A 57671-nucleotide genomic window follows, 5' to 3' on the forward strand; every position below is an offset into this window, starting at 1 on the left:
ATTGCCGTCGCTCGAAAGCTGCTCACCATCCTCAACGCGATGATGCGCGACCGAAAACCCTATCGGGCGGCTCCTTCAACATAACAGTTGCCGGCCTTCGCCGGGACGACAGCGAATGTGTTGCGCTGTCTGTGGGTCACACTTCCGCGCTCTCGCGACATCTTCTGCCCGAGCTTTGCTCTTCGTTTTCGCCCTCTCCTTGAAGATGGGCCCCGAGCAAAAGGGTAGAAAGCTCGGGGGGTAGGACCACAGGCTTGCACCGTCGGGCAACTCAGTGGCACGCGCGCGTGAAGGAGCCACCGGCGGCAGGGTTCCCTCTCCCCTTGCGGGAGAGGGTGAGGGTTAGGGAGAGGGGTGCCTCACGACGTGCCCTCTCCAGTCAGGCGAGCACGCACGGCACATAGCCGAGATCGCGCGAGAACTTCACGCCAATGATCTCACCCGGGGCCACCCCTCTCCCTCCCTCTCCCGCAAGGGGAGAGGGAGCCGGAGAGGCGTGCTCACCTCACCGGTCGCTTCGGGTTCTCGGTTCGCGAGCTGCCGGGTACGCACCAGAGAATGACGAAAGAACGATCGCCCTAATGCGCCTTGGCGACGTAGGGGCAACCGCCTTCATCGAGTGGACGGAAGGCCTGGTCGCCCGGCACCGTCGCGAGATATTCGTAGAGATCCCATTTGCTCTTGGACTCTTCCGGCTTCTTGATCCGCATCAGATACATGTCATGCACCATGCGGCCGTCCTCGCGCACCACGCCGTTCTGGGCAAAGAAATCGTTGACCGGGGTCTTGCGCATCTGCGCGATCACGGTCTCCGAATCGACCGAGTTGGTGGCGGCAACGGCCTTGAAATAGTGCCGCAGCGCCGAGTTGACGCCGGCCTGGTAGGCCGTCGGCATCGCGCCGTGGCGCTTGAAGAACTCCTGGGCGAAGGCGCGCGTCTCGGGCGTGCGATCCCAATAGAAGGAATCGGTGAACAGCAGATCGTGCGCATGCGCGAGGCCGAGCGCGGGCACGTCGGTGAGCGTCACCTGCAGCGCGACGAGCTGCATGCTGGCGCGGATGTTGAACTCGTCGGCCTGCGACACCGCGTTGCGGAAGTCGGAGCCGGCATTGGCGAGCGCCAGGATCTTGGCGCCGGAGGACTGGGCCTGCAGCAGGAAGGACGAGAAATCGGCGGTGTCGAACGGATGGCGGACCGCGCCCAGCACCTTGCCGCCGGCCGATGTGACGGCCTTGCTGGCGTCGCGCTCCAGCGCTTGGCCGAACGCATAATCCGCCGTGAGGAAGAACCAGGGCGTGCCGCCACGCGCAACCACAGCCTTCGCCGTCGCGTTCGATGAAGCATAGGTGTCGTAGGTCCACTGCACGCTGGTCGGCGAACATTGCTTGCCGGTGAGATCGGATGAACCGGAGCCCGAGATCAGGAACAGCTTCTTGCGTTCGCGCGTCACGGTCTGGATCGCGAGCGCCACCGCGGAATTGACGCCTTCCGCGATCACGTCGACACCCTTGTTGTCGATCCAGTTGCGCACGATGCCGGTCGCGACGTCGGGCTTGTTCTGGTGATCGGCCGAGATGATCTCGATCTTGCGGCCGACGACCGTGCCGCCGATTTCCTCCGCAGCCATTTGCGCCGCTATCACCGATCCCGGGCCATTGCCGTCGGAATATTGCCCGCTCATGTCGGTGATGATGCCGACACGCAGGACGCCGTCCTCCGCGCGAGCTGCGCCGGCGGCAAAGGAGAGACACACCGCAGCAATTGCGATCAGGACATGCGAGCGTTTCGTGATGGACATTTCGTTCCCAGGGATTCGGATGGTTCGGACGATCTCCTGAAGCAATCAGGGATCGCCGACAACCCCGTTGGCAGGCATGGCGCTCTGCGAATCCGCGCCAAAATTCCGGGAGGAGGAACACGGCTGCGGCGCCGGCTCACGCGCCTCGCTGATCATGCGAACGCCGCGACGAGATTTCGCCGCGGCGTTGCTGGGACGTACGATTGGATCATACGAATCGACAATGCGAGATGGCGTCGAGATCGCCTCAGCGCCGCTCCCACAATTGCCTCACGAGGATGCCAACCTTGCGCTCGATCGCCTCGGCGGCATCGAGGCACATGTCCTCGCGATACCGCGAGCCGACGATCTGGACGCCGACCGGCACGCCTTCATGCAGACCGACCGGCACCACGGCCGCCGGCAGCCCCAGCACGTTGATCGACGAAATGAAGCGCAGATCGTTCCAGAACAACTCCTTGACGCGCTGTTCGCCGCCGAGATCGGCATTGACCTCCGGCGTCTTGCGTACCGATGTCGGCGTCAGCACCAGCGGATATTGCTCGAGGAACGTCATCCAGTTCCTGATATGACGGGACCGCTCGGCGATCGCCTTCATGTAGCCGGCCTGATCGAGCGGGTTCGCCAGCGCCATGAAGCCGTGGAACGTCTTCTGGAAGTCGGCGCTGGTGGTCGCCAGCATCTGGTCCTGCTGCAACACCCGGGTCTCGGTCATGATCAGGTCGCACCAGAGCTGCCAGACCTTGTTGAGATCGGGCACCTCGACTTCGCTGACCGCGTAGCCCGCGTCGGCCAGATGATCGGCCGCCTTGCGCTGGAGCGCGATCACGCCGCGATCGGTCGCCATGTCCTCGGGGATCTTCGCCAGCGCGACCTTGACCGGCGCGGCGGGCTTCGGCCCCTGCAACGGCGCCGGCACGTACCAGGGATCGCGCGGGTCGCGCTGCGCCATCACCTCGAGGCCGAGACGCACGTCGGCGACGTGGCGCGCCAGCGGTCCTTGCGACGACATGAACTGCGCCATCAGCGGCCGTTCTGCTGTGGCTGAGGGATTGAACGCAGGAATGCGGCCCTGGGTCGGCTTGATGGTGGCGATGCCGTTGCAATGCGCCGGCCAGCGCAGCGAGCCACCGATATCGTTGCCATGCGCGATGGTGCCGATGCCGGCCGCGATCGACGCGCCGGCGCCGCCCGATGATCCGCCGCACGTCACGTCCGCGTTCCAGGGATTGCGCGTCAGGCCGTGCAGCGGATTGTCGGTGAAGCCGCGCAACGAGAATTCCGGCGTGTTGGTCAGGCCGATGATGACGGCGCCGGCCTTCTTGAGATTGGCCGTCACCGGCGAGTCGCCCGGAGCGATGTTGTCCTTGAAGGCGACCACGCCGTTCGAATTGGCCTGGCCCTCGACGTCGATGTTGATCTTGATCGTGACCGGCACGCCGTGCAGCGGCCCAACGGCGCCGCCCTTCGCTTTGCTCGCGGCCAGCGCCGCATCCGCCGCCTTGGCGGCCTGCATCGCCGACGCGCCGAGATCGACGACGACGGCGTTGAGCGCCGGGTTGGCCTGCTGCATGCGCTCGAGATGGGCGCGAACCACCTCTTCCGATGTTACTTCGTTGTTCCGGATCGCCGCCGCCGTGTCCACGGCGGACCATTGCCAGATCGGTGCATTCGTCACGTGGTATTCCCCCGTTGCGTTAGGTGCTTTGTTATTGGTTCAGTCGCGCGGATCGATCGGCGTCAGCGTCGACGCACGCGCCTCGATCATCTCGGCGATGGCGAGACAGACATCCTCGCGGAAGCGGCCGGCGATCACCTGGACGCCGACCGGCACGCCGCCGGCGGTCCCTGTCGGGACCACGACCGACGGAAAGCCAAGCGCAGGCACCGCGAGCAGCGGCCGCTGCGCGTCGAGCAGCGCGTGCACCACGTCAGCATCTTCCTGATCCTGATCGAAGCGGAACGGCAGTTGCGCGGAGACCGGCAGGATGATGACCGGGCAACGCTCCTGGAACAGCTGCCAGGCCCGCACGATGGCGAGCCGCTGCTCGAAGCAGGCCAGCACCTGATCGCCGTCGAGCTCGGGCGCATAGGCGATATGGCCCTCGAGATTGTAGCGGGATCTATCGTCGCCGAATTTGCGGATCATCGGCGCCAGCACGCGCCGCTCCTCATTGATGACGAGGCGATGCCAGAGATCGGCGGCGTCTGCGAGCCGCGGCGGCAAGGTCTCCTCCACCGCAAAGCCGGCCTCCGCGAGCCAGTGTCCGGCGGCGCGCACCGCAGCGCTCACCTCCGGCGCCTCGTCGCCGAACGGCGCCGGCGCGATCGCAACACCGATCGGCCGCTTGAGCGGCGCACCTTGCAGCGGCACCGGCAGCCAGGTGCCGTCGCGCGCGTCCGCCTGCGCCATCGCGGCGAGGCCGGCGCGCAGATCGGCGACCGAGCGCGCGAGCGGCCCCTGCACCGACATCATCTGCGCCGTAATCGGACGATCGCTGGTGGCCGACGGATTGAAGGCGGGGATCCGTCCCGGGGTCGGACGCAGGCCGGCGACGCCGCAGGCGTAAGCGGGATAGCGGATCGAGCCGCCGAAATCATTGCCGTGCGCGATCGCGCCCATGCCGGAAGCGACCGCCGACGCGGCCCCGCCGCTGGAGCCGCCCGGTGTCAGGTGCCGGCCCCACGGATTATAGGTCGCGCCGTGCAGATCGTTGTTGGTGAACCAGCGGTGCGAGAACGCCGGCGTATTGGTGCGACCGACTATGACGGCGCCCGCCTTGCGAAAATTCGCGACCACCGGGCTGTCCTCGGTCGCTATCACGTCGCGGAATGCGACAACGCCGTTGGTGGTGGCGTGACCGCGCTGATCGACATTGACCTTGATGGTTACCGGCACGCCATGCAGCACGCCGAGCTCGGCGCTGGATTTCACTACGGCATCCGCGGTATCCGCCGCGGCCAGCGCTTCGTCGGCGAGCACTTCGACCACAGCGTTCAATGCCGGATTGACCTTGGCGATGCGATAGAGGCTGGACTGCACGGCGTCGCGGCTCGATATCGCACGCGTCGCGATCCCGCGCGCCAGATCGACGGCCGACCAGCTCCACAACTCATTCTCGCGCCGCGTGACCATTGTTGTTTCCTCCAACGCGTAATGCAGCAGTCAGCCGATGCGGTTCAGTCGAGCCGCAGCGGCTGGTGAAAGACCGGTAGGTCCATGCGCCGGTCTTCCGCGGGGACGACCACGGCTTCGGCGCTCAGCACATGATCGAGCATCACGCGCCGGGCACGCGCCGCGTTGCCGGAGCGGAACGCGGCCATCAGGCGCTTGTGAAACTCGATGTTCTCGCAGGTGAAGCTGGATGCGAATTCCTGCACGCCGAGCTTGCCGATCAGATGGCGGATCGCCTCGTTGACGAAGCGGGCGACCAGGCCGAGCAGCGGATTGGGACAGGCCTCGATCAGGATGTCGTGGAAATCGATCTCGGCATGGCGGTGGTGCTCCCAGTCCGCGTCGCCGCCTGGATGATGCTCCTGAACCGCGATCGCCTTGTCGAGCGCGGCGAAATGCGCGAGCGTGAGGTGGCCGACCACGCTGAAGGCGAGCTCCGGCTCGATCAGCCGTCGGATCTGGTAGATCTGCGCCGTCGAGATCGACTGGAAATAGAAGTAGTTGCTGAGCAGGCCGACGATCCGGTTGATCGACACCGGCGCCACCCGCGCGCCGCCGCCGGGCCCTGTCGTGTTCTGCACCAGCCCCTGCACTTCCAGCGACTTAAGCGCCTCGCGGATGGTTGAGCGGCTGCAGCCGAACATCTCGATCAGTTCGCTTTCCTGCGGCAGCCGGTCGTTCGGCTGCAAGCCGGCCTGGAAGATGTGGCTGCGGATCAGGTCGGCAACCGCGTCCGACCGCTTGCGCTTGATCGAGGCGCGCCGTGACGGGTCCAGGGACGGAAGGGTCGATTTATCCATTTTATAATCATAAATAGGATCGAGACGGCTTGGCAAGGGGCGATCGCCCCAAAGGGCCATCCTGCCCGGGGCTCATCCCGGGCATGACGGCAGACCCAACATTTGAGGAATTGGCGAGCGATGATCGCTCAGTTCGTTCCGCGCTGCGCCTCGAGGCTGCGGCTGTAGAGCGACATCGCAAAGCAGAACACGAAGTAGATCACGCCGACGAAGATGTAGACCTCGACGCTGAACGACTGCCAGGCCGGATCGACGATCGCGGTCTTGGCGGTCGTCAGAAGATCGAAGATGCCGATGATCAGGACCAGGCTGGTGTCCTTGAAGAAGGCGATGAAGGTGTTGACCAGCGGCGGGATGACGTGGCGGATCGCCTGCGGCAGCACGATCAGCGCGTGTTTCTGCCAATAGGACAGGCCGAGCGCATCCCCCGCTTCATACTGTCCGCGCGGCACCGCCTGCAAGCCGCCCCGCACCACTTCGGCAAGGTAGGCGCCGGCATAGAGGATGAAGGCGATCTGCGCGCGCAAGAGTTTGTCGATGTTGACGCCATCGGGCATGAACAGCGGGAACATCACGCTCGCCATGAACAAGAGGCTGATCAGCGGCACGCCGCGGATCAGTTCGACATAGAGCACGCAGAGCGAGCGGATCGCCGGCAATTTCGAGCGGCGGCCGAGCGCGACCAGGATACCGAGGGGGAAGCCGAACGCCAGTCCGAACGTCGCCAGGATCAGCGTCACCGGCAGCCCGCCCCAGCGGTCCTGGGTGACGAAGGTGAGACCAAGGAAGCCGCCCCACATCAGGCACCCGATCACGATCAGGGCCGCGGCCCACAGCAGGAACAGCTCCTTGCGCCAGAAGCTGCGGCGGCTCGAGACCGCGAATAGCGCGATGAAGATCAGGACCGCGAGCGCCGGCCGCCACTGCTCACTGAACGGATATGTGCCGAACAGGATGAAGCGATACTTCTCGGGCACGACGGCCCAGCAGGCGCCGACGCCGCGCAGCGCGCGGCAGGCGCTGCTGTCGTTGCCGGAGACGATCCAGACCGCGTTGGCGATGCCCCATTGCCAGAGGCCGATGCACGCCTTGCCGAGCAGGAACAGCAAGACCAGCGTCATGATGCTGGAGGGGATCGAGGCGAACAGATTGGCGCGCAGCCACGCGGTGAGGTGACCACCGAGCGCCCGCGGCGCCGGCCGCGGGCCGATCGGCAATGGATCCTGTGGCAGGTGGGCGACCGAGCTCATGTCAGCGCTCCACCAGCGCGATGCGCGCATTGTACCAGTTCATGAACAGGCTGATGCCGAGGCTGATGGTGAGGAATACCAGCATGATCAGCGCGATCGACTCGATCGCCTGCCCGGTCTGGTTCAGCGTGGTGTTGGCGACCGAGACGATGTCCTGGTAGCCGACCGCGACCGCGAGCGAGGAGTTCTTGGTCAGGTTCAGATACTGGCTGGTCATCGGCGGGATGATGACACGCAGCGCCTGCGGCAGCACGATGTGTTGCAAGACAAAGCCGCGCTTCAGCCCGAGCGCCTTGGCCGCCTCCGACTGGCCGCGCGGCACCGCCTGGATGCCGCTGCGCACGATCTCGGCGATGAAGGCCGAGGTGTAGGTGACGAGTGCGATCAGCAGCGCGAAGTATTCCGGCGCCAGGGTCAGCCCGCCGACGAAGTTGAAGCCGCGCAGCTCCGGCAGCGTGATGCTCCAGCTCGCGCCCGAGAGGAACGACACCAGCGCAGGCAGCGCGACGACGAGGCCGAGCGCATAGGGCCACGCGGCACGCGCTCGGCCATCGACCATCTGCTGCGCGATCAGGCGGCGCCGGACGAAGCGGAAAACCATCAGGCCTGCGACTAGCGCCAGGATGGTCCACCAATTGGCCTCATGCAGCGGGACCGACGGCAGGATCAGGCCGCGATTGGAGAGATAGACGCCCTCGACCGGCTTCCACGCCTGGCGCGCCGCCGGCAGGCCCTGCATCAGCACGTACCAGAACAGCAGCTGCAGCAGCAGCGGCAGGTCGCGCAGCACCTCGACATAAACGGCGGCAAGCCGCGCCAAGAGCCAGTTCGACGACAGCCGCGCGATGCCGACCAGCGTGCCGATCACGGTCGCCAGCACGATGCCGATCACCGCGACGCGCAGCGTGTTGACGATGCCGACGATGAAGGCCCGCAGGTAAGTGTCCTTCGGCGTGTAGTCGATCCAGCTGTCGGCGATCGGCATGCCGGCTTCGCGGCCGAGGAAGGCGAAGCCGGTCGAGATGCGCCGTACCGAGAGATTATGGATCGCGTTCGACCACAGGAAGGCGACGATCGCGACCGCGATCCCAACCACGAGGATCTGCCAGAACAGCCCGGCGACGCGGGGATCGCTGAGCGAAAGCCGCCAGGGCCGGGCGGGAGGGCGTTTCGGCGTCGATGTCGTCACAGCACAAGGATCCCAATGAGAAGCGATCTTCTGCCATGCGCTATATGCGCGCGTCATATGTTGCACCAAATTGATAATTGTGCAACATATGTTTCATGGCCCAGGCTCAGCCGAAACCATCGCCCCTCAACGAATTGTGCAGCGCATTGCCGTCGCTGCCAATGCGCTTGCAGGAGGTTGGTCGGTTTGTCGCAGCCAATGATTACGACGCCACCACCCGCTCGATGCGCGAGCTTGCCTCCGTCGCCGGCGCCGATCCCGCCTCCTTCACCCGCCTGGCCAAAGCGCTCGGCTATTCCGGCTGGGACGAATTGCGCGCCGCACTCACCGAGGCGCGACGGCCGGCGCAGGGCTCGCCCTTCTCCGGCCGAGCCAAGAGCCGCCGCGGCGGGCCGAATGCCGACGTCAAACTGGTTCACGACAAGCTCGAGGCGGAAGCGGCGGGCCTTGCGCGGATTTCCGCGAACGCGATCGCCGACGCCGCGCGTGCGCTGCACACGGCGAGCCGGATCTGGATCACGGGATTTCGCAGCTGCCGCAGCGTTGCGGAACTGCTGACCTATCAGCTTCGCCTGTTCCGCCCCGACGCCGTGCAGCTGGTCGGCGGTTCCGGCCCGTTCGATCTCGACCACGGCGCCTTCCGCGCCGACGACGCGGTGGTGGTGATCGGCTTTGCGCCCTACACGCTGGTCAGCGTCGAGACGGCGCGTGCGGCGCATCAGGCGCGCGCGACGCTGATCGCGATCGCCGACACCATCAGCGCGCCGATGGCCGAGGGCGCCGATCATCTCCTGCTGTTCGAGGCCGCCTCCTCTCCCGGCTTCTTCCCGAGCCTGACCGGCGCGATCGCGGTGGCGCAGTCGCTTGCCGCCGTTGCCTTCACGCTGGGCGGCGCGAGCGCAAAACGCAAGCTGGAGGAGACCGAGGGCCGGCTTGCCGAGATGTCGCAATATTTTGTCGAGAAAGGATGAGTGTCATGGCAGTCCCCTTGGCAGCCCACAAGAGCCGCGTGATGCATCGGAGCCTGCGCGAAACCCCGCCGAAGGCGGTCGGCGGCGAAGGTGTCTGGTTGATCGGTGAGGATGGCCATCGCATTCTGGATTCCTCCGGCGGCGCCGCGGTGTCCTGCCTCGGCCATCAGCATCCGCGGATTCTGGCCGCGATCGCCAAGCAGGCCTCAAAGCTTGCTTACGCGCACACCAGCTTCTTCTCGTCGGAGCCTGCGGAAGAGCTCGCCGAGCGGCTGGTCGGCCACGAGCCCGGAGGGCTCGGCTACGTCTATTTCGTCAGCGGCGGGTCGGAGGCGATCGAAGCCTCGATCAAGCTGGCACGGCAATATTTCATCGAGCGCGGCGAGCCGAAGCGCGCGCGCTTCATCGCGCGGCGGCAGAGCTATCACGGCAATACGCTGGGCGCGCTGTCGGCCGGCGGCAATGCCTGGCGCCGCGAGCCCTACGCGCCGCTGCTGTCGCCCTCGTTCAGCCACGTCACGCCGGCCTTCGCCTATCACGAGAAGCGCGACGATGAATCGGAGGCCGCCTTTGTGGCCCGCCTCGCCGCCGAGCTCGAAGCCGAATTCCAGCGGCTCGGCCCGGAGAATGTCGCCGCCTTCATCGCCGAGCCCGTGGTCGGCGCCACCGCCGGCTGCGTGCCGGCGCCGGAGGGCTACTTCAAGGCGGTGCGCGAGATCTGCAACCGCCACGGCGCGCTGCTGATCCTCGACGAGGTGATGTGCGGCATGGGCCGCACCGGCACGCTGCATGCGTGGGAGCAGGAAGGCATTTCGCCGGACATCCAGGCGGTCGCCAAAGGCCTCGGCGGCGGCTACCAGCCGATCGGCGCAATGCTTGCGAGCGGCAACATCGTCGGCACCGTGCGCAACGGCTCCGGCGCGTTCCAGCATGGCCATACCTATCTGGCGCATCCGCTCGCCTGCGCTGCCGCGCTCGAGGTGCAGAAGACGATCGCCGAGGAGAAGCTGCTCGATCAGGTCAAGGAGCGCGGCCGCCAGCTCGAGCAGCGGCTGGTCGAACGCTTCGGCAATCACCGCCATGTCGGCGACATCAGGGGCCGCGGCCTGTTCTGGGGCATCGAGCTGGTCGCCGATCGCGGCACGCGGCAGTCGTTCGATCCCAAGCTGAAATTGCATCAACGGATCAAGTCGGCGGCGTTCGCCGGCGGCCTCGGCTGTTATCCGTCGGGCGGCACCGCCGACGGCCAGCGCGGCGACCATGTGCTGCTCGCCCCGCCCTATATCGCAACTTCCGGCGACATCGACATGATCGTCGAACGACTAGGCGTTGCAGTAGACAGCGCATTGAAGGACATCGGTCACGGAGCATGATCCGGAGAGGATCATGCTGAAACAAGGAGGGAGGAGGACAGAATGAGGAACGTATTGATCACGGCGAGCCTGCTCGTCGCGGGGCTCTCAACCGCAAGCGCGGCGACGCTCGACACCGTCAAGCAGCGCGGCACGCTGGTGTGCGGCGTCTCGACCGGCTTCGCCGGTTTCTCGGCGCCGGACTCGCAGGGCAACTTCAAGGGCCTCGATGTCGACTATTGCCGCGCGCTTGCGGCCGGCATCCTCGGCGATCCCGCCAAGGTGCGCTACGTCGCGCTGACCGCGCAGAACCGCTTCACCGCGCTGCAGTCGGGCGAAATCGACGTGCTCTACCGCAACTCGACGCAGACCTATCTGCGCGGCACCACGCTCGGCCTGCGCCAGGGTCCGGTCAATTTCTACGACGGCCAGGGCTTTGTGGTGAAGAAGGACCTCGGCGTAAAGGAGCTGAAGGATCTCAAGGGCGCCACCGTCTGCGTCGCGCAAGGCACCACGCATGAGGTGACACTCGGCGATTACGGTCGCGCCAACGGCATCGACTGGAAGCCGTTGGTGTTCGACCGCCCTGACACCATGTACCAGACCTTCTTCGGCGGCCGCTGCGATGCCATGACCCAGGACGCCTCGGCGCTCGCCGGCGCGGTCGCCACCGCAGCACCAAAAGCCGACGACTATGTCGTGCTGCCGCAGACCATCAGCAAGGAGCCGCTCGGCCCGTTCACCCGCAACGGCGACGAGGTGTGGAGCGACATCATCACCTGGCTGCACTACGGCCTGGTCGAAGCTGAAGAGCTCGGTGTCACCCAGGCCAATGTCGACGAGATGACGAAGTCGCAAGTCCCGGCGATCCAGCGCCTGCTCGGCGCATCCGGCGATCTCGGCTCCCGGCTCGGCCTCGACAACAAATGGCTGGTCGGAGCGATCAAGGCCGGCGGCAATTATGGCGAAATCTTCGAGCGCAATGTCGGTAAGGCAAGCCCCTTGAAGCTCGAGCGCGGCCTCAACGCCACCTGGAGCAAGGGCGGCTTGATGTACGCGATCCCGTTCAAGTGATGACCTGAGAATCTATCTCTCACGTCATTGCGAGCCAACGGGTCGCGCGAACGCGCGCCCGATGACAGGCTCCGCGAAGCAATCCATCGTGCCGCGCAAGCGGAGGCATGGATTGCTTCGTCGCTACCGCTCCTCGCAATGACCGGGTTGGTAGATTTTACGACCTCCGACTTCGCCCCGCGCCTGTCCGCCGAAGCCTAGGCGAAGGCCGATGCGGGGTGAGACGCCCTCACCCCACCCCTCTCCCCGCAAAGAGCGAGGAGAGGAAGAAGAATGAAGTCATGCGCATCACGCTCATTCATGCCCTGAAGCATTCGATCGTGCCGATCGAGGCCTCGTTCGCGCGTCATTGGCCTGAGGCGCGGCTGATGAACCTGCTCGACGACAGCCTGTCGGCCGACCTCGCGCGCGACGGCAAGCTCACCGATCGCATGACCGAGCGCTTCCTCGCCATGGGCCGCTATGCAGCCAGCACCGGCGCTGACGGTATTCTCTTCACCTGCTCGGCATTCGGGCCCTGCATCGAGGCGGTGGCGCGCGCGCACGCGCCGATGCCGGTGCTTAAGCCGAACGAGGCGATGATCGAGCAGGCGGTCGCACGGGGAAAGCGGATCGGCCTGCTCTCGACCTTCCCGCCGACGCTGGTGTCGATGCCGCCGGAATTTCCGTCGTCCGTGACGCTGGTGCCGAAGCTCGCCGAGGGCGCGCTGGCCGCGCTCGATCGCGGCGACCGCGCCGAGCATGATCGCATCGTGGTCGAGGCAAGCAAGGCGTTGCGCGACTGCGATCTGATCGCGCTTGCCCAATACAGCATGGCGCCTGCGGCCCAACGCGTCGCCGAGATCACCGGCCGCGAGGTGCTGACGACGCCGGACAGCGCGGTCAAGAAGTTGAAAGCGATGCTCGAGGCTGCGTAGCTCTATTGCGCGCTGAACGGCACCGATGCGCGCGCCCGATAGGTCCAGAGCGAAAAGCCGCTTCCGATCCCGCTGCGCTCACCGCCCACCGATATTTGCGCGCCGCCCGCAAGGCGGGCGTTGAGTCCGCCGATCGCCCGTGCCGACCAGCCGTCGAGCACGATCGCCGCCGGAATGGCCGGCGCGACCAGCGCCGCCGTGGCATCGTCCGTATTGAAATAGTAGTCGCCGTACAGGCCGACATACGGCGCGAGCTGCACGGTCGGCGACCAGGCGACCGGATAGACAACTTTGACCCCGCCGCTGGCGCGGCCGGTTGAGAAATTGCGTGCGGTCTGCATCGTGCCGAGCGAATCGGTGTAAGCGTCCTCGCGTTCCCACAGGGCGTAGATCCGCGCCGACGGCTCGATCTGGAAACCATATGTCGCGTAGGTGCCGGTCAGCCCGCCGGAAACCAGCCAGCGGTGGCCGCCGAACGTCGCGGCGGCAGTACCGGCCATACCGTCAAAGCCGATTCCGGAATAGGCGACCGCCGCATCGAAGCGCAGATTCGAATTCAGCATCCAGCCGAGATAGGAGCCGACCGTCCAGCCGTCGCCCTTGAGGCGGCCTTGCAGCGCGTCGGAGCGATAATCAAAGTTCTCGTAGCCGCCCAACACGCCGACCAGGAAGTTCGGCTGCAGCTTTCGGGTCAAGCCCATCAGCCAATTGACCTGATTGCCGTAAAGCATCGGTGCGGTCGTCGGAGTCCCAAGCGCGCCGGCGCTGTTCCAGCGATTGAGCACGGCGCCGTGCACCTCGGCCCAGCCGAGCCAGTCCGGCGCCGGCGCCGGGCGCGGCGGCGCCTTGGTCGGTGCGGCGTACGCAAGCGCGCCGAAAGCGTCATCGACGCGCGAAGACTGGGCATTGCCGCGCGACGCGGCAAGATTGCGCGTGCCTGACGCGGTGCCGTTCAAACTCGCGAATGGATCCGTCGGATTCGACGTGGCTGCCGCAGCCGGTTGCGCGTCAGGGTCAGCCGCGAAGTTGAAGCGAAGGCCGCTGCCGTTCGGCGCGACGAATGCACCGCCGCCGTCGGCGAATCCCTCGGTGACGGCGGCGTTGACCGCACCGCTGATCGCGTCGCCCGAAACCTGCGCCGCCACCGGCGCCGCGAGCACCTGCATGGCACGCAGCTTCAGGCTGTCCGAGGGCGTGTTGACGACCTGCGTCAGCGGTGACGAGGTGCTGGCGACGAAGCTCGGGCCGCCGCCAAAGCTCGCAGTGATGTTGTGCGAGCCCAAGGTGAGCGAGGCGGTCGTGAACTGGACGGCGCCCGCCGACAGCGCTGCCGTGCCGATCACCGTTGCGCCATCCTTGAAGGTCACCGTACCTGCCGGCGCGCCGCCGCTGCTCGATACGGTCGCGGTGAACGTCACCGCCTGGCCGACCTGGCTCGGATTGAGCGACGACGTCAGCGTCGTCGTGGTTGGCGACTGCGCGCCCACCGTGACGGAGGCAGTCGCCGCATTGCCGCTGCCGGCCTCATTGGAGGTGACCACTGACGTCGTATTGGTCTTCACGCCTGCACTCGTTCCGGTCACGTTGACCGAGAACGAGCACGAGCCATTGGCGGGGATCGATCCGTTGGCAAGATTGACGCTGCCGCCGCCCGCCGCCGCCGTGATCGTGCCGGCGCCACACGAGCCGCTGACGCCTGAAGGGGTTGCAACCACGAGCCCGGCCGGCAGCGCGTCGGTGAACCCGACGCCCGTCAATGTGACCGCATGACCGGGATTGCTGATCGTGAAAGTCAGCGACGTCGTACCATTCAGGGGAATCGACGCCGCGCCGAACGACGCTGCGATCACGGGTGGCGCGACGCCGCCCACCGTCACGCTGACGCTTGCCGTGTTGTTGCCGGCGGCCGGATCGGCTTGATCGCTATGCGAGATTGTCGCGGTGTTGGTGATGGCCCCCGACCCGGTGACCTTGGCTGTGATGCCCAGCGTCTGCGGCGTGGCCGTCGTGACGGTGCCGACCGTCCAGAGTCCCGTGCCGTTATTGTACGTTCCCTGGCTCGGGGTCGCGCTGACAAAGCTCAGTCCGGCGGGAAGAATATCCTGAACCGTCACCCCGGTGGCCTGCGCCGGCCCGCCGTTCGTAACCTTGACCGTGTAGGTGATGGTATCGCCGGCGGCCGGATTGGCATTGCTCACGGTCTTGCTGAGCGCAAGATCGGCCTGCGTCGGCGAGATGGTCGCACTCGCCGCATTGTTCGCGGTGTTGGGATCGAATTGATCGCTATGCGAGACCGTCGCGGTGTTGGTGATGTTGTTTGCAGCCGTAACCACCGCCCGAATCGTCAGCGTCTGCGGTGTGATCGTCGTGACCGTCCCGACCGTCCAGGTACCCGTGCCTAAGATATACGACCCCTGGCTCGGGCTTGCGCTCACCAGGCTCAACCCGGCGGGAAGCAGGTCCTGCACCGTCACGCCGGTCGCCTGGTTTGGGCCGATGTTCGACAGGGTGATCGTATAGGTGATGGTATCGCCGACATTGGGAGCAGCATTGTCGACGGTCTTGCTAAGCGCGAGATCGGCCTGCGCCGGCGTGATGGTCGCACTCGCCGAGTTGTTTGCGGCGCTGGGATCGTATTGATCGCTATGCGAGACCGTCGCGGTGTTGGTGAGCGCAGTCGAGCTCGCAACCTGCGCCGCGATGGTGAGCGTCTGCGGCACGCCCGCCGTGACCGTCCCGACCGTCCAGGTACCCGTCCCGGAACTATACGTGCCTTGGCTCGGGGTCGCGCTGACGAAGGTCAACCCCGCGGGAAGCAGGTCCTGCACCGTCACATTTGTCGCCGTGTTCGGCCCCGCGTTCGACAAGGTGATCGTGTAATTGATGGTGGCGCCGGCGTTTGGCGTCGGGTTGTCCACAATCTTTGCGATCGAGAGGTCGGCCTGTTGAGGCGTGACGGTCGCGCTTGCGGAGTTGTTGCCCGGGTTGGGATCGGCTTCAACGGCACTAATGATGTTTGCGGTGTTGGTCGCAGCAGTCGGGCTCGTCACAGTGGCCCGGATCAACAGCGTCGCTGGGGTGACGGTGTCGACTGTCCCGATCGTCCATAGGCCGTTCGAGGAGTTGTATGATCCGACACTCGGGGTCGCGCTCACGAAGCTCAGGCTTGCGGGCAGCACATCACTTGCGAAAACACTGGTCGCGGACTGCGGTCCCAGATTGGTCACCGTAAACGTAAACGTAATGGTGTCGCCAACATTGGGGCTCGGGTTATCGACCCCCAGCCCGGCCGCAAGGTCCGCTTGGGCATGCGCGGCCTGCGTCCCGCAGAGCAAGCACAGCACGGCTGCAACCAGAAGGAATGCGGAGCACTTTCCGATCCGGCGCAGCACCGAGCCGGCGAGGCCGTTCCAGCGAAGTGTCCGCGCAATGGCCGAGCCGAAGCCCTCGGAGAGGCTCCCCATGACATTCACCTAAACAAAAATTAAAAAAATGCGCGGTCGCCTGGTCCCGCTCGCCGTTGCCGCCTGGTCACGGCGAGAACGCTGAACGAGTCCAGCGGAATCATGGTCGCATCGCGGCAGACTCGGTGCAACGATCGCCGGCCGATCGCAAAGTTTTTGCCGAAGCGATGTTGCCGACAGAGCACACATCACACTGAAGCCACTGGCCAATCGGCGCTGACAACCCGACAGCGCGATGCTCAAGCTCAAGGCGATGCCCGGAATCAAGTAGGCGTGGACATGAACGTCGGACTCCGGCGGTCAATCGACGGCTTTTGCCCGTAGCCGACAAACAAGTCTATCGATAGTGTGCCGCGCGGCGTCGGCGGAGGCTCGTGTGACGTCACGTTCTGCGTCACATAATCTTCCCAGGTTGAGGCGGCCAACTTCCGGCTGAGATGAGGGCAAACTCCCGATGCGAAATTTCTTTGTGGTTGCAGCCATCGCTGCATTCCTCGAACCGGCGGCCGCCGAACAGGCCCCGCCCGCATCATCGGCGGGCGCGCAACTGACGCATAAGATGAATGCCTATGTCGGGTGCATCAACCGTCTCTCGGCACGATCGTACGAATCCCGCGACCGCTACTTTTCCTGGGCCGCCAAGAGCGGTCCCACCGGCAAGGAGCGGATCATTTACGGCACCTACACGATCTACGACACCTCCGACTGCAAGACGAGCGTCGCGGCTGCCAATGCGGCGGACCCGCACGATGCCGAGCTTGAGGCTGCGGCGAATGCCTATGTTGCAGCCGTCACCACGCTCGAGCCGCTGTTGAAGGAGGCCGACGACTACTATTCGCAGGAGAATTACAAGGACGACAAGATGGTCAAGGGCAAGGCGCTGCATCCGCGCCTGGTCGCGGCGTGGGATGCGTTTGCCAGCGCCGACAAGGCGCTGCGGGCCGGCGTCGAGGCCATCAATGACAAACGCGCCGCCGAACAGCTCGCCGCGATCGAGGCGAGCGAAGGCCGCAAGTCGCACTACTATGTCGAGGCGCTGATGATCCAGGCCAAGCGCGTGCTTCGCGCGCAGCAGGCCGACAAACCCGACATCGACGCGATAACCCAGGCGCTCAACGAGTACGAGACCACGGTGAAGGCAACCGAGGACGCCTCCGGCAAGGACGGCGACGTCAAGCTCGGCTCGATGTTCATCGGCAGCGCCAAATCATTCCTCACCACGGCCAAGCAACTGATGCGCCGCGTTCGCGACAAGGTGCCTTACAGCTCGGGTGAGAAGATGATGCTGGGCAACGCCGGCTCCGGCTGGATGGTGGAAGGATCGCCGGCTCGGCTGATGCGCGACTACAATCAGCTCGTCGACGGCTACAACCGCGGCGCCCGCATCTGAGTGGCGCGCCGAAGTTCCAGCGCTGCGTAGGGTGGATTAGCCCCGAGGCGTAATCCACCGCGACGCAGAGACAGTGGCGGATACGCCTTGCGGCTAATCCGCCTACGATTCACGTACCCGTGTCATTCACGTTCAGATCGACGCCCTGCGGGTCCTTGATGGTCGACACTGTGATCAGCGAGATCAGCGACAGCACCGCGATGTAGACGCCGACGCGCCAGGATTGGCCGTAGGTGCCGATGATCCATTGCGCGATCATCGGCGCGAAGGCGCCGCCGAAGATGGCGCCGAGCGCGTAGCCGATCGAGACGCCGGAGTAGCGCACCTTGGCCGGAAACAGCTCGGCGTAGAGCGCCGCCTGCGGGCCATAGGACAAACCAAGCGCGATGGTGAGGCCGACGGCGCTGATGAAGAACAGCAAGAGGTTCTTGCTGTCGATCAAAAACCACATCGGCACCGCCCACAGCACCATCAACCCGTAGCCGATCTGGAAGCAGCGCACGCGGCCGATTTTGTCGCCGAGGATGCCGCCCAAGAGCGTGAAGATGAACCAGCTCACCGCCGCCAGCGTGCCGATCAGCAGCAGCTGGTCGGACGGCATCTTCAGCGTGTTGGCCCCATAGCTGATGATGAACGCGATCAGGATGTAGCCGGCCGCATTGTTGGCCATGAAGATCAGCGCTGTGCGGAAAATCTCCTTGGCATGATTGCGCATCAATTCCTTCAGCGGCGCGGAGGATTCCCGGTGCCGGCGCTGCATCGCCTTGAACACCGGCGATTCCTCCACGGTGCGCCGGATCACGATGCCGACGACGATCAGCAGGATCGACAGAAGGAACGGGATGCGCCAGCCCCATTCGATCATCGCCTGCTTGCCGAGCGTCGTGGTGAGCACCCACAACACGCCGGTCGCCAGGATCATGCCGAGCGGCGTGCCGATCTGCGGGAACGAGCCGAAGAAGCTGCGCTTGTCGCGAGGTGCCGATTCCACCGACATCAGCGCCGCGCCGCCCCATTCGCCGCCGGCCGAGAAGCCCTGCAGGATGCGCAGCAGAATAAGGAGCGCCGGCGCCCAGGCGCCGATCTGCGCATAGGTCGGCAGCAGGCCGACCAGCGCGGTCGCAGCGCCCATCAACAACAGCGTGACGACCAGCATGTTCTTGCGGCCGAAGCGGTCGCCGAGATGGCCGCAGACGATGGCCCCGAGCGGGCGGAACAGGAATGACAGGCCGAGCGTCGCAAACGAGACGATCTGCGCCAGCAGCGGATTGTTGGCGTTCATCGGCGCGAAGAACAGCGCGCCGAACACCAGGCCCGCCGCCTGGGCGTAGACGAAGAAGTCGTACCATTCGATGGTGGTGCCGACGAGCGTTGCGGTGAGGACCTTGCGCTCCTCATCCGACAGCGTAGCGCCGCGCGAGCGCGCGGATAGTTCGATGGACATGTGGCCTCCCCAAAGACGTTCTTCGCCGTGCGGGCGTGGATGGCGGCGATGCGCCTGCCCTGCACGGGTGCTGGTACCGGGATAGCAGAGCTTTCCGCGCGGCACGAGGAAATAGTTGCAGCAGCAACGATAATGCGCCGACCGATGCCCTCCGGGCCGGTTCCATGACCGGGTTACCTCACCCGCCGCCGACGGTCTCCCATCCCAAAACGCCGATTGTGCAACGCAGCAAGGCCGCTATGATCCCTGCTCTCCAAGAGGTCTTAAGTGTCTGACATCAATGCCGATGCCTGGGTATCCTCAGGCCACCGCCCGATGGGCTTTCCGGAATTCGTCGTCGTCATCGCTTCCATCATGGCGCTGAACCCGCTGGCGATGGACATGATGCTGCCGGCGCTGCCGAACATCCGTTCCGCGTTTCAGATCGCCGACGCCAACCGCCCGCAGATGGTGCTGTCGATCTTCCTGGTCGGCTTCGGGGTCGGCCAGTTCGTGATGGGCCCGCTATCGGACCGCTTCGGCCGCCGCCCGGTGCTGCTCGGCGGCATGACCGTCTACACCATCGCCGGCCTGCTCGCGATCATGGCGCCGTCGTTCGAGACGCTGCTGTTGGCGCGCGCGCTGCAAGGGCTCGGCACCGCGGCAACCCGCGTGATCGCGACCTCGATCGTGCGCGACTGCTACGCCGGACGTCGCATGGCGAGCGTGATGTCGCTCGCGATGATGGTGTTCATCGCAGTGCCCGTGATCGCGCCGTCATTCGGCCAGGCGGTGATGCTGCTGACGCATTGGCGCGGCATCTTCGTGCTCTTGATGATCTACGGCGTGATCGCGCTCGCCTGGAGCGCGATGCGGATGCCCGAGACGCTCCCTAAGGAACTGCGCAAGTCGCTGGCGATCCCGGAGGTGCTGTCCGCGTTCCGCCAGACCGTCACCAACCGCCAGACCCTCGGCTATGCGCTCGCCGCCGGCGGCGTGCAGGGCTCGCTGTTTGCCTTCGTGTTCTCGTCGCAGCAGATCTTCACCGAGGTGTTCAAGCTCGGGCATTACTTCCCGGTCGCCTTCGCGGCCTGCGCGGTCGGCGTCGCGATCGCCGGCTTCCTCAATTCGCGCATCGTCGGCCGCATCGGCATGCGCGTGATCTCGCATGCCGCACTGACCGGCTTTGCCGTGGTCGCCGGGGTGCTGTTCCTTACGGTGAAGACCGGCATGCTGTCGTTGCCGCTGTTCATGGCGCTGTCGAGCCTGATGATGTTCGCGTTCGGGCTGATGATGGCGAACTTCACCGCGCTTGCGATGGAGCCGCAGGGCAAGATCGCCGGCACCGCCTCCTCGCTCTACGGCACGATCACCACGCTGCTCGGGATCGGCGTCGGCACCACGATCGGCCAGGATTACGACGGCACGCTGCTGCCGTTCGCGACCGGCTTCTTCCTGTGCACGCTGGCCGCGCTCGCCGTGGTGCTGGTGACGGAGAGGGGCCGCATGTTCCGGCCGCATCATCATCCGATTTGATCATCGTAGGGTGGGTTAGCCGAAGGCGTAACCCACCATCTTTCTCGCAGGCGGCGCGGCGGATTACGCTTTGCTAATCCGCCCTACGCGATTCCGCGTCGCTTGCACGGGCACAGCACGCCGCCGCGTCGCCGCAAATCCCTCCATCCCGAGCTGCCACTGCAGTCCGACGATCGCGCCCTTGGTCGGCTGCAGCAGCGCGAGCGCGCTGAACAATGTCACCGGCAGCCAGATCGCCAGTTGCAGCCAGGCCGGCGGCGCGTAGGTCATCTCCATCCAGAGCAGTGCCGGCACCACGACGTGGCCGACCACGACGATCACGAGATAGGCCGGGAAATCGTCCGCGCGCTGCGGCGTGAAGTCCTCGCCGCAGAGCTCGCAATGGTCGGCAACTTTGAGGAAGCGGCCGAACAGATGGCCGCGCCCGCAGTTCGGGCACTTCATGGTGAAGCCGCGCAACATCGCCTTTGGCAGGGAAACCGTCTCGGTCATCGTCGTCGTCCTGGTCGTTGTCCTTGACCTGATCTAACGATCCATACAATATGCTTCGATTAGCATACAATCAAAGACAAAGCGTCAGATTGCATGGATTGGATCCCTACAGTTTCGGAATGGCACGGCCCGATGTTCCTGCGCATCGTCGATGCGCTCGCCGCCGATATCGCGAGCGGCCGGCTTGTGCGCGGCCAGCGGCTGCCGACCCATCGCGCGCTGGCGACCGCGCTCGATATCGATCTGACCACGGTGACGCGCGCCTATGGCGAAGCGCGGCGGCGCGGGCTGCTCGACGCCCGCGTCGGCCAGGGCACCTTCGTGTCGGAGACCACGGCGCGCGCGGCGTCCGACTTGCCCGCCCCCGTCAACATCGACCTGTCGATGAACCTGCCGCCGCAGCCGGTCGAGGCCAATCTCGATCTGCGCATCGCACAGGGACTTGCGACCATCCGGTCCGAAGCGGGGTTCTCCACCTATCTCGGCTATACGCGTCCCGGCGGCACTGCTGACGAGCGCGAGGTCGGTGCCGCGTGGCTCGCGCCGCGCGTGCCGAACGCATCGGCCGACCGGATCGTGATCTATCCAGGTTCGCAGGCGATCATCTTCAACGCCCTGCTGGCGCTGACGTCGCCCGGCGATGTCGTACTGACGGAGGCACTGACGTTTCCCGGCATCAAGGCTGCGGCCGCGCGGCTCGATGTTAGGCTGGTCGGCGTTGCGATGGACGCTGAGGGCGCGCGGCCCGACGCGCTCGACGAGGCCTGCCGCAAGCACAGACCGAAGGCGGTCTATCTGATCCCGACGCAGCAGAACCCGACCACCGCAACGATGGGCGCGGTGCGCCGGAAGGCGATCGCCGACATCATCAGGAAGCGCAGCTGCGTGCTGATCGAGGACGATGTCTACGGCCCGCTCGAACCGCAGGTGGCACCGATTGCCACGCTGATCCCCGAACGCACTTACCTTGCCGCGAGCATCGCGAAATGCATCGCGCCCGCCTTGCGCGTCGCCTATCTGCTGGCGCCCGACGCCGCCGCCGAGCAGCGGATGCGCGCCGGCATGCAGGCCACCATGCAGATGCCGCCATCGCTGATGGTGGCGCTGGTGACGCAATGGCTGCGCTCCGGCGTTGCCGCCGAGATCATCCGCGCCATCCGCAACGAGGCGGCGGCGCGCCAGCAGCTCGCGGCCCGCTTCCTCAAGGGCGTCAGCTATGCGGCGCGGCCGGCCAGCCACCATCTCTGGATGCCGTTGCCAAAACATTTCGACGGCACCGACCTGCTCTCGCATCTGATGCGCAACGGCCTCGCGGTGGTCGGCGAAGACGCCTTTGCGGCCGGAGAAGCCGCACCGCGCGGCCTGCGCCTCTCGCTCGGTGCCGCCCGCAACCGCGCCGAGCTGAGCCAGGCGCTGCAGGTGCTGTCGAATGCCGTACGCACGCCGGTCGGCGCAACGCAAATTGTGTAAATTTCGATACTCGCGCGGGAATAATCCTGCTCAAAAATGATTATGGTGCGCGGGAGCGCTTTGGCTAAAACCAGGGCGTTCAGGGCATCAGGCAGGGCGGGCTTTTCAATGTCATACGGATATGATCGGGCAGTCCACATTGCCGTGCGGACGCTTCGCGCGGCAGTGGCCGCGGTCGCTTGTCTTGCGCTTGTCGCATCGGGCGCGGCGCGCGCCTCCGACGCCCCCGCCCCGTCGCCGGAAAAGCTCGAACGCATCACCGCGTTCTTCGACAACGAGGTCGCGAGCGGCAAGCTGCCCGGTGCGGTCATCCTGATCCAGCAACACGGCAAGCCGGTCTACCTGAAGACCTTCGGCTATCGTGACGTCACGACCAAGTCGCCGATGCGGCCGGACACGATGTTCGCATTGCATTCGATGACCAAGCCGATCACCAACACCGCCGCGATGATGCTGGTCGACGACGGGAAGCTCTCGCCACAGGACCCGCTGTCGAAGTACATTCCGGCCTTCGCCGACGTGAAGGTCGCGATCGAGCCGGATGGCGGCAACGATCCGGCCAAGGTCGAGCTGGTGCCGCCGATCCGCCCGGTCACGATCGAAGACCTGATGCGGCACACCTCGGGCATCACCTACGAATATATCGGCGCCGACTGGATCCAGAAGATCTATCGCGACGGCCATCTGTTCGACGGCAAGTTCGACAACAAGGAATTCACCGCGCGGCTTGCCAAGCTGCCGCTGTCGCGGCAGCCCGGCACGCTGTGGCGCTATGGTCATTCCACCGACGTGCTCGGCCGGGTGATCGAGATCGTCTCGGGCAAAACGCTCTATCAGTTCGAGAAGGAGCTCATCTTCGATCCCCTCAAGATGAACGACACCAGATATGTGCTCGATGCGGAGACCGAACGGACGCGATTGGCCGAGCCGCTTCCGTCTGACACGATCCTGATCGACGGGGAGAACGACCGCCGCGCGCATCCGGAGTGGGAATCCGGCGGCGGCGGCCTGGTGTCGACCATTCTCGATTATGCGCGCTTCGCCCAGATGTTGCTCAACGGCGGCGAGCTCGACGGCAAGCGCTATCTGAGCCCGGCTGCGTTCAAGGACATGACGAGGGACCATATCGGGCCGGGCTCCGGCGTCGGCCGCGACTACTGGTATTTCCCCGGCGACGGCTTCGGTTATGGCTACGGCATCGCGGTGCGCACCGATCCCGGCATTGCCAAGCCGCCGCCGCCCGGCTCGATCGGCGAGTTGAAATGGGACAGCGGCAGCGGAACCTATTTCGGCGTCGATCCGAAGCTCGACATGATCTACATCATGCTCGAGCAGACCCAGAACGAGCGCCAGCGCATCACGCCGGCATTCCGCAAGCTGGTGTACGACGCATTCAACCCGGACTGAGCTGCCGCTGGTCGCCCCGTCATTGCGAGGAGCGAAGCGACGAAGCAATCCATCTATCCGCTTCAGCTTCCCTTGCGCTATATACTATCGTATATATCGAGGCGACAAGGCAGGCGGGTGAACAATCCGGTCGGGAACCCTGCAACAACAAACCATCGGCCGGAGACGATCGCCTCACAATTCTGCCTGGTCCAACCAGGTTCATTGAGGAAACGCGATCATGATAAGAAAGAATGGCGACGCGGGGCATCCGCGCGCAACGGGAGAACTGCTCAATATCCGCCGCGCAACACTCAACAGCGCTGCGGCCGTCATCCTTACGCTCGGCATCGCAGGCATGGCCCGCGCCGAAACGGCTCCGGTCGGCGTTCCCGACAAGAGTTTTCCGGAGAGCGTGACCTCGACCTCCGACGGCACGCTTTATGTCGGCAGCTTCAACCATGGCGGCGTGACCAAGATCTCCGGCGGCAAGGCCGAGCAGCTGGTCAAGCCGGGTGCCGCCGACAGCCGCTCGACGCTCGGCGTACTCGCCGACGAGAAGAGCGGCACGCTCTATGTCTGCTCCAACGACATCAGTGCGATGGGCGTCGCCGGGCCGAGCGACACCAAGGGCGCGTGGCTGAAAACCTTCGATCTCAAGAGCGGCGCGCCAAAGGGCAGCTTTGCCTTGAGCGATCCGAAATCGTTCTGCAACGACATAGCGGTCGGGACCGACGGCACCGCCTATGTCAGCGATTCCTTCGCGCCGTTCGTCTACAGCTTGAAGCCCGGCGGCACCGCGCTCGCGACCTTCGCGACCGATCCGCAGCTCGCGCCGACCAAGGACGGCGTCGGGCTCGACGGGATTGCGATCGGTGCCGACGGCAATCTCTATGTCACGACCTTCATTCCGGCCAAGCTGTTCAAGATCGAGATGAAGGACGGCAAGGCCGGCGCCGTGACGGAGCTGAAGCCGTCGCGGCCGCTCGACCACGCCGACGCGCTGCGCGCCCATGGCAGCGGTTTCCTGCTGATTGAGGGCAACGGCAAGCTCGACAAGGTCACGGTGAAGGGCAGCGACGCCACGATCGACACCATCAAGGAAGGCCTTGCCGAACCGGTCTCGGTGACGCAGGTCGGTGATGTCGGCTGGATCGCCGAAGGTAAGCTGTCCTACGTGATCGGCGAGAACAAGGGCAAGGACCCCGGCCCGTTCAAGCTGACACCGGTCGCGCTGCCGAAGTGAGGATCGGGTACATCTAGCCGCGTCATTGCGAGGAGCGACAGCGACGAAGCAATCCATCTTGCCGCATGCGCGGTGACAATGGATTGCTTCGCTCGCAGTGACGGGGACGGGCCGCGGCGCACGACCGGGCCGTACGGTTGCTCAGATCACATAAAACCCGTGGGTGCCGTCGCGGCGCAGCTGATCGACGAGGCCGTACTCCCAATCGAGATAGGCCTGCATCGCCTGCTCCGCGACGCCGGTGCCTTCATAGGGACGCCGGTAACGATGCGCGGGATCGGGCCGCGGCACGACGCGCGGCGGGCCGACTTCGAGCCCGCCGTCATAGCCGCCGTCGAGCACGTAGACTTCCCACGCCATCTGCGCGAGCCAGGACGCCGTCATGTCGGCGCGGATGCTCCTGTCGTCGGTCAGCACGATGCGCGCGCCGCGCACCGGCGCGGCCATATCGATTTCCTGCACCAGCTGGCCGCCGGCATAATGGCGGAAGCCGGCCAGATGAGCGGCCGTATATTCCTCGGCATCGCGCACGTCGAAGCGATACAGTGTGCGCTGCACGTCGTTTTCCAGCGCGGCGAGCTCGGCCGTGCCGATATGACGAACGCCGGCCCGATAGGCGACGTCGCGGGCATTGTCGGCGGCGCCCGCGAACGGCCCGACATCGCCGCGCTTGCCGGCGCCGTGTTCGAGATCGTGCTTCGCGAGCGTCCAGCCGATGGTGCCATTGCGCAGTGCCCGCACCTTGTTCGGCAGCCCGGCATTGATCAGCGACTGCGTGCCGATGATCGACCGGGTGCGGCCGGCGCAGTTGACGATGATCGTGGTGTCGGGATCGGGCGCCGCCCCGCCTGCGCGCAGCACCAACTCCGCACCGGGCACGCTGACCGAGCCCGGGATGTTCATGGTGGCATATTCGTCGAAGCGGCGAACGTCGAGAATCGCGATGTTGGCCTTGGCGGAGATCAACGCGGCGACCTCGTCGGCGCTGAGCGACGGCGTGTGCCGGCGCGACTCCACCAGCTCGCCGAACGCCTTGGCGTAGGAATTGACGTCCTCGAACACCTCGTAACCGGCCGCCTTCCAGGCCGTGAGGCCGCCGGCGAGCGCAGCGACGTTCCCATAGCCGAGCTCCCGCAGCTGGTCGGCCGCGGCAGCGACCAGGCCCTCGCCATTGTCATAGAGCACGATCGGCACGTCCTTGCGCGGCAGGCGCAACTCAGCTTCCAGCGCGATCCGCCCGGCGGCCATGTTGGCGGCAAACAGCGGATGGCCGGTGGCGAATTCCGCTTCGTGCCTGACGTCGAGCAGCGCGATCTCCCGGCGCAGCAGCAGCGTTGCTCGGATGTCCTGGGGGGTGACGAAAGAAACTGTCATGAGATGCCGGTCCGGGGGAAATGCGCAGGCTTGCTCTAGGCCGAAATCGCGCGTCGTCAATAGGTTTAACCAACTCGCAACCCCGCTCCCCGGCAGGCGAAATCCTGGGAACGAAAAACCGCCATCCCGCTTTGCTCAACCGGGACGCTCTTGCTACGTTCCAATCGGCCCCGTTGGCGCCCGATCAGGCCTTCCGGACAAGAGAAGGTAGCGGGGCCAGCCTGAAGTTCTGGGAGGATGACCATGAGACCAGTCGGAAATGAACCATTGTCGCGTCACGCCCTCGCCTTCGTGCTGGCCGGCGGACGCGGCAGCAGACTTCAGGAGCTCACCGACAAGCGCGCCAAGCCGGCCGTGTATTTCGGCGGCAAGTCCCGCATCATCGATTTCGCGCTCTCCAATGCGGTGAACTCCGGCATCCGCCGCATCGCGGTGGCGACCCAGTACAAGGCGCACAGCCTGATCCGGCACCTGCAAGGCGGCTGGAACTTCTTCCGCCCGGAACGAAACGAGAGCTTCGACATCCTGCCCGCAAGCCAGCGCGTCTCTGAGACCATGTGGTATGTCGGCACGGCTGACGCGGTCTACCAGAACATCGACATCCTCGAGGCGCACGGCACCAAGTACATCCTGGTGCTCGCCGGCGACCATGTTTACAAGATGGACTACGAGATCATGCTGAAGCAGCATGTCGAGAGCGGCGCCGACGTCACGGTCGGCTGCCTCGAAATGCCGCGCGCCGAATCCAGCGCCTTCGGCATCATGCATATCGACGAGCACGGCCTGATCCAGTCCTTCCTGGAGAAGCCGGCCGATCCGCCGCCGATGCCCGGCAAGCCCGACAAGTCGCTGGCCAGCATGGGTATCTATGTCTTCAATTCGGAATTCCTGTTCGACGAATTGCGCCGCGATGCCGCCGACCCGAACTCGGCCCACGATTTCGGCAAGGACATCATCCCCTATATCGTCAAGCACGGCCGGGCGATCGCGCATCAGTTCAATGATTCTTGCGTCCGCTCCGGCGACGATCCCCGCTCCTACTGGCGCGATGCCGGCACCGTCGATGCCTATTGGGGCGCCAACATCGATCTCACCGACGTGGTGCCTGAGCTCGACCTCTACGATCGGTCATGGCCGATCTGGACCTATGCCGAGATCACCCCGCCCGCCAAATTCGTCCACGACGAGGACGGACGGCGCGGCCAGGCGGTGACCTCGCTGGTCTCGGGCGCCTGCATCATCTCGGGCGCGTCGCTGCGCCGCTCGCTGCTGTTCACCGGCGTCCATGTCAATTCCTACGCCAATGTCGAGAATGCGGTGATCATGCCCTATGTGAATGTCGGCCGCGGCGCGCGGCTCAGGAACGTCGTGATCGATCGCGGCGTGCGGATTCCGGAAGGGCTGGTGGTCGGCGAGGATCCCGAATTCGACGGCAAGCGCTTCCGCACCACCGAGAACGGGATCACGCTAATTACGCAATCGATGATCGACAGGCTCGGGACATGACGCCCATCCGCGTCCTCGCGGTCGCCTCGGAAGTCTACCCGATCGTCAAGACCGGCGGCCTCGCCGACGTGGTCGGCGCGCTGCCGGCCGCGCTGCAACAGCACGGCGTCACGACGCGGACGCTGGTGCCCGGCTATCCGGCTGTGCTGAACGCGCTGGCCTCGGCGGAGACGCTGCTGCAGTGGCCGGAATTCTACGGCGGGCCGATCCGTGTACTCGGCGGCACCCATGACGGCCTCGATCTCTATGCGCTCGACGCGCCGCATCTCTATGCGCGGCCGGGCAACCCCTATGTCGGCCCCGACGGACGCGATTGGCCCGACAACGGCATCCGCTTTGCAGCACTGTCGCGGATGGCGGCGGAAATCGGCCGCGGTGCAATCGCCTCCTTCGTCCCCAACATCGTGCATGCGCATGACTGGCAGGCCGGCCTCGCGCCGGCCTATCTGCATTATGGCGGGCAACCGCGGCCGGCCACGGTGATGACCGTGCACAACCTCGCCTATCAGGGCCAATTCTCGCCGGACATGCTCGCGACCTTCGGCCTGCCGGGCGAGGCCTACTCGCTTCACGGCGTCGAATATTACGGCACCATCAGCCTGCTCAAGGCCGGTCTGCAATTCGCCGACCGCATCACGACGGTGTCGCCGACCTATGCGCAGGAGATCCAGAGCGACGAGGGCGGCATGGGGCTCGGCGGCCTGCTGCGCGAACGATCCGACGTGCTGAGCGGCATCCTCAACGGCATCGACATCGCGGTATGGAATCCGGCGACCGACCCCGATATCGCTGCGCGCTTCAGCGCCGAGCAGATGGCGGAGCGCGCGGCCAACAAGGCGGCGTTGCAGCGGCGCTTCGGGCTCGATCCGGCGCCGGATGCGATGCTGCTCGGCGTCATCAGCCGGCTGTCATGGCAGAAGGGGCTCGACCTGCTGCTCGACAACATTCCGACCTTGCTCGGCGAAGGCATCCAGCTCGCGCTGCTCGGCAGCGGCGATCACGATCTGCAGGATCGCTACGCTGCGCTGGCGCGTGACAATCCGGGACGGATCGCAGTCGTGATCGGCTATGACGAGGCGCTGGCGCATCTGATCCAGGCAGGCTCTGATGCGCTCGCAGTGCCGTCGCGCTTCGAGCCCTGCGGCCTCACCCAGCTCTGCGCGCTGCGCTACGGCGCGGTCCCTCTCGTCGCCAATGTTGGTGGTCTCGCCGACACCGTGCAGGGCTTCGACGAAGCCGCAGTCACAGGCAGTGCGGCAACCGGCATCAAGTTCGCGCCCGTCACCTCGGAGGCGCTCGCCCATGGCTTGCGCACGGCGAACCTGCTGTTCAACGACAAAGTGACCTGGCGCCGGCTGCAGCTGGCCGGCATGGCCACCGATGTCTCCTGGCACAATCGCGCCGGCCGCTACGCCGCGCTCTATCGCGAGCTCGCCGCGGCGCGCAGATAAAGCACAATCAGTTCAAGAGATCGCAGGACGCGATGCGGTTGATATCGGCGAGGCGCCGGTCGGGATTTCCCTTGAAATCAAGGCTTGCTACGAGATCGAGTAGTCGGCCATAGGCGCGGTCGGCGACCGCAACGGGCAACGGCTCCTCGTCAAACGCCTCGATGTAATTGCCGACGAGACCGCTCAGCAGACGGCACATCGCCCGTTGCTCGGGGTCGTGCCTGCTCAAGGTCTCGAGTTTTTCCTGGAGGGTTCGGTAGGTGCGTAAGCCGTGCGGCTGTTGCGAAAGCCAACCGTGCAGATCGGAATTATTCAGATCACTCATATCAGCCTCTTCAAGTAGGAGAAGAAGCTACCGGCTTATACAGCCGATCATGGTTCCGCGCCATCGCGATTTTTGCATGCACCCCCTGCCCGGCCGTGCAGGCCGTGTCATCGGATTGGCACGCACTATCCCTAGAATACGTTCGTTTGATCAGAGTCGCGCGAGTGCCGGCAGAATCCTGTAGCGCGCGATCTCGTGCGGATAGTCGCCGCGATTGGCGAGCAGCACGATGCCGAACCTTCGCGCCGGCACCAGGCCGATATAGGCCGAGGCATTGTTGAGACCGCCGGGCTTGTCGATGACGGTGACGCCGTCGACCCGCACATGCTCCCATGCCATCGCCTGCCCGAACTTCGCATCGACACGAAAACTCTCGCGCATGGTCATCTGCAATGCCGCGCGCAATTCGGGATCGATCACTCCGCCGTCGAGATAGGCCCGCAGCAGGATGCCGAGATCGCGCGCCGAGGAGAACATCTGGCCGGTGCCCGGAAAATCGTAATAGCTCTGTTGATTGCCGATTGGGCCGATCGGCGCTCCGTCGTGGGAGTAGCCCTGGACCATGCGCTGCATGATCTCCGGCATCATCGCCGCGCTATTGTCCTCGCCGCGATCCGGAACGAAGGTCGACGTCATGCCGAGCGGCTTGAGGATGCGGCTCTCGATCAACGCCGCGATCGGCATGCGATAGCGCCGTTCCAGCACCAGCTGCAGCAGGACATAGCCGGCATGGCTGTAGATGCGTTGCTTGCCCGGCTGCACTCCTGCCGGCGGCGTCCACGCATTGAGCATCGCGATGAACTGATCCCGGCTGAAGGTCTCGTTCGGCCAGGGCGGATGATCGGTCGGCAGCAGCAGCCCGGATGTATGGTTGACGAGTTCGCCGACGGTGACGTGGCTGATGTAGTCGCCGTGCAACTCGGGCAAAATCTTGCCGACGGGATCGTCCAATCGCAATTCACCGCGCTCCGTGGCGAGTGCGACCAGCGTCGCCTCGAACAGCTTGCGCAACGAAGCGAGGTTGAACAGCGTGTCCGACGTGACCGGCCGCTTGGCCGCGGTGTCGGCGAAACCGTAGTTGAAGAAGGTGAACCGGCCGCCGGCATAGACCGCGGCAGCGAGGCCACCCGGATCGGCCGTGGTCGCGGTCGGCGCGAGTTCCGTCGCGACGATGTCCCTGATCAGCGCATCCATGTCGGAATCCGCGCGCGCCCCCGCGAGCGCGCTAGCTGCGACGGCAAGCACGACGGCCGCGATCCGGACGGGGAGCCACTGTTTCATCAAGAGCGAAATCGGAACGATGTTGCGATGTCATTCGCAGGCTGTCTGTTCAGCCACCGCGAGATGGCGACATCGCGATCCTAGCGATGGAACCTAGGCGTCCGCGTTCACGATTGCGCGTATGTCACCGTTACCTGTCCCGGCCGGGGAAGGGGCGGCCCGATCGCTGTTCCAGGGGTCACTACCGGAAACCGCGATCGCGACCGCCCTCCCACTCCAGCCACGGTGCGGGAACTGCAATGGAATTAAAAAAAGCGGAATCCTTAAAAATGCAGCGAATGTGCTTGGACGGAAACGCAATACCGGCGTCTGCCGGGTGGACCACCGATATGCCTGACTTCGTCACATTCCGCTCCCAACTGGGGACCGTTTCTTACTAGCAACAATTCGTCAATCAACGGTTGCATAGGCCGATGGGATTCGATTGACAAGACATGCCCGCCTGCGACGAATTGTCCGGTTCCAGGCTCCGAGTTCCAGGTTCCCGGTGGCGCGTTCGCGGTCGCGCGCACCTGGATGCCGCTACTCCAGACCGAGATAGTAACGCCACTCGGTTCCCATGTTGTCGTCGGTGACGAGAACCTGATCGGTCGTCCTCGACAGCAGGGTCGGACACTGCTCGACCATCTCGCCGTCGAGGCGGAACTCGTTCATCAGCTCGTCGAGGAAATCACGGTCGGCCTTGTCGGTCGGATTGAACTGACGCTTCCCGTCGATCGTGTAGGCCTCCAGGACCGCCCGCCAGCGTGCATAGTTCCAGTCAAGCGGCGCATTCGATGCCACCATGTGGTTGGTGAATCGCGCGCCATGGGGAAACACGGTGCATGCCGTCTTCTGTATCCGTCGCGATGACGTCGTGTTGTAGAACACGATACCGCCGGGATTGAGATGGCCGCGGACCAGCTCGAGAAACTCGACCGAGAGCAGGTTGGTCGCGTTGGCGCGGAAATTCCAGGTCGTGTTGGAGATGACCGCATCGAACTGCCGTCCCGGATGGCGGCGCAACCAACGGCGTCCGTCATCCGCGATGATGGTGACCTTGGGATTGTGCAGCAGCGATTGCACCTCGGGCCGCTCCGCAATCAGCTGGGTGTAGCCCGGATTGATCTCGACGATGGTGAGCGATTCGACCGCCGGATTGTTGGCAATGACCTGGGCCCACGAACCGGACGCAAGCCCGATGATCAGCACGTCGCGCGGCGCCGGGTGAAACAGGCTGAGCGCATAGGCGCGGATCACGCCGTTGCGGTCGGACTTCAGGCCGGTGTTGAAGCGGCCGTCATACATGCCGTTGCCATAGACGACGCCATCGGCGTCGACGGTAATCACTCCGCTCCGGTTCTCGACCACGCTGGCGAACGTCTGACCGGAATTCGTATGGGTCTGGAGGTTTTCGAACAGATGCCGCGACAGCAGCGGAGCAACGAGCGTTCCGGCACACAGAATGGCAATGGCAGTCGCCGCCGCCCGCGCCCGTACGCCAGCGGCGGATGTCGACCTGTAGATCAACAGCAACGAGCACAGGGTGCCGATCCCCAGCAGCAACATGCTGATCTGCTGCAGACCGAGGTAATTCGTCAGCACGAAGCCGGTGACGACGGCACCGATGGCGCATCCGGCAATGTTCGCGCTGTAGAGCAGCGCCGTCTGCATGCCAGCTCGATCATCGGCCGCGATGCCGAAATGCGACAGGAACGGCAGCAGCGCGCCCCACTGCCGCGCGATCAGGTAGATCCCGGCGAGCACGATCAGGATGAATCCGAGACCCATTCCGGCGGACTGGTTCGCGAGCGGCAGAAAGGCCGCGCCCGCGGCATTGGCCCAGATCAGGCCCTTGGCAGCCTCACCCATTGCATCCGCTGGGGAAAGCCGCGCACAGACCTGCGCCGTGTTGTACGCGCCACCGGCAACGCCCGCCAGAAAGCCGCAGAGCACGAAGGCAAACGCCATCGAGCTCGATCCCGAGGCAAAGGACACGGTCCGAAACAGAAAGATCTCATAGGACAGCGAGACGAAGCCGCCGACGGCGGCAAGCAGCATCACGAACGGCATTGAGAGGATCGGCGGCGCCGTTCGCAGGTGTTGCGGAACGATGCTCGCGTCGTCCAACTCCTTGCGGCGATAATGGGCGATGAACGCACCGGCGGCGACCGCGACATTGATCCCCGCCGCGATGGTGACCGCCGCGTGCATCCCGAGATGGGGAAAGATGACGATGGCGCAAAGCAGGCAGGCGGCCGAGGCGCCCAGCGTGTTGACGTAATAGAGAAGGCCGACCGAATGGGCCGTCTGTCCCGACGTTCGTACCAGGTGCGAGACCAGGATCGGCAGCGTGGCGCCCATCAGAAGCGTCGGGATCAGCACCAGCGACAGATTGACGGCGCCGATGGCCGGCAACGACCATTCGAGCGCGAGGTCTCCGATCCATTCGAAGATCGCGAGCGAGACGACGCCGAACACAGCAGTGAGCAGCTCGATGACGCCGAGCAGCAGCAGAGGCTGCACGACACGGCGCCGCGTGATCCATCCGCCGGCAAGGCTGCCGAGCCCCAGGCCCAGCATGAACGCGGTCACGACGATGGTGACGGATTCCGTATTGACCCCGAAAATGCGGAACAGGCTTCGCTGCCAGGTGAGCTGGTATACGAGTGCGGGAATTCCGGAGAAGAAGAACAGGATCGGCAGGATCCGATGGCGCACGGCTGATGAAGCCGAGCTCGCTGTCGACAGTTCAAGGGCGGTCACGTTTATCCCCCAGTTTCGGGAGATTTCTCATAGCAACAATAGGTCAATCGACGGTTGCACTGGTCCCTCGCATTCGAGCAACGGGACGAGGATTTCGGTCGAACGGTTCAAAACGGGCGCGTTTGGGGCGGAGCGAGATACCATCGATTCAGCGCCCGTTAACCAAGGCAGCGGCTATCCGCTCCGCGACCGGACGATCGACCGCGGCAGCGACGCCAGCAGCAGCACGAGGCAGACGCAGAGCAGCACGATGTCCTTGAACAGGAACTCGCCGGCCAGGTTCCAGGCCATCGGGTCGGTCGACAGGGTCCATTTCACCACCCCGGGTGTCGTGAAGAAGAACGACCAGGTCACCGCAAAGGTGATCACGCCCATCAGCGCACCGATCGCCGACAGGATCGGGCTGAAAGCGCCGGCAGCCAGCAGCACCGCGATGCCGAGCTCGGTCACGCCAAGCACATAGGCCTCGCCGCGGAGGCCGAACACCGACAGCCACGAGACGAACGGGCTGTTGCTGATGAACTGCACGATGCCTTGCGCCGACTGCAGCGTGAACTTCTGCATGCCGAACGACACGAAGATCACCACCATGACCCAGCGCAGGATCGCGAGCAGACCAAAAGACCCCTCGCCCCGTTCGGCGATGTTGAACGACAGATTCATGCGGATGTTGCTTCCCTTGCTGCGATGCCAGCATCGGCCGCTGTTGCGGCGTTCGTGGCATGACTACGCAGCGCGCCGCGCGCGTGTTACGCGCGGCACGCCTCCCATCCATCACAAGGACGTGCAGACGACGTGATCGGTCAGGCCGCAGTGAGCAGCTCGCCGACCTTCTCATAGGCCTCGCCCTTGAACCGCATCAGCTGAAACTGCTTGATCGGCACATAGTCGCTCGGCGTGGTGTTGAGAGCGATGCCGGGAATCAGCAGCGGCGCGGCGAAGTTCTTCAGGTTGGTCGCCTGGTGCAGGATGTTGGCGCGGGTCAGTTGGTCGCCGCATTGGCTAACGACGTGAGCGGCAGTTGCCGCCGCGGTGTAGCCGATCGCATAGAGGTCGTCCGCGCGGTCAGCATTGGGGACGTAGCGGTCGAGGAACGCCATGTACTGCTTCATGTCCGGCGTCTCGGCCCAGAGCGGATTGCCGGGGTCCATCCGGGTCGCGAAGGCGAGAATGCCCTGGGCGATCTCGAAACCCGCCGGCTTCAGCGTCGCGCGCACCGAGGCGTTGCCGGCGCCGAGGAACATCTGCGGCCGCCACGCGAGCGCGGCCATCTTGCGCAGCGCCTGGCTCGCCATCTTCGGGATGGTGATGAGGAACACCACGTCGGCGCCGGACAACTTCATCTGGACGATCTGGGAATCGATGGTGGGATCGCCGACCGAATAGTTCAGCTCGGAGACGATCTGCGCGGTCTTCGCGCCCAATCCCGCCTTCAGTCCTGACAGCGTTGCCTTGCCGGCATCGTCGTTCTGGTACAGCACGCCGATCTTCGCATTGGGCGTTGAGCCGGCGATGTAACGGCCGACGACGCCTCCTTCGATCTCGTAGGTCGATCCGCCGACCATGGTCCACGGATTGGTGGCCGGATCCGACAGCTTGCTGGCGGCTGCCGCCAGGAACAGCTGCGGGACCTTTCGCACGTTCAAATATTTCTGCACGGCGATGTTGCCCGGCGTTCCCATCGCGCCGGCGATGAACAGCACCTCGTCGCCCTCGACCAGACGCCGTGCCGCTTCGACCGATTTCGGCGGGCTGTAGGCGTCGTCATAGTTGATGAACTTGATCATGCGGCCATTGATGCCGCCGGCCTCGTTCAGCATGCGGAAATAGGCATCCATCGCATTGGCGAGCACACCGAACGACGACACCGGGCCGCTGAGCGGTCCGAACTGGCCGATGCGGATTTCCTGGTCGCTCGCACCGGGATCGTATGATCCTCCGGCAAATGCCTTGCCGCCAATCGACGCCGCGAGCCCGCCCGCCATCGTCCCGAGCAGCGTTCGACGGCTGATCGTCATCATGGGTTTCCTCCGTTGGATCGGGCGCTTTAGGCAGCGCCTCTTTCGAATGCCAGTTGATATTGCGCGGCGATCTCGTCGACGATGGCGGCCGCTCCCGTCACCGCATTGACGCCGGAGACCGAATGCCCGGCGCTCCAGACCTCGATCCAGCGCCGTGGTCCTTCCGCGTCGCTCTTGCCGCCGAACTTTTCGCGCGCACGCGCCTCCGACACGGACTCGTCGAGATTTGCAGGATCGAGGCCTGCAGCGACGATCGAGGGCCGCAGCATGCTGGCGTCGAGTCCGGTGAAAGCCCTGGTCAGCATGATGTCGTCGAGCGTGCTGTCGACCAGCATCCTCCGATAGGCATCGCTCGCCATGCTCTCGCGCGCCGCGATGAAGCGCGTTCCCATATAGGCAAGATCGCAGCCGAGCAGCCGCGCCGCGGCGAGCGCGGTGCCGTCGGTCACACCGCCCGCGAGCACGACCGGACCGTCGAACATGGCGCGCACTGCGCGCACGAAGGCGAACGGATTGGCCCAGCCGGTTTGCCCGCCGGCGCCCGCGGTGAGCAGGATCAAACCGTCGGCGCCCGCCTCGATCGCCTTCTCCGCATGCCGCAGCGAGGCGATGTCCGCGAACACGAGACAGCCGACATCGTGCAGCGGCTGAACCGCCGCGGCCGGCGAGCCGACGCTGGTGATGACCATCTCGACCTTGTGCCGGACGAGGCAGGCGAGATCGTCCTTGAAGCGCGGCTGGCGGATGATGAGGTTCGGACAATGCGGTGCGGCCGGGCGGCCGAGTTCGGCGACACCGCGCTCGATCTGGGTGAGCCAGGCATCGAGCTCCTCGACGGAGCGCGCGTTCGCGGTCGGAAATGCGCCGATCGCACCGGAACGGCAGACCGCGGTGACGAGATCGACGCCGGAGACACGCAGCATCGGCGCTGCGATCAGCGGCAGCCGAAGCCGCTGCGCGATCGCAGCTGGAAGCACGCTCCGGCGGGCAGCGACCTGCATGATCAGCGCCCCTTCCACACCGGCTTACGCTTCTCGGCGAACGCCTTCAGACCCTCGACGCGATCCTCGGAGTTGAAGGCGCGTTCCGCGATCGGCGCCTGCGCGGTCCATCCCGCTTCGTCGGTCCAGTTCGCGGCCTGGAAGACGATCTCCTTCGAGGCGGCCAGCGCCGTCGGGCCGTTGACCAGGATCTCGTTGCCGAAGGCAATCGCGGCCTCGAGCGCCTGCCCGGGTTCGACGAGCCGGTTCACGAGGCCAAGGCGCTCGAAATACTCCGCGCTCTTGAACTGCCCGGTCAGCGCCAGCTCCATGGCGACGTGATAGGGAATCCGCTTCGGCAAGCGGAACAGGCCGCCGCCGACGGCGACGACATTGTGCCTGACTTCCGGCAGGCCCATCTTGGCGTCACGCGCGGCGACGATCAGGTCGCATGACAGGCAAAGTTCGAGCCCGCCGCCGACGGCATAGCCCTCGACAGCCGCGATCAGCGGCTTGCGCGGCGGCCGCCGAAACAATCCGAAGCCGCCGCGTTCGGTGACACCGCGTTCGCCGCGCGCCACCGCCTTGAGATCGGCGCCGGCCGAGAAATTGCCGCCCGCGCCGGTGATGACGCCGACGAACAGCGCATCCTCCGCGTCAAGCAGGTCCATCGCGTCGGAGATGCCGCGCGCGAGCGCAAGATTGCACGCATTGCGCGCCTCCGGACGATTCAGGGTGACGACGAGGATGTGGCCGCGCCGTTCGGTCAGAACGACCTGTTCGTTCTCAGTGCTCATCGCTGCGCCTCACAATGCGAAGGTAAAGCCGCCATTGACCGGATAGGTCTGGCCGGTGATCCACGCGCTCGCATCGGAGGCGAGGAACAGCACCATGTTGGCGACGTCAGACGGCAGGCCGGGGCGGCGGATGACGTACTTCTCCATCATCTTCTTCTGCATCTCGGGATTGGCCTTCAGCCGCGCCTCGATCGCAGGCGTCAGGGTCGCGGCAATCGCCACGCAGTTCGCCGTGATGTTGTGGCGGCCGAGCGATCGCGCGACTGCGCGCGTGAAGCCCGCGGCACCCGCCTTCGCACCTGAATAAACCTCGAGGCCCGCTTCGCCGGCACGCCCGGCATCCGAGATGATGGTGACGATGCGGCCGCCCTTGCGCTCGATCATCTGCGGAATGCAGGCCGAGGCGCAGTTGATGACCCCGTAGAGATTGACGCCGATGAAGCTGTTCCAGACCTCAGGGCCGGTCTCCCAAAACGGCTTGCGCGCGTCGGGATCGGGGGTCGCGCCGGCATTGCCGGCATTGTTGACGAGCACGTCGATCGGGCCGAAAGCCTGCTCGGCCTTGCCGATCATCGCCTTCACCGAGGCGAGATCGGTGACGTCGGCCTGCGCCGCGATCGCCTTGCCGCCAGCGGCGTTGATTTCGCGCGCGACCTGCTCGGCGCGCTCAAGGAAGTAATCGTTAACGACAATGCCGGCCGCATTGTGCGCGGCGAAATGCAGCGCGATCTGGCGCCCGACGCCCTGGCCCGCACCGGTGATCAGGGTCACCTTGCCGTTCAAATCAAGGATATCACTCATACGTTTCTCTCCCGTCCCTTCCAGTAGGGCTCGCGCAGTTCGCGCTTGAGCAGCTTGCCCATGGTGTTGCGTGGCAGTTCATCGACGATCGACAGCGTCTTGGGCCGCTTGTACGAAGCGAGATGGTCGCGGCAGAACGCGAGGATCGCGGCCTCGTCGGTTTCGTGGCCGGGCTTCAGCTCGCAGAACGCCTTGACCTGCTCGCCGAACTCGTCGTCGGGGATGCCGATGACGGCGACGTCCTGCACATCGGGATGCCGGAGGATCGCAGCCTCGATCTCGGCCGGATAGATGTTGACGCCGCCGGCAATGATCATGTCCTTGGCGCGATCGGTGATGAACAGATAGCCGTCGTCGTCGAGCATCCCGACATCGCCGACGCGGAAATATCCATCGTCGTCGCGCGTGTCGGCTCCGAGCGGCTTGCCGTTGAGGTAGGAGCGGATCGTCACCGGCGTCCTGATCCAGATCTCGCCGGACCGGTTGCGCGGTAGCTCGCGCCCCTCGGTATCGCGAATCGAGATGTCGACATGCTTGTGCGGACGGCCGCTCGAGCCCGGCTTAAGCTCCTGCATCTCAGGCGGCAGGAAGCTGATCATGCCGACCTCGGTCGCGCCGTAGCCTTCGCCGAGAACACCGCCACCGAAAGTGCGGATGATCCAGCGCTTGAGTTCATAGGGCACCGGAGCCGCGCCGACCGAGAGCGCGCGGATCGACGACACGTCGTAGGTATCGAGCACGTCCTTCGGCAGCGCCGCGAGACGCTTGTACATGGTGGGGACGCCGGTCCAGTTGGTGACGCCATGCTGCGCGATCAGGCGAAGCGCGGCTTCGGGATCGAAACGGCGCATCATGACGGTCGGATTGCCGAGCTGGATCGCGCCCCAGACCTGGGAGGGGCCTGCGCCGTGATGCAGCGGCAGCGTCAGCAGCGACACCCCGCCCGGCTGGCCGCGCCGGGTCGATGCCACGTCGGAGAGATATTCGCTGGTGCGGGCATCCATCTGCACACCCGGCTGCAGCACCGAGACCACGCCCTTGGGCAGGCCGGTGGTGCCCGAGGTGTAAAGGATCAGCGGCGGCCGGCCGGTTGAATGCAGCGCCGGTTCGGCAGACGCCTCGAGCAGTTCGGAGAATGCGACGAAGCCGGGCGATGCCGCGCCGATCGAGACAGCGAGCTTGATCGGCAGGCCCTCGAATGCGGGCTTTAGCGCAGCTGGATCCTCATCGTCGCAGACGACGACCTGGGCGCCGCTGTTGGACAGCACATACTGCGTCTCCGACGGCGTCAGCCGCCAGTTCAGGCCGAGCAGCGAGCAGCGCAGCTTGCCGATCGCTTCGCTCAGGATCGGCCACTCGATCCGGATCTGGGTCCGCAGCACGACGATGTCGCCGGAGACGACGCCGCGGGCCGCCAGGCCATGCGCCACACGGTTTGCCGCATCGTTGAGCTGCGACCACGTCATCCGGCGATCGCCTTCGATGAAGGCGACATCATCGGGGCGATTGGCCGCCCAATACTCGACGCTGTTAGGCAGAATGCTCATTTCGCCAGCCTTCCTTCGACCGTGGCAACGAAGCGCGCGCTGATGGCCTCGAGATCGACGCCCTCCGGATCGACCAGCCACTGCGCCACAGATCCGCGCAGGCCAGCGAGGATCAGCGCGCTCTCGGTCTCCGGATCGATGTCGGCGCGCAACCGGCCTGCGGCGATCCCCGCCCTGAGGCCGGCAGCGATCTCGCCTCTCGTCTCGCGGTTGAGCTTGGCAACCGTCGCCGTGATCGGCGGCACGGTGAGCGCGCCCGCCAGCACAGCGTGAAACGCGCGCGCCATGACAGGCGTCCGCGCCGGCATCACGAAGTAGTATTTGAACGACGCGATCAGGCCGTCATAGCCGGTCAGTTCCGGCGAGGCGGCGCGGCGGTCGGTGATGAATGAATCGATGATGTAGGCGCCGAGCGCCGACAGCAGGTCCGCCTTGGTCTTGAAATAGTGCGACGGCAGCCCGCGGCTGTAGCCGGCGCGCGCGCCGGCCTCCGCCAGGGTGATCGCCTCAAGCCCGTTTTCGGCGACGATCAGCGCGGCGGCTTCAAGGATCCGCCGCTCCGCCTCGTCGCGGCGCTCGACCTGCGTCCGCCGTGACGCCGGTGCGTCATCCCGCGGCTCCTGCGCGCGTCGAACTGCTCGTGCCATTCAGCTTCGCTCCCTTTGCCGTGCGGCCACTTCTTGCTTGCATTCAAGCTAGAATGATGTTTGTTGGTCAGTCAACAAGTTTCTTTGGAGGAAACCATGCAACCGAACAAGCTGTTGAAACCAGGCCTGTATTCCGAGGGGTCGAGCGATCGAGATGGGGCGACGGTCCGCCTCAAGGGCGGCCGGTGCCGCTGCGGATACGTGTTCTTCCCGATGCAGACCTATGGCTGCGAGCGCTGCGGCAGCCATGGCGATGCGCTGACGCCCTGCGAGCTACCGGCCAACGGAACGCTGCTTGCGGAAGCGACCGTTCACTTGCATGCCGACAAGAACCGCCCGGCCCCCTTCACCATCGTCAAGGTTGCGCTCGACGACGGGCCTGTGATCCGCACCCTGCTGGCCGATGACAGCGCACCGGTTGTGCCGGGCCAGCGCGTGACCGGCCGGCTCGCCCCGGTCGGACAAGGCGAGAGCGGCGAGACCGTGCTCGATCTCCGCTTCAGCATCGCACCCTGACCGATCCGGAGCTTCGCCATGACACGATCACTCAACGAACTGCGGCCGGTCTACGTCGTCGGCATCGGCTGGCATCGCTATCAGAACCCGAGCGAGACACCTTATGTGGAGCTCGGCCTCACCGCGATCCGCTCAGCGCTTGCAGATGCGCGCATCGAATGGCCCGCGGTGGAATCGAGCTATGTCGCGACCGCGCTGCTCGGCATGGCGTCGGGCCGGCCGATGCTGCGCCATCTCGGCGCGACCGGTGCACCGCTGATGCATGTCGAGAATGCGTCGGCCTCCGGATCGACCGCGTTCCGCCACGCCTGCATCGAAGTCGCCAGCGGCATCTCCGACGTTGCGCTGGCGGTCGGCGTCGACAAGCGCAACCCGGTGCGGCGCTCGGACACCGGCATCGGACACCTTGCCGAAGACGCCGTCGTCCCCTTCACCCATTTCGCGCTGCTGACCAATGAATACGCAGTCCGCCACAACGCCTCGGCCGAGGACATCGCGCGGGTCGCCGTGAAGAACCATCACAATGGCGCCAAGAATCCGAACGCGCAGCGGCAGCAGGAGCGCACGCTCGACGAGGTGCTCGGCGGCAAGCGGGTGTCCGGATCGCTGACGGCACTGCAATGCACGCCGATCGGCGAAGGCGCCGCGGCGGTCATCGTCGCATCCGAAGACGGCATTCGCAGGCTAGGCATCGACGCCGGCCGCGCCATCCGCACCACGGCGTCGGTCGGCCGCAGCGAGCGGGTCTATCCGCCCGGCGCCGGCTTCGACGCGGCGCTCACCAAGGAGACCGCGGATCTCGCATTGGCGCAGGCCAAGCTGGCGCCGAAAGATATCGACATCATCGAGCTGCACGACGCCTTTACGGTCGAGGAGTTGCACTACATCGAGAGCATCGGACTCTGCCCCGAGGGGCACGGCGTTCGCATGCTGAAGGAGGGAGCGCTCGATATCGGCGGGCAATGCGCGATCAATCCTTCCGGCGGCCTGATCGCGATGGGACATCCGATCGGCCCGACCGGGATCGGCCAGATCGGCGAGATCGTGATGCAACTCCGTGGGGAAGCCGGCCCGCGCCAGCATGGCGGCGCGCGGACCGGGCTGGCGCATATGGTGGGCGTCGGCGCGGTCTGTTACGTGCACATCCTGCAGAAGTAACGCTGCCGCTCGAAAACGCGCCAGCTCAAGCGCGCTGGCGCAGCGGCCGCGCGGCATCCTTCGCCGGCACCGGCATGGTGAAACCGTACAGGAACAGGTCCACCACCATGTCGGCGAACTCGCCAGGGTCGATGCCGCCCTTGGGGTCGTACCAGGTATGGCTGAAGTTCAGGATGCCGAACAGCATCATGCTGTAGATCTTCTTGGTCCGCTTGACGATCTTGCCTTCCTTGTCGAGCTTGACCAGAAGATCCGAGACCGTGTCGACGATCTGGCGCTCCAGCGCCTTGATCGCGTCCTGCTCGGTCTCGCCCAGGAACGAGAGGTCGTTGAGGATCACGCGCTGCTCGTCGCTCGAGCGCGCATTGAGCGCGACGATGGCCTGGATCGCAGCGCGGAACTGCTCCAGCACCGTCGCCTTGCCGGCCATCGCGACCTCGACATCGGCGATCATCTCGCGGATATGGGCATCGAGGATCGCGAACAGGATCGCTTCCTTCGAATCGAAATAATGATACAGCGCGCCGCGCGACAGCTTGCAGGCATCGGCAAGGTCGGCGATCGAGGCACGCATATAGCCTTGCCGTGCGAACAGGCCGCAGGCGGTGGTGAGAATGCCCCGCTGGATCTCGTCGTAATTTTCTGAGCGCGTCCGCGCCATACCTGTCTCTCTCGTCCACCATCGGCGCCGCCGGAATCGGGCAGCCGCCGTCTCTCTATACTACTGCGGCTCCGCGCCCTCCTCCCCTTTGCGGGCACCATCCACCAGAACTGTTCGACCGTTCGCGTCGGGCTTTGACCTGCGTCAAAAAATAATTTGAACGACCGGTCGGATTATATTAGACTGCCCGTCATCAAGCAAGCGGATTGCGCACGCCGAGACCAACCCGGCGGCATCGAGGGAGGCTGCGCGTGGAAACTCAGAGGATCGATGCTGTCGTGATCGGAGCCGGCGCCGGCGGGCTGTGCGCCGCGGCGCGCCTCGCCCATGGCGGGCTGCATACGCTCGTCGTCGACGACAAGGACCGGCTGGGCGGCCGCGCCTCGACCGAGGAGATCGACGGCTTCAAGGTCAATATCGGCGCGATCGCGATCGAGTTCGGCGGCGTGTTCGAGGAGACCTTCCACACCGTCGGCGCGCCGCTCGACATCCGTGCGCCGGAGCCCGCGAGTTCGTTCTTCATCGACGGCAAGGTGATCGATGTCGGCCGCGGCGGCTGGTCGCTGCTGCTCGGGCAGCTCACGAAACAGGCCTCGCGCATCCTGGAGAAATTCGCCGATGCCCGCTCCGGCAATCTTCCCGACGGGCGGCAATCGACCGAGGACTGGCTGAAGGGCTACACCAGCAACGCCACGGTGCATGCGCTGTTCCGCAACCTCTGCGCGGCGATCTTCGCCTGCAACGCCGCCGAGCTGCCGGCCCGCGCCTTCCTCACCTATTTCACCAGCAAGGGCGCGTTCAAGAAATTCGGCTTCTGCCCGCAAGGCACGATCGGCGTCTGGAACAGCCTCGGCAGCGCGATCCGGCGCAATGGCGACATCTGGCTCGGCACGCCGGCGACCACGATCCACACCGCCAACGGCAAGGTCGAAGGCGTCACCGTGCTGCGGAACGGCGAGCGGGTGCGGATCGACACCGACCTCGTCATCAGCAATGCCGGACCGAAAGCCACTGTCGCGCTCGCCGGCAGCGAGGCCTTCCCGGCGGATTACATCGCCAAGGTGAAGAACGACCTGCGCCCGGCCGCCAACATCGTCATCAATGTCGCGAGCCGCGAGCCGCTGATCAACCATCCCGGCATCGTCACCTTCGGCAAGACCCGCCGGCTCTGCAACATGGCGAACCTCTCCGCCACCTGCCCCGAACTGGCACCGCCCGGCTGGCACCTCTACGTCGCCTATGCCGTGCCGGTGCCGGCACTCGGCGATTTCGACAGCGATGCCGAAGTTCAGCTCGCGCTCGACGATCTGCGCGAGCAGTTTACGAATTTCGACCAGGCAAAAATCCTGTCGATCCGGGTGATGCGCGACGACTGGCCGGCGCAACGCAGCTGCGCCGGCTACGATCTGCCGCGCGAGACCGGCATCGAAGGCCTGTGGTGTGTCGGCGACGCGGTGAAGCAATATGGCAATGGCGGCACCCAGGCCTGCGCCGAGACCGCCAAGATCGTCACCGACGCGATCCTCGCCGCGCGCTCGCGCCGCTCGGCCGGCCGGGTCTGAGCAAGATGCCGACGACGATTCCGCATCCGACGCCGCAGGCAGCGCCGCTCACGGCAACGGCGACGGATGCCCTGCTCGAATTCCGCAACATCCGGATCGTCTACGACAACGCGATCGAGGCGATCCGCGATGTCTCGATCGCGGTGCCCGAGGGCAGCATCGTCGCTTTGCTCGGCTCCAACGGCGCCGGTAAGTCGACGCTGCTGAAGGCGATGTCCGCCATCCTCTATACCGAGGAAGGCGTGATCGAGAACGGCAGCATCCGCTTCCGCAATGACGAGGTGCATCGTCTTGCGCCGGATGAACTGGTGCGCCGCGGCATCGTCCAGGTGCCGGAGGGCCGCCGCGTATTCGCGGCGCTGACAACAGACGAAAATTTGCAGATGGGCGGCTATATCAGGACCGGCGCCGAAGCGCGCGAGCGCCGCGACAAGGTGTTTGCGCTATTTCCGCGGCTGCACGAGCGGCGCGACCAGATCGCCGGCTACATGTCCGGCGGCGAGCAGCAGATGCTCGCGATCGGCCGCGCATTGATGACCGATCCCGTGCTGCTGGCGCTCGACGAGCCGTCACTCGGCCTCGCGCCGCTGATCATCGACCGCATCTACGAAGTGATCGTCCGCCTGCGCGACGAGCTGAAGATGACGGTGCTGCTGGTCGAACAGAACGCGCAGCGTGCGCTCGACATTGCCGACTATGGCTACATCCTCGAGACCGGCCGCGTCGTGCTCGACGGCACGGCCAAAAAGCTCACCGCCAACGAGGACGTCCAGGAATTCTACCTCGGCGTCTCCTCGTCCGGCCGCAAGAGCCTGCGCGACGTCAAGCATTACAAGCGCCGCAAGCGGTGGCTGTCGTGACCGCGCTGCTGGCGATCGAGAACCTGTCCAAGCGCTTCGGCGGCCTCCAGGCGGTCGGCGATGTCAGCCTTGAAGTAAGCCGAGGCGAGATCTGCAGCGTGATCGGCCCGAATGGCGCCGGCAAGACCACGCTGTTCAACATGATCTCGGGCGTGCTGCGGCCGAGCGGCGGCCGGATCAGCTTCGACGGCATCGACCTTTCGACCATCTCGCCCTGGAAATTCGCCGCCGTCGGCATCGGCCGCACCTTCCAGAATCTGGCGCTGTTCAAGCACGGCACCGTGGTCGAGAACATCCTGACCGGCCGCCACACCCATCTGCGCTCGACCGTGCTCGACGCCGTGGTGTTCTACGGCCGCACCCGCAAGGAAGAGATCGCGGCCCGGCAGCGCGTCGAGCACATCATCGAATTCCTCGAGATCGAGCATATCAGGGACGCCGTCGTCGGCACCCTGTCCTATGGCCAGCAGAAGCGCGTCGAGCTCGCCCGCGCGCTCGCCTGCGAACCGAAGCTGCTGCTCCTCGACGAGATGGTCTCCGGCATGAACCAGGAGGAGACTGAGGATATCGCGCGCTTCGTGCTCGACATCCGCGACGAGCTCGGCATCACCGTCGTGATGATCGAGCATGAGATGCGCATCGTGATGGACATTTCCGACCGCATCCATGTGCTGAATTTCGGCCGCAAGATCGCCGAGGGCACGCCCGACGAGATCAGGCGCGATCCGGCCGTCGCGGAGGCCTATCTCGGCGGCCAGCGCGCTGAAGCGATGGCAAAGGCAGGCGCATGATGTCGACGCTGGACAGCCTGCGCACCACCCATCCGCCGCTGCACGCCAGTTCCGTGCGCAGCGCGTCTGCGGCAGGAGCCGACACGCTGCAGGCGGCTCTTGCGGATGCCACCATCACCATCCCGCAGCTGCTGCGGCAGCGCGCCGCCATGCATGGTGAGGCGCTGGCGCTGCGCGAGAAAGACCACGGCATCTGGAATCCCTATTCCTGGCGGCATTATTACGAGACCGCGCGTGCGGTCGCGCTCGGCCTGCTCTCGCTCGGCATCAAGCCCGGTGACCGCATCGCGATCGCCGGCGAAAACACCCCGGAATGGTTTTACGCCGATCTCGGCGCCCAGATGATCGGCGCGGTCGCGGTCGGCATCTATCCGACCAATCCCTGGGTCGAGCTGCAATATATCGTCAAGCATTCCGGCGCCCGCATCGTTGTCACCGGCGATCAGGAGCAGACCGACAAGGTGCTCGACGCGATGGCCAGCAATGGCGGTCTGCCGGATCTCGAGGCCATCGTCTGCATCGACATGAAGGGCCTGCGGCACTACCGCCAATCGCAGCTGATGTCGTTCGCGGCGCTCTGCGAGCGCGGCACGGCATATGCGCGGGAGACTCCGGAGGCCAACGCCATCCTCGATCGTTTGATCAGCCAGGGCGCGCCCGACGATGTCTGTATCCTCGTCTACACCTCGGGCACGACGGGTCCGCCCAAGGGTGCGATGCTGACCCATCGCAATCTCGTCTACGCCGCCTATGCCTACGCCAAAACCGTCGGGATCGCCGACAAGCCGTTCGAGGCTGTGAGCTATCTGCCGCTGTGCCATGTCGCCGAACGCTGCTACGGCACGGTCACGCATCTCGTGCTCGGCGGCACCGTCTCCTTTGCCGAATCGATCGACACGGTCGCGATCAACATCCGCGAGATCGCGCCGACGTTCTTTGTCGGCGTGCCGCGCATCTATGAGAAGCTGCAGCAAGGCTTTCTGTTCCGGCTCGGCGAAAGCGGCCGGCTGCGGCAGAGTTTCACCAAGGCCTGCCTCGCCTGGGGCCGCAGGCTGTCCGACCGCCGGCAGGCCGGCAAAGCCAATTGGCTCGATCACGGCGCCTATGGGCTTCTCTACCTCCTGATGTTCCGCAATTTGCAGCGCCATCTCGGCTTCGCCTACAGCCGGCACCGGCTGTGCGCCGGGGCCTCGATCTCGCCCGAGACGCTGCGCTTCTTCGACATCATCGGCCGCCCGGTGTCGCAGGGCTATGGCCTCACCGAGAGCGGCGGCGTCGCCTTTATCCAAACCGAAAGCCACCACCGAATCGGTGGCTGCGGCGTGCCGTTACCCCAGACGGAATGGAAGCTCGATGCCGATGGCGAGATCCTGCTGCGCAACCCCGGCGTCTTCAAAGGCTACTTCCTCGACGAGAAGGCCTCGACGGCCTCGCTTGAGCAAGACGGCTGGCTGCGCACCGGAGACATCATCGACATCCTCGACAACGGCGAGATCGCCGTGGTCGACCGCAAGAAGGCGATCATCATCACCGCCGGCGGCAAGAACATCGCCCCGTCGGAGATCGAGAATGCGCTGAAGGATTCCGAATTCATCAAGGAAGCGATCGTGGTCGGCGAGGCCAAAAAGTACCTCGGCGCCATCGTGCAGGTCGATTACGACAATGTCGGCCGCTGGGCGCGCGACCGGGCGCTGGCCTACACCAACTACAAGTCGCTATCGCAGCTGCCGGAAGTGCACGAACTGATCGAGCGCATCGTGGGTGAGACCAACAAGCGCTTCGCCCGGGTCGAGAACATCAGGCGCTTCGCCATCCTCGAGAAGGAACTCGATCACGACGACGGCGAATTGACCGCCACGCAGAAGGTGCGCCGCGCCATGATCGAGAAGAAGTTCGCGCGCGAGCTTGCCATCATCTACCGGGCGGAGGGCTGAATGCAGTATCTCCTGCAGCTTCTGATCTCGGGGCTCGCGATCGGCGCGATCTACGGCCTGATCGCGATGGGCTTTGCGGTGATCTACAAATCCACCGGGCTGGTCAATTTCGCCCAGGGCGAAATGACCATGATCACGGCCTATATCGCCTGGACGATCTCGACCACGGTCAGCGGCAATGTGTTCGTCGTCGCTGTTGGCGCCATCCTCGCCGCGGTCGTGCTCGGCCTGGTCATCGAGCGGCTGGTGATGCGGCCGATGCTGGGCGAGCCGGTGTTCGCGACCGTGATGGTCACGATCGGGCTCGCGGTGATCCTGCGCTCGGCGATCAACTTCATCTGGGACGCCTATCCGCATGGCCTCGAACTCGGCATGGGCCGCGGCATCGTACATCTCGGCGGCATCGGCGTGCGTACCGGGCAGCTTGCCGTCATCGCGACGCTGCTTCTGCTGCTCGTCGCGATCTGGGCGTTCTTCCGCTACAGCAAGGTCGGCGTCGCGATGCGCGCGGTCGCGGCCGACGACCGCACTGCGCTGTTGATGGGCATCAGCGCCACAAGAGTTCATGCGCTGGCCTGGGCCGCGTCCTCCGTGATCGCCGGCATCGGCGGCGTGTTCTTCGCGCTGTCCTACGACCTGTCGCCGGCGATGTTCCAGCTCGGGTTGAAGGCATTTCCGGCCACCATCCTGGGCGGGCTCGACGCCGTGCTCGGCTCCGGCCTCGGCGGCCTCCTGATCGGCATCACCGAAAACCTGGCGGGCGGCTATCTCGGCTCCGGCATGAAGGAGGTCGCGGGCTTTGCCATGATCATCGTGGTGCTGATGGTCCGCCCGTTCGGCATTTTCGGCGAACGCGATATCGAGAGGGTGTGATGCGGACCGGCGATTACAAGCAGAGCTATGGCGAGCTGGTTGCGCTGATCGATTCGCCGCCGGTGTGGCTGTGGTCAGCCGTGCTGCTGCTGGCGCTGATCGCAGCGCCCTACCTTCTGAACTCCTACGCGCTGTCGTTCCTGATGATCATCCTGATCACGGTGACCGGCGCGCTCGGGCTCAACATCCTGACCGGCTACACCGGCCTGATCTCGCTCGGCCATGTCGGCTTCCTCGTCACCGGCGCCTATGCCTATGCGGTGCTGGTGTCGAAGTATCACATGCCGCCGCTGGTCGGCTTCCTCGGCGCCGGCATCGTGCCGGCGCTGGCGAGCCTGATCGTCGGCGCGCCGTCGCTGCGGCTCAAGGGGCTCTATCTCGCGATCACCACGCTCGCCTTCTCCTTCATCATCAACACCGTGATCCTGGAGATGCGCTGGCTCACCAATGGCGCCCGCGGCATCCAGGTGCAGCGGCCGGAAATCCTCGGAATCAGCTTCGACAGCGATGCCGCCTTCACCTATCTCTGCCTCGCGATCGCGGCGCTGACGCTGTTCGCCACCCTCAACATCCGCCGCAGCCGGGTCGGCCGCGCCTTCGTCGCGATCAGGGACAACGACACCGCGGCCCGCGTCATGGGCATCAATTTGCATGCCTACAAGCTGTTCGCCTTCGTCACCTCGGCCTTCATCACCGGCATCGCCGGCGCGCTGTACGGCATCTATCTCTCCTTTGTCAGCGTCGAGGGCTTTCCGTTCCTGCTCTCGATCGAGGCGCTGGCGATCCTGATCGTCGGCGGGCTCGGCTCGGCGCTCGGCGCGGTGCTCGGCACCGTCCTGATCGTGCTGCTGCCGGAGGCGACACGGCTCGTCTTCAGCCTGTTCAGCGCGCAGATGGACGCGACCTTCACGACCGGCGCGCAGGAGCTGAAGAGCATGCTCTACGGCCTCGTCATCATCCTGTTCCTGCGCTTCCAGCCGAGGGGGCTGCTCGGCGCCTGGCACGACATCAAACGGGCCTGGGTGCACTGGCCGCTGCGCTACTAAGCAAAAAAACGACACCATGAGGAGGAAACAATGATCAAACACCTGGCGGTAGCGTCGCTGCTGCTTTCAGCTTCCTGTCTTGACATCGGCCCGGCTGTAGCCGCCGATCCCGGGATCACCGACACCGAGATCCTGATCGGCGACGTCGAACCCTTGACCGGCCCGCCGGCACTGCTCGGCGTCGCGGCCTCGATCGGCCACAAGATCGCGATCGCGGAAGCCAACGCCGCCGGCGGCATCAACGGCCGCAAGATCAAATATGTGCTGGAGGACGACGGTTACGTCACCGCGCGCACCATCCAGGGCGTCAAGAAGGTGATCGACGTCGACAAGGTGTTTGCGATGATCGGCATCTCCGGCTCGGGCCAGTCGATCGCTGTGATGCCGGTACTGGAGAAGTCGGGCATCCCGACTGTGATCGACGTCGCGCCGGTCAAGTTCCTGTGGGAGCCGCCGCGCAAGAACGTGTTCGTGGTCGGACAGTCCTATGAGGAAGGCATTATCCACCTCGTCAATTTCCTCGCCGACAAGAACCCCGGCAAGAAATGGGGCCTGATCACCCAGGACGACGATTACGGCATCACCGTGCGCGACGGTTTCGATTCCGTGGTCAAGGCCAAGAAGCTCAATGTCGTCTACAGCGGCAATTACAAGAAGGGCCAGCAGGACTTCTCGTCCGACATGCTGCAGCTGAAGGATTCCGGCGCCGAGGTGTTCCTCGCCGGCGGCATCATCGCCGAGAACATCGCCATGATGAAGGAGCTCGAGAAGCTCAGCATCAAGCCGGTGACCGGAATCTTCTGGCCCGGCCGGATCGAGCCGGTGCTTAAGCTGATGGGGCCGGCGGGCGACGGCATCTACGCGGTCGATTATGTCGAACCGTTCGCGGGCGCAGCCGGCAAGGCGTTCCTGGAGAAGGCCAAGCCGCTGGTCTCGGAGGCCGAATTCAAGGGCATCAACCGCTACACCATGACCGGCTATGCCGCCGCGAAGGTCCTGATCGCGGCGATCGAGCGCTGCGGCAAGCAGCCGACCTGGGCCTGCACCATCGCGGAGCTGGAGAAGACCAAGAATGTCGAAACCGGCGTGATGGCGCCGATCAGCTTCGGCCCCGGCGTCCGCTTCTCCAACCAGAAGCTGCAGATCATGCAAGCCGACGCGGCCACACTCAGCTTCAAGCCGGTGGAGTAGAGCTAGCTGCCGCGAAAGTCCGGACGACGCCTCGCCGCGAAAGCGGCGATGCCCTCTCGCGCGTCGTCCGAGCAACTGGCAAGGACGATTGAGTCCTTCTCCAGCCGGAGCTGGTCGGACAGATCGGTCTCGAAAGACTGCCGTAGCATGCGGCGCATCGCGCCGTATGCCTTGGTAGGACCGGAGGCAATTTTCCGAGCCACGTCGGCCGCCTCGGTGTCCACAAGGTTGGCCGCAACGAGTCGCGACACCAGACCGAACTCAAGCGCCTCCTGCGCCGTCAGCCGGCGATTCAGAAGGAAGAGCTCCTGGGCACGGCGCAGCCCGATTGTCCGCGGCAGGAACCAGGTATTGCCGCCATCGGATGTCAGGCCCAGCGCTCCGTAGCCGAGCGCGAACCGCGCGTCGTCGGCTGCGATGACAATATCCGCGACGTGAACGAGACCCAGGCCGCCGCCGGCGGCCGCACCGCGAACCGCGGCAATCACCGGCGCGTCGATGCTCATCAGGCGATCGAGCGCCAAATGGTAGTCGTCGATCATCCGCCGAAGCCGGTTGGGCAACTCCTCGGATGCCGTCCCGGCAAAAAGATTGACGTCGCCTCCCACCGTGAAGTTTGGTCCATTGCCGGTGATGAGCACCGCGCGAGTGTCTGACCGTTCAGCGATGCGGGTGGCGGCTTCTTCCAGATCGGATGCCATCTCGGCATTGATCGCGTTGCCCTGTTCCGGCCTGTTGAGCCGCAAGGTCGCAACTCCGTCTGCGAACTCGAGCAGCAGCGTATGAAACGGGCTGGCGGCCTGATGCCAGCGTTCCGTGTCCGTGTACTGCTCAAGTGCCCGGATGCGGCCATCCTCGAAGCTCAGCAAATGCGCGAATGCGGCATCAAGGGTGCTACCGCCCCGCTTGCCCTCGCCGCGATAGCGCCCCATCACCAGCAAGCCTGTATCGCCGACTTGCTCGAAGCGGTTGGGTTCGGCGTAGGCGACAAAATTCCTCGCGATGACGCCCCAGCCGTCGCGACGCATGGCATCAGGCCCGTCGTGACGCCCTCCGGCCTCAAACGGCATTCCATCCGCGATGGTGCCGACGAACTGGGGGTGCAGAAGTGTCCCAAGCTTTTCGCGATCACCGACACGAAGCGCGGCGTAGAGAGCCCGCGCGAGATCGATAAGACCTGGATTGGTCATTGTCCGCCTTTCTTCGCCTTGAGAAGCCGGGGCATCACATCCGCTTGGCAACTTCCTCCAGCATCACCTCGGTGGCGCCACCGCCGATCGTCAGCACCCGGGCGTCGCGCACCATGCGCTCGATCGGCGTGCCGCGCATGAAGCCTGAGCCGCCATGCAGTTGCAGGCAGCCATGCACGACCTCGTGCAGCACCTCCGGCGACAGCGCCTTCACCATCGACACTTCGCGGAGACATTCCTTTCCGGCCGCGGCCAGCTCGGCGGCCTGATAGGCCAGCGCCCGCGCGGCAGCCGCCTTCGCGGCGAGCTGAGCAAGCTTCATCCGCACGCCCTGCTGATTCCAGAGCGGGCCGCCGAATGCCTGCCGCGTCTTCACATAGTTCGCCGTCAGCTCGATCGCCTTGGCGGATTCGCCGGCGCAGATGCCGCCGATGCAGATGCGCTCATTCTGGAACGTCTCCATGATGCCATAGAAACCCTTGTTCTCCTCGCCGAGCAAATTCTCCGCCGGGACGCGCACATCCTGGAAGGCGAGCTCGGCGGTGTCCGAGCAGAGCCAGCCATGCTTGTCTAGCTTGGTTGCCGTGATGCCGGGCGTATTGCGCTCGACGATGAACAGCGAGATGCCGCGGCTGCCCTTGGCATGCGGATCGGTGCGCGCCGCGACGATCAGGATATCGCCATAGACCGCGTTGGTGATGAACATCTTGGCGCCGTTGATCACCCAATGATTGCCATCGCGCCGCGCGCGCGTCTTCAGACCCGCGACATCGGAGCCGGCATCGGGCTCGGTCACCGCGATCGAGCAGACCGTCTCACCGCGGATGATCGCCGGCAGATACTTCTGCTTCTGCTCCGGCGTGCCGCGCAAGGAGATGTGCACCGCCGACATGTCGGTATGCACGAGGATCGACGAGGTGAAGCCACCGAAGCTCGAGCGGCCGAGCTCCTCGGCGAACACCATCGAGGCCAGCGGCCCCATGTCCGTGCCGCCATATTCGGCCGCGTGGCGCATGCCGAGAAAGCCGAGCGCGCCCATCCGGCGATAGATCTCGCGCGGAATCTTGCCGTCGCGCTCCCAGGCGTCGGCATGCGGCACCACTTCCTTTTCGACGAATCGACGCACCTGCTCACGCAGCATGCGCAGCTCCTCGGGCAGATTGGGCGGCTCCGAGAAATGGAATTCGGCTTCGGTAAGCTGGCGCGGATCCGAGGTCATGACGTTCATTGTGGCGCCCTCTCGTGGCCGATGTGAAGATGGTTGCGCAAAAAAGCTGCAAGGGATGCGATCGCCTCTCGCGCCTGCGGAATCTCGGGGAACATCTGGAACACGTGGATCATGCCGTCCCAGACCTGGAGTTCGACGTCGACGCCGACGGCCTTCGCCTTTGCAACTAGTTCCGTTGAGTCGTCACGCACGGTTTCGCGGTCGCCGACCTGCACGAGCAGCGGCGGCAGTCCGGTGAGATCGGCATAAAGCGGCGAGGCCAGCGGATCACCGACATCGCCGTCCTTGCCGAGATAGTTCCTGGCGAGCGCCAGGATCATCGCGCGCTGATGGATCGGATCGGCCTCGGCCCTGCTCTTGTAACTTGCACCGGTCGCGGCAAGATCAGTCCAGGGCGACATCAGCGCGCCCGCCGCGGCAAGCGGCAGGCCGCGGTCGCGCGCCGCCAACATCGCAGCGAGCACGAGATTGCCGCCGGCCGAGTCCCCGGCGAAGGCAATGTCCGCCGGGCGTAATCCCAGATCGCACAGGTACTGATAGGCAGTCAGCGCATCGTCCAACGCGGCGGGAAAGCGATGCTCCGGCGCGAGCCGGTAGTTGATCGAGAGCACGCGGCAGCCCGATGCATTCGCGATCCGCCCGGCCAGGTCGCGATGCGACGCGACCGAGCCAATGCGGAAGCCGCCACCGTGAAAATACAGGATCGCCTTGTCGCGCGGTGCGTCCGACGGTACGAGCCACTCGCCGTCGACGCCGCCGGCGGAGACCCGCTGGCACGTCACCGGCACCGGGCAGTCGGCAAAGGCCTCGTCCCAGTCGCTGCGCATCTGCGCCACCGACGTTTCGCGGGTCCAGCCGCGATAGATCGCACGCAGGCGCTCGATCGCACGATCGACCGGCGTCATGGCGATATCGTCGCCTGCGATACCCATCAGCCGCCGATGCCCATGCCGCCGGACACGCCGAGCGTCTCGCCGGTGATATAGGCCGCGTGGTCGGAAGCCAGGAACAGCGCGGCCGCCGCGACCTCCTCCGGCTCGCCGAGGCGGCCGAGCAGCGTCGCGCCAGTCATCGCCTGCAGAATCTTGTCGCCGCCCTTTGCCACCGCCTGCTCCAGCATCGGGGTACGGATCGGTCCCGGCGCGATCGCATTCGCGGTGATGCCATAGCGCGCGTTCTCCCGCGCGATGCTGCGGGTGAAGGAGATCACGCCGCCCTTGGCCGCCGAATAGACCGCGCCGCCCTTGGAGCCGAGCCGCGCCGCCTCCGAGGTGACGTTGATGATGCGGCCGAAGCGCGCCGCCTGCATCGCCGGCAATGCGGCATGGGTGCAGGCCAAGACCGAGGTGAGATTGACCGCGATCAGCCGCGCCCAATCCTCCGCGCTGGTGTCGGTGAAGAAGGCGTGCTGATCGATGCCGGCATTGTTGACGACGATGTCGAACGGGCCGTCCTGCGCCATCACGGTTTGCACCGCCGCCGCATCGCTGACGTCGAGCCCTGCGACGTGAGCCCCCGTCTCGCGCGCGAGTTCCGTGGCTGCGGCGACATCGAGATCGGCGATCACGACCCTGGCGCCGGCGCCAGCAACGCTGCGGACAATCGCGGCACCGATGCCGCGCGCGCCGCCGGAGACGAAGGCCCGGCGACCATCGAGACGCCCGAATGGCAAGGTGCCCGCCACGTCTCAGCGTCCCGTGAAAACTGGCTTGCGCCGTTCGATCACGGCGGCGAGCCCTTCGCGGGCGTCGGCCATTCCCGAGAGTTCGGCAACCGTGCGCGCCTCTTCCGACAGGCATTGCTCGATGCTGGTACCGGTGCCGGCCCAGACCAACCGCTTGGTCGCCGCCAGCGCCTTCGGCGCACCGGCCGCGAGCTCGCGCGCCAGCGCCAGCGATGCGTCGGCCAGTTCTTCATCGGGCACCACCTTGGTGACGATGCCCATCTGCAACGCTTCGGCGGCCGGGATCACCGGATTGGTGAGCAAGATCGACATCGCCCGCCGCAACCCGACCAGCCGCGACAGCGTGACCGAGACGCCGGCATCCGGCGCCATCGCCACCCGCGTCGCACCGGCGAGGAATTTTGCCGATTCCGCCGCGATCACGATGTCGGAGGCGCAGACCAGACCGAAGCCGCCGCCGCCCGCGGCAAAGCCCTGCACCGAGGCGATGACAGGCGCCTCCAGCCGCAGCAATCCGGTCACCGCATTCTGCAGATAGGCGGTGGCCTGGCGGATATAGTCCGGCAACTTCTCGCCCTTGGAGGCAAAGGCGCGGACATCGCCGCCCGCACAGAAATTGGTGCCCTCGCCGCTCAGCAGCACCACGCGCAGATCCGGATGGCCGTGGCAGACCATGATGGCGTCGCACAGCGCGCTCAAGAGCTCGGCGCTCATGCCGTTGGCCGCATCGGGACGGTTGAGCCGCAACCGCGCGATGCCGTCGGTGATGTCGAGCAGAACGGGGCCCTTGTCGATCATGGCGAGACCTTCCCTAAACCAGGAATGACAGCGTGTAGATCGCCTTGTCGTTGTTGACGAGGATGACCTTCTTGCTGGCCATCCGCAATTCGCCATCGACATGACGCAGCCGGTATTCGTTGCGCGCCGCCCACAGCGTGTCGTCGCGCAGGCTCGACTCGAAAATCAGACTGTTGCTGGCGACCGCGATGTCGCCATTATCAGGCTGCTCGTCCATCAATTCGATGTTGGAGATCAGCCGGCGCAGGTTCGACTGCGGCGTCTGGGTGAAGTGCTTGCCGGTCATCAGCTGCCGGACGCGCAGCGCGATCCGCGAGCGGTTGTCATAGATGATCGACATCTGCCGCTCCGGGTCGATGTCGGCGCCGTTGGCCGGCACCCAGTAGACGCCGTCATCGGTCCAGAGCTTTTCCCAGGCCTCGTATTGATGCTCGTCCTGCAGCCGCGCCTCGCGATAGAGGAAGGCGGTGATGGCGCTCATCAATGTGGCGCTGCTCTCGCGTGACAGCATCAGGCCGGCTCCATCAGCTTGCGATAATGGGTCCAGATGCCGCGTGACGGCACCTCGTCGGTGACATGGCCAACTGTGAAACCGAGCTCGTCCTGCCGCTGGCGCTTCTCGCCGCGGCCGAGGAATATCCATTCCGGATTGCGCGCCAGCACGCCGCGGTGGCAGCGCTCGTACATCTCGGAATCGTCCGCGAGCAGGAAGCCGGCCGGACCGACCGAGCCCATGGTCTGCTGGCGCAGCCTGCGGTTCAGATCGGGCGCGCCCTTGAACTGCAGCGCGGTGACATGTTGCACGCTGTCGTCGACGCCGAGCGGCTGGATCACGAACATCTGGATCTCGGCGATGAACAGGTTCGGGAAGATCATCACATGCGGCGTGCCATCGATCATGATCTCGCGCGCCGCGCTGTCGCCATAGGCCGTCTTCATCCGCGCGGTGTAATCGGGCAGCCGCTCCTCGCTGGTGCCGAACCAGCTCATCGGCGCATCGCGCTTGCGGAACTCGGGCCGCAGGTCGATCTCGGTGTGACCGTTACCGTAGTCGCGCGTCAACGCGGTCGAGGCGCCGCCATAGAGCTTTCCGATCATGCTGTCGGCGACGCCGAAGATCGAGGTGTGCACGAAGGCGGGATGATAGCCGTCGCACTCGTTCTCCAGGATGAACTTCCAGTTCGCCTTGACGCGATGCTTGAGGAAGCCCGCTGATATCTCGACTTCGCCCTCCGGCGAGGTGCGCACCAGCCGATCGATGGTCTCGGCGGCGCCGCCGAGATGCTCCTTCAGGGTCGGGCCTTCGGCCGCGAACGAGCCGAACACGAAGCCGCGGTAGGACTCGACGCGCGTCACCCGCCCGAGCGCGAGCTGCGCCTTGTCCTGCCCCTCGTAGCCGTCAGGGAAGGCATAGCCGACCAGCCGACCGTCATTGGCAAAGGTCCAGGAGTGGAAAGGACAGGTGAACGAGCGCGCATTGCCGCGCTCAAACGAGCAGACCTGGTTGCCACGATGCGAGCAGCGGTTGAGCAGCAGATTGACCTTGCCCTGCTCGTCGCGTGTCATGATCACGGATTGCGGGCCGATCGACTTGACGACGTAGTCGTTGGCGTTCGGCACCTCGCTCTCGTGGCCGACATAGACCCAGGTCCGGTACCAGATGTTCTTGAGCTCGGCTTCGAATATCTCGGGATCGGTGTAGAGCGATCCGTGCACCCGGTCGGGCCGGATCAGCCGCTCCCATGGCGGGACGCCGGTCATCATGTTCAT

48 protein-coding genes are annotated in these 57671 nt (G+C 65.2%); 20 read left to right on the top strand and 28 right to left on the bottom strand.

Translation table 11 applies throughout. The annotated features are described in order from the left end of the window. Positions 1-578 precede the first annotated feature (578 nt). The 6 genes from FBZ93_RS16980 to FBZ93_RS17005 form a co-directional block, all read right to left on the bottom strand. The gene (locus FBZ93_RS16980; protein WP_146987066.1) at positions 579-1799 is read right to left on the bottom strand and encodes an ABC transporter substrate-binding protein; all 1221 of its coding nucleotides are present in this window, start codon (positions 1797-1799) and stop codon (positions 579-581) included. A 247-nt stretch (positions 1800-2046) separates the two neighbouring features. Continuing rightward, on the bottom strand, positions 2047-3477 hold the full coding sequence (locus FBZ93_RS16985) for an amidase family protein (protein ID WP_146987067.1): 1431 nt from the start codon (positions 3475-3477) through the stop codon (positions 2047-2049). Between the two features lie 39 nt (positions 3478-3516). After that, a complete protein-coding gene (locus tag FBZ93_RS16990; protein ID WP_146987068.1) occupies positions 3517-4935 on the bottom strand; it encodes an amidase family protein in 1419 nt (472 codons plus the stop codon). A 44-nt stretch (positions 4936-4979) separates the two neighbouring features. Beyond that, the gene (locus FBZ93_RS16995) at positions 4980-5774 is read right to left on the bottom strand and encodes a FadR/GntR family transcriptional regulator (RefSeq protein ID WP_167529079.1); all 795 of its coding nucleotides are present in this window, start codon (positions 5772-5774) and stop codon (positions 4980-4982) included. Between the two features lie 128 nt (positions 5775-5902). Next, positions 5903-7024 (bottom strand): amino acid ABC transporter permease, encoded by a 1122-nt coding sequence (locus tag FBZ93_RS17000; protein WP_146987070.1) that lies wholly within the window; start codon positions 7022-7024, stop codon positions 5903-5905. A 1-nt stretch (position 7025) separates the two neighbouring features. Continuing rightward, positions 7026-8213: an amino acid ABC transporter permease gene (locus tag FBZ93_RS17005; protein ID WP_146987071.1), complete on the bottom strand. Its 1188-nt coding sequence runs from the start codon at positions 8211-8213 to the stop codon at positions 7026-7028. 95 nt (positions 8214-8308) lie between these two features. On the opposite strand from FBZ93_RS17005, the gene FBZ93_RS17010 reads away from it, so the two are divergent. From FBZ93_RS17010 to FBZ93_RS17025, 4 genes are all read left to right on the top strand, one after another. After that, the gene (locus tag FBZ93_RS17010) at positions 8309-9184 is read left to right on the top strand and encodes a MurR/RpiR family transcriptional regulator (RefSeq protein ID WP_146987072.1); all 876 of its coding nucleotides are present in this window, start codon (positions 8309-8311) and stop codon (positions 9182-9184) included. A 17-nt stretch (positions 9185-9201) separates the two neighbouring features. Further along, on the top strand, positions 9202-10557 hold the full coding sequence (locus FBZ93_RS17015) for an aspartate aminotransferase family protein (protein ID WP_146987416.1): 1356 nt from the start codon (positions 9202-9204) through the stop codon (positions 10555-10557). Between the two features lie 42 nt (positions 10558-10599). Next, the gene (locus tag FBZ93_RS17020; protein WP_146987073.1) at positions 10600-11610 is read left to right on the top strand and encodes an amino acid ABC transporter substrate-binding protein; all 1011 of its coding nucleotides are present in this window, start codon (positions 10600-10602) and stop codon (positions 11608-11610) included. Positions 11611-11891: 281 nt separating this feature from the next. Continuing rightward, positions 11892-12527, top strand: a complete 636-nt coding sequence (locus FBZ93_RS17025) for an aspartate/glutamate racemase family protein (RefSeq protein ID WP_146987074.1) — start codon at positions 11892-11894, stop codon at positions 12525-12527. Between the two features lie 2 nt (positions 12528-12529). Here FBZ93_RS17025 and FBZ93_RS17030 read toward each other — a convergent pair whose 3' ends face one another. After that, positions 12530-15991 carry an Ig-like domain repeat protein gene (locus FBZ93_RS17030; RefSeq protein WP_146987075.1) on the bottom strand — a complete coding sequence of 1154 codons (3462 nt, stop codon included), beginning with the start codon at positions 15989-15991 and terminating at the stop codon, positions 12530-12532. Between the two features lie 454 nt (positions 15992-16445). Between FBZ93_RS17030 and FBZ93_RS17035 the strand changes: the two genes are divergently transcribed. Further along, positions 16446-17381: a YiiG family protein gene (locus FBZ93_RS17035; RefSeq protein ID WP_146987076.1), complete on the top strand. Its 936-nt coding sequence runs from the start codon at positions 16446-16448 to the stop codon at positions 17379-17381. 109 nt (positions 17382-17490) lie between these two features. Here FBZ93_RS17035 and FBZ93_RS17040 read toward each other — a convergent pair whose 3' ends face one another. Beyond that, positions 17491-18825, bottom strand: a complete 1335-nt coding sequence (locus tag FBZ93_RS17040) for an MFS transporter (protein ID WP_146987077.1) — start codon at positions 18823-18825, stop codon at positions 17491-17493. A 315-nt stretch (positions 18826-19140) separates the two neighbouring features. On the opposite strand from FBZ93_RS17040, the gene FBZ93_RS17045 reads away from it, so the two are divergent. Next, positions 19141-20340, top strand: coding sequence for a multidrug effflux MFS transporter (locus FBZ93_RS17045; protein WP_433995424.1), 1200 nt, complete (start codon positions 19141-19143; stop codon positions 20338-20340). Between the two features lie 63 nt (positions 20341-20403). Here FBZ93_RS17045 and FBZ93_RS17050 read toward each other — a convergent pair whose 3' ends face one another. Next, positions 20404-20832, bottom strand: coding sequence for a DUF983 domain-containing protein (locus FBZ93_RS17050; RefSeq protein WP_146987079.1), 429 nt, complete (start codon positions 20830-20832; stop codon positions 20404-20406). 93 nt (positions 20833-20925) lie between these two features. Between FBZ93_RS17050 and FBZ93_RS17055 the strand changes: the two genes are divergently transcribed. The 3 genes from FBZ93_RS17055 to FBZ93_RS17065 all read left to right on the top strand — a co-directional run bounded on the left by FBZ93_RS17055 (position 20926) and on the right by FBZ93_RS17065 (position 24934). Then, positions 20926-22302: a PLP-dependent aminotransferase family protein gene (locus tag FBZ93_RS17055; protein WP_146987080.1), complete on the top strand. Its 1377-nt coding sequence runs from the start codon at positions 20926-20928 to the stop codon at positions 22300-22302. Positions 22303-22410: 108 nt separating this feature from the next. Further along, the gene (locus tag FBZ93_RS17060) at positions 22411-23709 is read left to right on the top strand and encodes a serine hydrolase domain-containing protein (protein ID WP_433995418.1); all 1299 of its coding nucleotides are present in this window, start codon (positions 22411-22413) and stop codon (positions 23707-23709) included. A gap of 220 nt (positions 23710-23929) precedes the next feature. Then, positions 23930-24934, top strand: a complete 1005-nt coding sequence (locus tag FBZ93_RS17065; RefSeq protein ID WP_146987081.1) for a hypothetical protein — start codon at positions 23930-23932, stop codon at positions 24932-24934. A 141-nt stretch (positions 24935-25075) separates the two neighbouring features. On the opposite strand, the gene FBZ93_RS17070 is transcribed toward FBZ93_RS17065, so the two are convergent. Next, positions 25076-26308 (bottom strand): rhodanese-like domain-containing protein, encoded by a 1233-nt coding sequence (locus tag FBZ93_RS17070; protein WP_146987082.1) that lies wholly within the window; start codon positions 26306-26308, stop codon positions 25076-25078. A gap of 243 nt (positions 26309-26551) precedes the next feature. Here FBZ93_RS17070 and glgC point away from each other — a divergent pair, with 243 nt between their 5' ends. Both glgC and glgA read left to right on the top strand, forming a co-directional pair. After that, a complete protein-coding gene (gene glgC, locus FBZ93_RS17075) occupies positions 26552-27814 on the top strand; it encodes a glucose-1-phosphate adenylyltransferase (RefSeq protein ID WP_146987083.1) in 1263 nt (420 codons plus the stop codon). After that, entirely contained in the window at positions 27811-29265 is a 1455-nt protein-coding gene (gene glgA / locus FBZ93_RS17080) for a glycogen synthase GlgA (RefSeq protein WP_146987084.1), read from the top strand. The genes glgC and glgA overlap by 4 nt, the downstream gene beginning before the upstream one ends. Before the next feature lie 7 nt (positions 29266-29272). Here glgA and FBZ93_RS17085 read toward each other — a convergent pair whose 3' ends face one another. From FBZ93_RS17085 to FBZ93_RS17130, 10 genes are all read right to left on the bottom strand, one after another. Continuing rightward, complete coding sequence (locus FBZ93_RS17085) at positions 29273-29590, bottom strand: hypothetical protein (RefSeq protein ID WP_074125869.1); 318 nt, start codon at positions 29588-29590, stop codon at positions 29273-29275. Between the two features lie 150 nt (positions 29591-29740). After that, positions 29741-30871, bottom strand: coding sequence for a serine hydrolase (locus FBZ93_RS17090; RefSeq protein WP_146987085.1), 1131 nt, complete (start codon positions 30869-30871; stop codon positions 29741-29743). 522 nt (positions 30872-31393) lie between these two features. After that, positions 31394-33616 carry a fused MFS/spermidine synthase gene (locus FBZ93_RS17095; protein ID WP_208764023.1) on the bottom strand — a complete coding sequence of 741 codons (2223 nt, stop codon included), beginning with the start codon at positions 33614-33616 and terminating at the stop codon, positions 31394-31396. A gap of 174 nt (positions 33617-33790) precedes the next feature. Continuing rightward, positions 33791-34279, bottom strand: a complete 489-nt coding sequence (locus tag FBZ93_RS17100; RefSeq protein ID WP_146987086.1) for a DUF417 family protein — start codon at positions 34277-34279, stop codon at positions 33791-33793. A gap of 140 nt (positions 34280-34419) precedes the next feature. After that, positions 34420-35634 (bottom strand): ABC transporter substrate-binding protein, encoded by a 1215-nt coding sequence (locus tag FBZ93_RS17105; protein WP_246667525.1) that lies wholly within the window; start codon positions 35632-35634, stop codon positions 34420-34422. Between the two features lie 29 nt (positions 35635-35663). Next, a complete protein-coding gene (locus FBZ93_RS17110; protein WP_246667526.1) occupies positions 35664-36638 on the bottom strand; it encodes an NAD(P)H-dependent flavin oxidoreductase in 975 nt (324 codons plus the stop codon). Positions 36639-36640: 2 nt separating this feature from the next. Next, on the bottom strand, positions 36641-37414 hold the full coding sequence (locus FBZ93_RS17115) for a crotonase/enoyl-CoA hydratase family protein (protein WP_146987087.1): 774 nt from the start codon (positions 37412-37414) through the stop codon (positions 36641-36643). A 9-nt stretch (positions 37415-37423) separates the two neighbouring features. Then, the gene (locus FBZ93_RS17120; protein WP_146987088.1) at positions 37424-38215 is read right to left on the bottom strand and encodes an SDR family NAD(P)-dependent oxidoreductase; all 792 of its coding nucleotides are present in this window, start codon (positions 38213-38215) and stop codon (positions 37424-37426) included. Continuing rightward, complete coding sequence (locus FBZ93_RS17125) at positions 38212-39762, bottom strand: class I adenylate-forming enzyme family protein (RefSeq protein ID WP_146987089.1); 1551 nt, start codon at positions 39760-39762, stop codon at positions 38212-38214. The genes FBZ93_RS17120 and FBZ93_RS17125 overlap by 4 nt, the downstream gene beginning before the upstream one ends. Further along, positions 39759-40409 (bottom strand): TetR/AcrR family transcriptional regulator, encoded by a 651-nt coding sequence (locus tag FBZ93_RS17130; protein WP_146987090.1) that lies wholly within the window; start codon positions 40407-40409, stop codon positions 39759-39761. The genes FBZ93_RS17125 and FBZ93_RS17130 overlap by 4 nt, the downstream gene beginning before the upstream one ends. A 96-nt stretch (positions 40410-40505) precedes the next feature. Here FBZ93_RS17130 and FBZ93_RS17135 point away from each other — a divergent pair, with 96 nt between their 5' ends. Together FBZ93_RS17135 and FBZ93_RS17140 are read left to right on the top strand one after the other, a co-directional pair. Continuing rightward, positions 40506-40925, top strand: coding sequence for a Zn-ribbon domain-containing OB-fold protein (locus FBZ93_RS17135; protein WP_146987091.1), 420 nt, complete (start codon positions 40506-40508; stop codon positions 40923-40925). An 18-nt stretch (positions 40926-40943) separates the two neighbouring features. Further along, positions 40944-42083: a thiolase family protein gene (locus tag FBZ93_RS17140; protein ID WP_146987092.1), complete on the top strand. Its 1140-nt coding sequence runs from the start codon at positions 40944-40946 to the stop codon at positions 42081-42083. A 25-nt stretch (positions 42084-42108) separates the two neighbouring features. On the opposite strand, the gene FBZ93_RS17145 is transcribed toward FBZ93_RS17140, so the two are convergent. After that, positions 42109-42744 (bottom strand): TetR/AcrR family transcriptional regulator, encoded by a 636-nt coding sequence (locus tag FBZ93_RS17145; protein WP_146987093.1) that lies wholly within the window; start codon positions 42742-42744, stop codon positions 42109-42111. Positions 42745-42995: 251 nt separating this feature from the next. On the opposite strand from FBZ93_RS17145, the gene FBZ93_RS17150 reads away from it, so the two are divergent. The 7 genes from FBZ93_RS17150 to FBZ93_RS17180 are packed head-to-tail and all read left to right on the top strand — an operon-like array spanning position 42996 to position 51001. After that, on the top strand, positions 42996-44306 hold the full coding sequence (locus FBZ93_RS17150; RefSeq protein ID WP_246667527.1) for a phytoene desaturase family protein: 1311 nt from the start codon (positions 42996-42998) through the stop codon (positions 44304-44306). Between the two features lie 5 nt (positions 44307-44311). After that, positions 44312-45166 carry an ABC transporter ATP-binding protein gene (locus tag FBZ93_RS17155; protein ID WP_146987094.1) on the top strand — a complete coding sequence of 285 codons (855 nt, stop codon included), beginning with the start codon at positions 44312-44314 and terminating at the stop codon, positions 45164-45166. Beyond that, the gene (locus tag FBZ93_RS17160) at positions 45163-45957 is read left to right on the top strand and encodes an ABC transporter ATP-binding protein (RefSeq protein WP_146987095.1); all 795 of its coding nucleotides are present in this window, start codon (positions 45163-45165) and stop codon (positions 45955-45957) included. The genes FBZ93_RS17155 and FBZ93_RS17160 overlap by 4 nt, the downstream gene beginning before the upstream one ends. Then, positions 45957-47891 (top strand): AMP-dependent synthetase/ligase, encoded by a 1935-nt coding sequence (locus FBZ93_RS17165; RefSeq protein ID WP_146987096.1) that lies wholly within the window; start codon positions 45957-45959, stop codon positions 47889-47891. The genes FBZ93_RS17160 and FBZ93_RS17165 overlap by 1 nt, the downstream gene beginning before the upstream one ends. Continuing rightward, positions 47892-48764, top strand: coding sequence for a branched-chain amino acid ABC transporter permease (locus FBZ93_RS17170; RefSeq protein WP_146987097.1), 873 nt, complete (start codon positions 47892-47894; stop codon positions 48762-48764). Then, the gene (locus tag FBZ93_RS17175) at positions 48764-49810 is read left to right on the top strand and encodes a branched-chain amino acid ABC transporter permease (protein ID WP_146987098.1); all 1047 of its coding nucleotides are present in this window, start codon (positions 48764-48766) and stop codon (positions 49808-49810) included. The genes FBZ93_RS17170 and FBZ93_RS17175 overlap by 1 nt, the downstream gene beginning before the upstream one ends. A gap of 30 nt (positions 49811-49840) precedes the next feature. Beyond that, positions 49841-51001, top strand: coding sequence for an ABC transporter substrate-binding protein (locus FBZ93_RS17180; protein ID WP_146987099.1), 1161 nt, complete (start codon positions 49841-49843; stop codon positions 50999-51001). Between the two features lie 2 nt (positions 51002-51003). Here FBZ93_RS17180 and FBZ93_RS17185 read toward each other — a convergent pair whose 3' ends face one another. From FBZ93_RS17185 to FBZ93_RS17215, 7 genes are read right to left on the bottom strand one after another with little or no spacing between them, the layout of a single operon-like run. Next, positions 51004-52191 carry an enoyl-CoA hydratase-related protein gene (locus FBZ93_RS17185; protein WP_146987100.1) on the bottom strand — a complete coding sequence of 396 codons (1188 nt, stop codon included), beginning with the start codon at positions 52189-52191 and terminating at the stop codon, positions 51004-51006. 34 nt (positions 52192-52225) lie between these two features. Next, positions 52226-53419, bottom strand: a complete 1194-nt coding sequence (locus FBZ93_RS17190) for an acyl-CoA dehydrogenase family protein (RefSeq protein WP_146987101.1) — start codon at positions 53417-53419, stop codon at positions 52226-52228. Further along, positions 53416-54351, bottom strand: a complete 936-nt coding sequence (locus FBZ93_RS17195) for an alpha/beta hydrolase (protein WP_146987102.1) — start codon at positions 54349-54351, stop codon at positions 53416-53418. The genes FBZ93_RS17190 and FBZ93_RS17195 overlap by 4 nt, the downstream gene beginning before the upstream one ends. After that, the gene (locus tag FBZ93_RS17200) at positions 54351-55103 is read right to left on the bottom strand and encodes an SDR family NAD(P)-dependent oxidoreductase (RefSeq protein ID WP_146987103.1); all 753 of its coding nucleotides are present in this window, start codon (positions 55101-55103) and stop codon (positions 54351-54353) included. The genes FBZ93_RS17195 and FBZ93_RS17200 overlap by 1 nt, the downstream gene beginning before the upstream one ends. A gap of 3 nt (positions 55104-55106) precedes the next feature. Then, on the bottom strand, positions 55107-55901 hold the full coding sequence (locus FBZ93_RS17205; protein WP_146987104.1) for an enoyl-CoA hydratase/isomerase family protein: 795 nt from the start codon (positions 55899-55901) through the stop codon (positions 55107-55109). A gap of 13 nt (positions 55902-55914) precedes the next feature. Continuing rightward, positions 55915-56412 (bottom strand): aromatic-ring-hydroxylating dioxygenase subunit beta, encoded by a 498-nt coding sequence (locus FBZ93_RS17210; RefSeq protein WP_050425761.1) that lies wholly within the window; start codon positions 56410-56412, stop codon positions 55915-55917. After that, positions 56412-57671, bottom strand: a complete 1260-nt coding sequence (locus tag FBZ93_RS17215; RefSeq protein WP_146987105.1) for an aromatic ring-hydroxylating oxygenase subunit alpha — start codon at positions 57669-57671, stop codon at positions 56412-56414. The genes FBZ93_RS17210 and FBZ93_RS17215 overlap by 1 nt, the downstream gene beginning before the upstream one ends.

Origin of the sequence: Bradyrhizobium macuxiense (assembly GCF_007993935.1) — a bacterium.
Lineage (GTDB): Bacteria > Pseudomonadota > Alphaproteobacteria > Rhizobiales > Xanthobacteraceae > Bradyrhizobium > Bradyrhizobium macuxiense_A.

What these genes read in the sequence shown, in the direction of transcription:
- FBZ93_RS17020 (WP_146987073.1), top strand. Translation starts at nt 10,600, where the DNA reads ATGAGGAACGTATTGATCACGGCGAGCCTGCTCGTCGCGGGGCTCTCA.
- FBZ93_RS17145 (WP_146987093.1), bottom strand. Translation starts at nt 42,744, where the DNA reads ATGGCGCGGACGCGCTCAGAAAATTACGACGAGATCCAGCGGGGCATT.
- FBZ93_RS17120 (WP_146987088.1), bottom strand. Translation starts at nt 38,215, where the DNA reads ATGAGTGATATCCTTGATTTGAACGGCAAGGTGACCCTGATCACCGGT.
- FBZ93_RS17185 (WP_146987100.1), bottom strand. Translation starts at nt 52,191, where the DNA reads ATGACCAATCCAGGTCTTATCGATCTCGCGCGGGCTCTCTACGCCGCG.
- FBZ93_RS17070 (WP_146987082.1), bottom strand. Translation starts at nt 26,308, where the DNA reads ATGACAGTTTCTTTCGTCACCCCCCAGGACATCCGAGCAACGCTGCTG.
- FBZ93_RS16990 (WP_146987068.1), bottom strand. Translation starts at nt 4,935, where the DNA reads ATGGTCACGCGGCGCGAGAATGAGTTGTGGAGCTGGTCGGCCGTCGAT.
- FBZ93_RS17175 (WP_146987098.1), top strand. Translation starts at nt 48,764, where the DNA reads ATGCGGACCGGCGATTACAAGCAGAGCTATGGCGAGCTGGTTGCGCTG.
- FBZ93_RS17090 (WP_146987085.1), bottom strand. Translation starts at nt 30,871, where the DNA reads ATGAAACAGTGGCTCCCCGTCCGGATCGCGGCCGTCGTGCTTGCCGTC.
- FBZ93_RS17035 (WP_146987076.1), top strand. Translation starts at nt 16,446, where the DNA reads ATGCGAAATTTCTTTGTGGTTGCAGCCATCGCTGCATTCCTCGAACCG.
- FBZ93_RS17195 (WP_146987102.1), bottom strand. Translation starts at nt 54,351, where the DNA reads ATGGGTATCGCAGGCGACGATATCGCCATGACGCCGGTCGATCGTGCG.
- FBZ93_RS17180 (WP_146987099.1), top strand. Translation starts at nt 49,841, where the DNA reads ATGATCAAACACCTGGCGGTAGCGTCGCTGCTGCTTTCAGCTTCCTGT.
- FBZ93_RS17165 (WP_146987096.1), top strand. Translation starts at nt 45,957, where the DNA reads ATGTCGACGCTGGACAGCCTGCGCACCACCCATCCGCCGCTGCACGCC.
- FBZ93_RS16980 (WP_146987066.1), bottom strand. Translation starts at nt 1,799, where the DNA reads ATGTCCATCACGAAACGCTCGCATGTCCTGATCGCAATTGCTGCGGTG.
- FBZ93_RS17055 (WP_146987080.1), top strand. Translation starts at nt 20,926, where the DNA reads ATGGATTGGATCCCTACAGTTTCGGAATGGCACGGCCCGATGTTCCTG.
- FBZ93_RS17205 (WP_146987104.1), bottom strand. Translation starts at nt 55,901, where the DNA reads ATGATCGACAAGGGCCCCGTTCTGCTCGACATCACCGACGGCATCGCG.
- FBZ93_RS17190 (WP_146987101.1), bottom strand. Translation starts at nt 53,419, where the DNA reads ATGAACGTCATGACCTCGGATCCGCGCCAGCTTACCGAAGCCGAATTC.
- FBZ93_RS17140 (WP_146987092.1), top strand. Translation starts at nt 40,944, where the DNA reads ATGACACGATCACTCAACGAACTGCGGCCGGTCTACGTCGTCGGCATC.
- FBZ93_RS17125 (WP_146987089.1), bottom strand. Translation starts at nt 39,762, where the DNA reads ATGAGCATTCTGCCTAACAGCGTCGAGTATTGGGCGGCCAATCGCCCC.
- FBZ93_RS17010 (WP_146987072.1), top strand. Translation starts at nt 8,309, where the DNA reads ATGGCCCAGGCTCAGCCGAAACCATCGCCCCTCAACGAATTGTGCAGC.
- FBZ93_RS17215 (WP_146987105.1), bottom strand. Translation starts at nt 57,671, where the DNA reads ATGAACATGATGACCGGCGTCCCGCCATGGGAGCGGCTGATCCGGCCC.
- FBZ93_RS17170 (WP_146987097.1), top strand. Translation starts at nt 47,892, where the DNA reads ATGCAGTATCTCCTGCAGCTTCTGATCTCGGGGCTCGCGATCGGCGCG.
- FBZ93_RS17135 (WP_146987091.1), top strand. Translation starts at nt 40,506, where the DNA reads ATGCAACCGAACAAGCTGTTGAAACCAGGCCTGTATTCCGAGGGGTCG.
- FBZ93_RS17110 (WP_246667526.1), bottom strand. Translation starts at nt 36,638, where the DNA reads ATGCAGGTCGCTGCCCGCCGGAGCGTGCTTCCAGCTGCGATCGCGCAG.
- FBZ93_RS16995 (WP_167529079.1), bottom strand. Translation starts at nt 5,774, where the DNA reads ATGGATAAATCGACCCTTCCGTCCCTGGACCCGTCACGGCGCGCCTCG.
- FBZ93_RS17025 (WP_146987074.1), top strand. Translation starts at nt 11,892, where the DNA reads ATGCGCATCACGCTCATTCATGCCCTGAAGCATTCGATCGTGCCGATC.
- FBZ93_RS17115 (WP_146987087.1), bottom strand. Translation starts at nt 37,414, where the DNA reads ATGAGCACTGAGAACGAACAGGTCGTTCTGACCGAACGGCGCGGCCAC.
- FBZ93_RS17155 (WP_146987094.1), top strand. Translation starts at nt 44,312, where the DNA reads ATGCCGACGACGATTCCGCATCCGACGCCGCAGGCAGCGCCGCTCACG.
- FBZ93_RS17000 (WP_146987070.1), bottom strand. Translation starts at nt 7,024, where the DNA reads ATGAGCTCGGTCGCCCACCTGCCACAGGATCCATTGCCGATCGGCCCG.
- FBZ93_RS17030 (WP_146987075.1), bottom strand. Translation starts at nt 15,991, where the DNA reads ATGGGGAGCCTCTCCGAGGGCTTCGGCTCGGCCATTGCGCGGACACTT.
- FBZ93_RS17060 (WP_433995418.1), top strand. Translation starts at nt 22,411, where the DNA reads ATGTCATACGGATATGATCGGGCAGTCCACATTGCCGTGCGGACGCTT.
- FBZ93_RS17065 (WP_146987081.1), top strand. Translation starts at nt 23,930, where the DNA reads ATGATAAGAAAGAATGGCGACGCGGGGCATCCGCGCGCAACGGGAGAA.
- FBZ93_RS17130 (WP_146987090.1), bottom strand. Translation starts at nt 40,409, where the DNA reads ATGGCACGAGCAGTTCGACGCGCGCAGGAGCCGCGGGATGACGCACCG.
- FBZ93_RS17050 (WP_146987079.1), bottom strand. Translation starts at nt 20,832, where the DNA reads ATGACCGAGACGGTTTCCCTGCCAAAGGCGATGTTGCGCGGCTTCACC.
- FBZ93_RS17085 (WP_074125869.1), bottom strand. Translation starts at nt 29,590, where the DNA reads ATGAGTGATCTGAATAATTCCGATCTGCACGGTTGGCTTTCGCAACAG.
- FBZ93_RS17210 (WP_050425761.1), bottom strand. Translation starts at nt 56,412, where the DNA reads ATGCTGTCACGCGAGAGCAGCGCCACATTGATGAGCGCCATCACCGCC.
- FBZ93_RS17045 (WP_433995424.1), top strand. Translation starts at nt 19,141, where the DNA reads ATGGGCTTTCCGGAATTCGTCGTCGTCATCGCTTCCATCATGGCGCTG.
- glgA (WP_146987084.1), top strand. Translation starts at nt 27,811, where the DNA reads ATGACGCCCATCCGCGTCCTCGCGGTCGCCTCGGAAGTCTACCCGATC.
- glgC (WP_146987083.1), top strand. Translation starts at nt 26,552, where the DNA reads ATGAGACCAGTCGGAAATGAACCATTGTCGCGTCACGCCCTCGCCTTC.
- FBZ93_RS17100 (WP_146987086.1), bottom strand. Translation starts at nt 34,279, where the DNA reads ATGAATCTGTCGTTCAACATCGCCGAACGGGGCGAGGGGTCTTTTGGT.
- FBZ93_RS17105 (WP_246667525.1), bottom strand. Translation starts at nt 35,634, where the DNA reads ATGACGATCAGCCGTCGAACGCTGCTCGGGACGATGGCGGGCGGGCTC.
- FBZ93_RS17040 (WP_146987077.1), bottom strand. Translation starts at nt 18,825, where the DNA reads ATGTCCATCGAACTATCCGCGCGCTCGCGCGGCGCTACGCTGTCGGAT.